The 57671-nt window shown below is 51.5% G+C and carries 55 protein-coding genes (2 of these 55 running past the window's edge); 32 read left to right on the top strand and 23 right to left on the bottom strand.

The genetic code is table 11. The features are described from left to right. Positions 1-1018 carry the 3' portion of an amidohydrolase gene (locus tag OGX99_RS08085; protein ID WP_210904710.1) on the top strand. Its footprint begins 851 nt before the window's first position, so the window shows 1018 of its 1869 coding nt (coding positions 852-1869); its start codon lies off the left edge, out of view; it ends in the stop codon at positions 1016-1018. Between the two features lie 407 nt (positions 1019-1425). On the opposite strand, the gene OGX99_RS08080 is transcribed toward OGX99_RS08085, so the two are convergent. The 4 genes from OGX99_RS08080 to acpH form a co-directional block, all read right to left on the bottom strand. After that, positions 1426-5328, bottom strand: coding sequence for an autotransporter outer membrane beta-barrel domain-containing protein (locus OGX99_RS08080; RefSeq protein WP_286543145.1), 3903 nt, complete (start codon positions 5326-5328; stop codon positions 1426-1428). 73 nt (positions 5329-5401) lie between these two features. Beyond that, entirely contained in the window at positions 5402-6127 is a 726-nt protein-coding gene (locus OGX99_RS08075) for a helix-turn-helix domain-containing protein (protein WP_210904712.1), read from the bottom strand. Between the two features lie 620 nt (positions 6128-6747). Then, positions 6748-7350 carry a peroxiredoxin C gene (locus OGX99_RS08070; RefSeq protein ID WP_151224855.1) on the bottom strand — a complete coding sequence of 201 codons (603 nt, stop codon included), beginning with the start codon at positions 7348-7350 and terminating at the stop codon, positions 6748-6750. A gap of 168 nt (positions 7351-7518) precedes the next feature. Further along, positions 7519-8100: an ACP phosphodiesterase gene (gene acpH, locus OGX99_RS08065; RefSeq protein ID WP_151224856.1), complete on the bottom strand. Its 582-nt coding sequence runs from the start codon at positions 8098-8100 to the stop codon at positions 7519-7521. A 90-nt stretch (positions 8101-8190) separates the two neighbouring features. Here acpH and queA point away from each other — a divergent pair, with 90 nt between their 5' ends. From queA to OGX99_RS08030, 7 genes are all read left to right on the top strand, one after another. Next, on the top strand, positions 8191-9261 hold the full coding sequence (gene queA, locus OGX99_RS08060) for a tRNA preQ1(34) S-adenosylmethionine ribosyltransferase-isomerase QueA (RefSeq protein ID WP_151218609.1): 1071 nt from the start codon (positions 8191-8193) through the stop codon (positions 9259-9261). 53 nt (positions 9262-9314) lie between these two features. Continuing rightward, entirely contained in the window at positions 9315-10442 is a 1128-nt protein-coding gene (gene tgt, locus OGX99_RS08055; protein ID WP_210904713.1) for a tRNA guanosine(34) transglycosylase Tgt, read from the top strand. A 22-nt stretch (positions 10443-10464) separates the two neighbouring features. Then, positions 10465-10797 (top strand): preprotein translocase subunit YajC, encoded by a 333-nt coding sequence (gene yajC, locus OGX99_RS08050; RefSeq protein WP_003021544.1) that lies wholly within the window; start codon positions 10465-10467, stop codon positions 10795-10797. A gap of 27 nt (positions 10798-10824) precedes the next feature. Then, positions 10825-12672, top strand: a complete 1848-nt coding sequence (gene secD, locus OGX99_RS08045) for a protein translocase subunit SecD (protein ID WP_003021547.1) — start codon at positions 10825-10827, stop codon at positions 12670-12672. Between the two features lie 10 nt (positions 12673-12682). Then, positions 12683-13654, top strand: a complete 972-nt coding sequence (secF, locus tag OGX99_RS08040) for a protein translocase subunit SecF (RefSeq protein ID WP_038638190.1) — start codon at positions 12683-12685, stop codon at positions 13652-13654. 169 nt (positions 13655-13823) lie between these two features. Then, positions 13824-14189 carry a VOC family protein gene (locus OGX99_RS08035; protein WP_151218610.1) on the top strand — a complete coding sequence of 122 codons (366 nt, stop codon included), beginning with the start codon at positions 13824-13826 and terminating at the stop codon, positions 14187-14189. 23 nt (positions 14190-14212) lie between these two features. Then, positions 14213-14905, top strand: coding sequence for a helix-turn-helix transcriptional regulator (locus OGX99_RS08030; protein WP_210904714.1), 693 nt, complete (start codon positions 14213-14215; stop codon positions 14903-14905). 46 nt (positions 14906-14951) lie between these two features. On the opposite strand, the gene OGX99_RS08025 is transcribed toward OGX99_RS08030, so the two are convergent. Together OGX99_RS08025 and OGX99_RS08020 are read right to left on the bottom strand one after the other, a co-directional pair. Continuing rightward, on the bottom strand, positions 14952-15815 hold the full coding sequence (locus OGX99_RS08025; protein ID WP_003021561.1) for a nucleoside-specific channel-forming protein Tsx: 864 nt from the start codon (positions 15813-15815) through the stop codon (positions 14952-14954). A gap of 298 nt (positions 15816-16113) precedes the next feature. Continuing rightward, on the bottom strand, positions 16114-16653 hold the full coding sequence (locus OGX99_RS08020) for a SadB/YajI family lipoprotein (protein ID WP_286543142.1): 540 nt from the start codon (positions 16651-16653) through the stop codon (positions 16114-16116). A gap of 154 nt (positions 16654-16807) precedes the next feature. On the opposite strand from OGX99_RS08020, the gene nrdR reads away from it, so the two are divergent. The 6 genes from nrdR (at position 16808) to pgpA (ending at position 20914) form a co-directional block, all read left to right on the top strand. Further along, complete coding sequence (gene nrdR, locus OGX99_RS08015) at positions 16808-17257, top strand: transcriptional regulator NrdR (RefSeq protein ID WP_016152032.1); 450 nt, start codon at positions 16808-16810, stop codon at positions 17255-17257. A gap of 3 nt (positions 17258-17260) precedes the next feature. Further along, positions 17261-18364 carry a bifunctional diaminohydroxyphosphoribosylaminopyrimidine deaminase/5-amino-6-(5-phosphoribosylamino)uracil reductase RibD gene (ribD, locus tag OGX99_RS08010; protein ID WP_151218614.1) on the top strand — a complete coding sequence of 368 codons (1104 nt, stop codon included), beginning with the start codon at positions 17261-17263 and terminating at the stop codon, positions 18362-18364. A 90-nt stretch (positions 18365-18454) separates the two neighbouring features. Then, the gene (gene ribH / locus OGX99_RS08005; protein WP_003021575.1) at positions 18455-18925 is read left to right on the top strand and encodes a 6,7-dimethyl-8-ribityllumazine synthase; all 471 of its coding nucleotides are present in this window, start codon (positions 18455-18457) and stop codon (positions 18923-18925) included. 19 nt (positions 18926-18944) lie between these two features. Then, positions 18945-19364 carry a transcription antitermination factor NusB gene (gene nusB, locus OGX99_RS08000; RefSeq protein ID WP_000801129.1) on the top strand — a complete coding sequence of 140 codons (420 nt, stop codon included), beginning with the start codon at positions 18945-18947 and terminating at the stop codon, positions 19362-19364. A 76-nt stretch (positions 19365-19440) separates the two neighbouring features. Beyond that, on the top strand, positions 19441-20418 hold the full coding sequence (gene thiL / locus OGX99_RS07995; protein WP_151224859.1) for a thiamine-phosphate kinase: 978 nt from the start codon (positions 19441-19443) through the stop codon (positions 20416-20418). Then, the gene (pgpA, locus tag OGX99_RS07990; protein ID WP_061067419.1) at positions 20396-20914 is read left to right on the top strand and encodes a phosphatidylglycerophosphatase A; all 519 of its coding nucleotides are present in this window, start codon (positions 20396-20398) and stop codon (positions 20912-20914) included. Before thiL ends, pgpA begins: the two co-directional genes overlap by 23 nt. 83 nt (positions 20915-20997) lie before the next feature. Here pgpA and yajO read toward each other — a convergent pair whose 3' ends face one another. The 4 genes from yajO to xseB are packed head-to-tail and all read right to left on the bottom strand — an operon-like array spanning position 20998 to position 25058. Further along, on the bottom strand, positions 20998-21972 hold the full coding sequence (yajO, locus tag OGX99_RS07985; protein ID WP_210904717.1) for an aldo/keto reductase: 975 nt from the start codon (positions 21970-21972) through the stop codon (positions 20998-21000). A 56-nt stretch (positions 21973-22028) separates the two neighbouring features. Beyond that, positions 22029-23891, bottom strand: coding sequence for a 1-deoxy-D-xylulose-5-phosphate synthase (gene dxs / locus OGX99_RS07980; RefSeq protein ID WP_252837941.1), 1863 nt, complete (start codon positions 23889-23891; stop codon positions 22029-22031). 24 nt (positions 23892-23915) lie between these two features. Then, complete coding sequence (ispA, locus tag OGX99_RS07975; protein WP_278238049.1) at positions 23916-24815, bottom strand: (2E,6E)-farnesyl diphosphate synthase; 900 nt, start codon at positions 24813-24815, stop codon at positions 23916-23918. Then, positions 24816-25058 (bottom strand): exodeoxyribonuclease VII small subunit, encoded by a 243-nt coding sequence (xseB, locus tag OGX99_RS07970; RefSeq protein WP_038638224.1) that lies wholly within the window; start codon positions 25056-25058, stop codon positions 24816-24818. It abuts the gene before it with no gap. 208 nt (positions 25059-25266) lie between these two features. Between xseB and thiI the strand changes: the two genes are divergently transcribed. Then, complete coding sequence (thiI, locus tag OGX99_RS07965) at positions 25267-26715, top strand: tRNA uracil 4-sulfurtransferase ThiI (RefSeq protein ID WP_005125147.1); 1449 nt, start codon at positions 25267-25269, stop codon at positions 26713-26715. Between the two features lie 301 nt (positions 26716-27016). Further along, on the top strand, positions 27017-27628 hold the full coding sequence (locus OGX99_RS07960) for a hypothetical protein (RefSeq protein ID WP_149911159.1): 612 nt from the start codon (positions 27017-27019) through the stop codon (positions 27626-27628). Between the two features lie 70 nt (positions 27629-27698). Here the strand turns inward: OGX99_RS07960 and yajL are convergent, their stop codons facing one another. Together yajL and panE are read right to left on the bottom strand one after the other, a co-directional pair. After that, positions 27699-28289, bottom strand: coding sequence for a protein deglycase YajL (gene yajL / locus OGX99_RS07955; RefSeq protein ID WP_286543137.1), 591 nt, complete (start codon positions 28287-28289; stop codon positions 27699-27701). Next, positions 28252-29163, bottom strand: a complete 912-nt coding sequence (panE, locus tag OGX99_RS07950; RefSeq protein WP_151218619.1) for a 2-dehydropantoate 2-reductase — start codon at positions 29161-29163, stop codon at positions 28252-28254. The genes yajL and panE overlap by 38 nt, the downstream gene beginning before the upstream one ends. Before the next feature lie 174 nt (positions 29164-29337). Between panE and OGX99_RS07945 the strand changes: the two genes are divergently transcribed. Further along, positions 29338-29829, top strand: a complete 492-nt coding sequence (locus OGX99_RS07945; protein ID WP_003831002.1) for a YajQ family cyclic di-GMP-binding protein — start codon at positions 29338-29340, stop codon at positions 29827-29829. Between the two features lie 80 nt (positions 29830-29909). Here OGX99_RS07945 and OGX99_RS07940 read toward each other — a convergent pair whose 3' ends face one another. Then, a complete protein-coding gene (locus OGX99_RS07940; protein ID WP_286543135.1) occupies positions 29910-31274 on the bottom strand; it encodes an MFS transporter in 1365 nt (454 codons plus the stop codon). Positions 31275-31509: 235 nt separating this feature from the next. Between OGX99_RS07940 and OGX99_RS07935 the strand changes: the two genes are divergently transcribed. Then, the gene (locus OGX99_RS07935) at positions 31510-31884 is read left to right on the top strand and encodes a DUF1493 family protein (protein ID WP_210904719.1); all 375 of its coding nucleotides are present in this window, start codon (positions 31510-31512) and stop codon (positions 31882-31884) included. Positions 31885-32051: 167 nt separating this feature from the next. Beyond that, entirely contained in the window at positions 32052-32375 is a 324-nt protein-coding gene (locus OGX99_RS07930) for a DUF1493 family protein (protein ID WP_286543132.1), read from the top strand. Positions 32376-32431: 56 nt separating this feature from the next. On the opposite strand, the gene cyoE is transcribed toward OGX99_RS07930, so the two are convergent. The 7 genes from cyoE to OGX99_RS07895 all read right to left on the bottom strand — a co-directional run bounded on the left by cyoE (position 32432) and on the right by OGX99_RS07895 (position 39782). Then, complete coding sequence (gene cyoE, locus OGX99_RS07925; RefSeq protein ID WP_286543130.1) at positions 32432-33322, bottom strand: heme o synthase; 891 nt, start codon at positions 33320-33322, stop codon at positions 32432-32434. Between the two features lie 11 nt (positions 33323-33333). Continuing rightward, positions 33334-33663 (bottom strand): cytochrome o ubiquinol oxidase subunit IV, encoded by a 330-nt coding sequence (locus OGX99_RS07920; RefSeq protein ID WP_003021607.1) that lies wholly within the window; start codon positions 33661-33663, stop codon positions 33334-33336. After that, positions 33663-34277, bottom strand: coding sequence for a cytochrome o ubiquinol oxidase subunit III (locus OGX99_RS07915; RefSeq protein ID WP_003021608.1), 615 nt, complete (start codon positions 34275-34277; stop codon positions 33663-33665). Before OGX99_RS07915 ends, OGX99_RS07920 begins: the two co-directional genes overlap by 1 nt. Next, positions 34267-36258 carry a cytochrome o ubiquinol oxidase subunit I gene (gene cyoB, locus OGX99_RS07910; RefSeq protein ID WP_151218623.1) on the bottom strand — a complete coding sequence of 664 codons (1992 nt, stop codon included), beginning with the start codon at positions 36256-36258 and terminating at the stop codon, positions 34267-34269. Before cyoB ends, OGX99_RS07915 begins: the two co-directional genes overlap by 11 nt. Positions 36259-36277: 19 nt before the next feature. Next, the gene (gene cyoA / locus OGX99_RS07905) at positions 36278-37225 is read right to left on the bottom strand and encodes a cytochrome o ubiquinol oxidase subunit II (protein ID WP_151218624.1); all 948 of its coding nucleotides are present in this window, start codon (positions 37223-37225) and stop codon (positions 36278-36280) included. A 458-nt stretch (positions 37226-37683) separates the two neighbouring features. Then, entirely contained in the window at positions 37684-39159 is a 1476-nt protein-coding gene (ampG, locus tag OGX99_RS07900; RefSeq protein WP_151218625.1) for a muropeptide MFS transporter AmpG, read from the bottom strand. 44 nt (positions 39160-39203) lie between these two features. Beyond that, a complete protein-coding gene (locus OGX99_RS07895; RefSeq protein WP_151218626.1) occupies positions 39204-39782 on the bottom strand; it encodes a lipoprotein in 579 nt (192 codons plus the stop codon). 306 nt (positions 39783-40088) lie between these two features. Here OGX99_RS07895 and bolA point away from each other — a divergent pair, with 306 nt between their 5' ends. The 9 genes from bolA (at position 40089) to fadM (ending at position 50509) form a co-directional block, all read left to right on the top strand. Beyond that, positions 40089-40406: a transcriptional regulator BolA gene (gene bolA / locus OGX99_RS07890; protein ID WP_003021619.1), complete on the top strand. Its 318-nt coding sequence runs from the start codon at positions 40089-40091 to the stop codon at positions 40404-40406. Between the two features lie 344 nt (positions 40407-40750). Next, the gene (tig, locus tag OGX99_RS07885) at positions 40751-42049 is read left to right on the top strand and encodes a trigger factor (RefSeq protein ID WP_003021622.1); all 1299 of its coding nucleotides are present in this window, start codon (positions 40751-40753) and stop codon (positions 42047-42049) included. 247 nt (positions 42050-42296) lie between these two features. Continuing rightward, on the top strand, positions 42297-42920 hold the full coding sequence (gene clpP, locus OGX99_RS07880; RefSeq protein WP_003021624.1) for an ATP-dependent Clp endopeptidase proteolytic subunit ClpP: 624 nt from the start codon (positions 42297-42299) through the stop codon (positions 42918-42920). Positions 42921-43046: 126 nt separating this feature from the next. Further along, a complete protein-coding gene (clpX, locus tag OGX99_RS07875; protein ID WP_003831013.1) occupies positions 43047-44321 on the top strand; it encodes an ATP-dependent protease ATP-binding subunit ClpX in 1275 nt (424 codons plus the stop codon). A gap of 184 nt (positions 44322-44505) precedes the next feature. After that, on the top strand, positions 44506-46860 hold the full coding sequence (gene lon, locus OGX99_RS07870) for an endopeptidase La (RefSeq protein ID WP_016152052.1): 2355 nt from the start codon (positions 44506-44508) through the stop codon (positions 46858-46860). Positions 46861-47050: 190 nt separating this feature from the next. Beyond that, positions 47051-47341 (top strand): nucleoid-associated protein HU-beta, encoded by a 291-nt coding sequence (gene hupB, locus OGX99_RS07865; RefSeq protein ID WP_219352570.1) that lies wholly within the window; start codon positions 47051-47053, stop codon positions 47339-47341. 267 nt (positions 47342-47608) lie between these two features. Beyond that, positions 47609-49483: a peptidylprolyl isomerase gene (gene ppiD / locus OGX99_RS07860; protein ID WP_210904723.1), complete on the top strand. Its 1875-nt coding sequence runs from the start codon at positions 47609-47611 to the stop codon at positions 49481-49483. 146 nt (positions 49484-49629) lie between these two features. Beyond that, positions 49630-50004 carry a helix-hairpin-helix domain-containing protein gene (locus OGX99_RS07855; RefSeq protein ID WP_151218629.1) on the top strand — a complete coding sequence of 125 codons (375 nt, stop codon included), beginning with the start codon at positions 49630-49632 and terminating at the stop codon, positions 50002-50004. A gap of 106 nt (positions 50005-50110) precedes the next feature. Beyond that, positions 50111-50509 (top strand): long-chain acyl-CoA thioesterase FadM, encoded by a 399-nt coding sequence (gene fadM, locus OGX99_RS07850; protein ID WP_003021636.1) that lies wholly within the window; start codon positions 50111-50113, stop codon positions 50507-50509. A 57-nt stretch (positions 50510-50566) separates the two neighbouring features. Here fadM and queC read toward each other — a convergent pair whose 3' ends face one another. Together queC and OGX99_RS07840 are read right to left on the bottom strand one after the other, a co-directional pair. Beyond that, positions 50567-51262 carry a 7-cyano-7-deazaguanine synthase QueC gene (queC, locus tag OGX99_RS07845; RefSeq protein ID WP_151224863.1) on the bottom strand — a complete coding sequence of 232 codons (696 nt, stop codon included), beginning with the start codon at positions 51260-51262 and terminating at the stop codon, positions 50567-50569. A gap of 64 nt (positions 51263-51326) precedes the next feature. Then, positions 51327-53027 (bottom strand): SgrR family transcriptional regulator, encoded by a 1701-nt coding sequence (locus OGX99_RS07840; RefSeq protein WP_252837945.1) that lies wholly within the window; start codon positions 53025-53027, stop codon positions 51327-51329. 145 nt (positions 53028-53172) lie between these two features. On the opposite strand from OGX99_RS07840, the gene cof reads away from it, so the two are divergent. Beyond that, positions 53173-53991, top strand: coding sequence for an HMP-PP phosphatase (gene cof, locus OGX99_RS07835; RefSeq protein ID WP_187252912.1), 819 nt, complete (start codon positions 53173-53175; stop codon positions 53989-53991). A 50-nt stretch (positions 53992-54041) separates the two neighbouring features. On the opposite strand, the gene OGX99_RS07830 is transcribed toward cof, so the two are convergent. Continuing rightward, positions 54042-55097 (bottom strand): PLP-dependent cysteine synthase family protein, encoded by a 1056-nt coding sequence (locus tag OGX99_RS07830; protein WP_252838137.1) that lies wholly within the window; start codon positions 55095-55097, stop codon positions 54042-54044. A 116-nt stretch (positions 55098-55213) separates the two neighbouring features. On the opposite strand from OGX99_RS07830, the gene OGX99_RS07825 reads away from it, so the two are divergent. The 3 genes in view from OGX99_RS07825 to OGX99_RS07815 are tightly spaced (at most 44 nt apart) and all read left to right on the top strand, a layout consistent with a single transcriptional unit that may run on beyond the window. Next, positions 55214-55672: an Lrp/AsnC family transcriptional regulator gene (locus OGX99_RS07825; protein WP_003021649.1), complete on the top strand. Its 459-nt coding sequence runs from the start codon at positions 55214-55216 to the stop codon at positions 55670-55672. A 44-nt stretch (positions 55673-55716) separates the two neighbouring features. Beyond that, positions 55717-57489 (top strand): SmdA family multidrug ABC transporter permease/ATP-binding protein, encoded by a 1773-nt coding sequence (locus tag OGX99_RS07820; protein WP_252837946.1) that lies wholly within the window; start codon positions 55717-55719, stop codon positions 57487-57489. Then, positions 57482-57671, top strand: the beginning of a protein-coding gene (locus tag OGX99_RS07815; protein WP_187252910.1) for a SmdB family multidrug efflux ABC transporter permease/ATP-binding protein. Its footprint extends 1589 nt past the window's final position; 190 of the gene's 1779 nt are visible here — the first part of the coding sequence; its start codon is at positions 57482-57484; its stop codon lies beyond the right edge, outside the window. Before OGX99_RS07820 ends, OGX99_RS07815 begins: the two co-directional genes overlap by 8 nt.

Raw genomic sequence — 57671 nt, 5'->3', positions numbered from 1 at the left:
GCCTGGGCAGGGGACTGACTTTTACCGTGCCAATGGGGCAGGGGAAATGCTGGTCTTCTCGGCTGCGGATTTTGAAGACTTCCTCCAGCCGCGCCCGGATCTGCCGGAGGGTATGGAAGATGAACTGGAGCGCGTGGTTCGTCACCTGGTGGAGCACCGCTGGCCGTTCCGCCTGCATGCCACCTACGATGAATCCATCAGCCGTATGCTGGACGTGTTTGAGAAGGTAAATCGCGATATCCCGTTCAATGGCCTGCACTGGTTTTTCGATCACGCCGAAACGATTACTGAACGGAATATCGAGCGCGTTAAAGCGCTGGGTGGCGGGATTGCGGTTCAGCACCGAATGGCATTCCAGGGGGAATACTTTGTCGATCGTTATGGCAAAGATGCGGTCAAACATACACCGCCAGTGGCAAAAATGCTGGCGGCTGAAGTTCCGGTCGGGCTGGGAACTGACGCCACCCGCGTGGCCAGCTACAACCCGTGGACCGCGCTCTATTGGCTGGTTTCGGGTCGTACTGTTGGCGGAATGGCGATGTACGATGATAACAACCGCCTGCCGCGCGACGTGGCGCTGGAACTGTGGACGGCTGGCAGCGCCTGGTTCTCCAGCGAGCAGGGTAAGAAAGGGCGCATCGAGAAAGATCAATTGGCCGACCTGGTGGTGCTGTCCAAAGACTACTTCAGCGTGCCGGAAGAAGAGATCAAAGGTATTGAGTCAGTGATGACCATTGTCGATGGCAACGTGGTGTATGCGGCCGGGCACTTCACCCCACTTGCACCGCCGGCCATCCCGGTTGTGCCGGACTGGTCGCCGGTAGTGAAGGTGCCGGGGCACTATCGCGCAGCGCCGCCTGGTGCGGCAAAAATTGGCGCCATAGTGCAGATGCACCAGTGCTGCGGTAGCTGCGGCGTACACGGTCATCAGCATGATATTGCGCGTCAATCAGGCATTCCGGTGTCGGATGACCGGGCTTTCTGGGGCGCGCTTGGCTGTTCCTGTTTCGCGTTTTAATCTCTCATTGCAGTCCCTGCCCAGGGGCTGTGCAGTGTGGTGCAAGCGTCTGTGACTCAGGCTAATGCCGTCGTGCCAACGGCTGTAGAAGTGCTAACCGGTTAAACGTGTTATACAGAAGTAAGAAGCGGGGGATAAATTAAATAATCCGTAATAATTAATAATCAGCGGTGAATCATATAAATTATCATCGAGCCTACCGAAACAATACCATAATAAAAAGCCCAGTTCCCATAGCCTAAACAAAGCGAAGTGATGGTGCAACTTATTGTGGCAAGTGTCAGTATGAAGAAAATGGCTTGCATCACTTTGTGATATCTAAACATAAATATTTTCTCCTGTACGTCATTCTTGAAAAGAAATACTCGCCTCCCGATTTGAGGAGGGCGAGTATTTTTTAAATCACATCAGAAGTTATAATTAAATACGGCCATTGCCCCCTGACCTGTCTGGTGTTCAGATGCGTCGAGGTTGTAGTTGATACCGAAACTTACATTTCCTTTCTGCGCCTTCACACCGAGTTGTCCTGAGAACGAAGTATCATCAACAATCGTTGAAGACAGTGTATCGGATGCGTTAATACCGTAGGTACGAATATGCGTTTTCGCGTTGGTGTCGCCAGTAACCGGAATGACCGACAGATCGGCTTGCGGGCTAACTGCCCAGCCAGAATCAAGCGAGTATGTGGTGCTTAAACGCACGCCAACCGGGAATTGCCAGAGGTTCTGCTTCTGCTCAGCGGTATCAAACAGCTTCTCTCCGGACTGGGTAGTAGTATCAAAACGTTCAGTTTTGAGTTGTACATAGCGTACACCGGCGTGTGGAACGATATCGATAGAGGACAGGTTGTACAGGTATTCACCCGTAATTCCCGCAGTCAGCATTTCGGAATCAATATCCGCTTTTAACTTACTGCCCATATCCACCCAAGCCGGAAGATTCTGCTCAACGTCATTACTGTTCCTGGACAATCCTAAATCAACGGTCACGCTGAAATTATTATTTGTCCAGTTTTCATAAAACGTTGCACCCCAAAAATCAACATCATTTTTGGTATATTGCAGATCTCCTTTGGACGATGATTTACCGGTTCCGGAATGGAATGCTAAACCGCTGCGCAAATTACCCAGAGAGGTTTGATGAGTGATATCTGCGCCAATCATTAAACCAAAGTAATTAACATTATTGCCGGTTTCCAGTGCGCCAGTTTTAAAACCACTGTTACTGTCGTGGCCATACAGTGTGCTGGCCCAGAAATTCAGACCTTCAGCTCCTGCGTCAGGTTGGAGTTTGCTGTTAAGCACTGAGTTACGATCGTTGATCGCTTTGGTGGCAGACAACCCTGTGGACAGGGTAGTGTTCTGCACACCTCCGGCCACAGCCAACTGCGCTGCACTGTTAATGGTTTTCACGATATCCTGCGTAGAGACGTAAGGATTATCTATCGCACGTGACAGGAAACGAACGCCGGCAGACTGACTTTGCGTGTCATTGATTCCCTGGCTCATCATAGTATCCAGCGTTTGCGTCAGTGCGACGCCAGGTAACGCGTCAGCAGAGGATTTAGCCTCCGTGGTGACCTGCAATTGTCCGCTGTCTACATCCCAGTGACGTGTTGCAGATAGCAGTCGGTTGGTCAGTAAATTTTCACCATTCCATCCCTTTTCCGATACACCTGTTTGAGTGGAATCATCGATAGGACCTGGTGAACCACCGTTAAAACCGTCGACAATATAATAGGTCTGACTGGCTTTGGCGTCGGCAATGTAAAGGCTGGCGCTGTCGCTAACGTTGAGCGTTCCATTTTCAGCTGTGAGCGCATACTGCCCGCCGGCAATGGTTTTGCCATTCACCATTAACAGTGAATTATCGGCAAAAGTAGCCGTATTGGCATTTGCGCTGGGGGCTGAGGTCTGTGAACCATCCACAACCAGACTACCATGGTCTTTATCCAGCAATTGCGGGGCATTAATGGCTAATGCGGCGGTAATCCCGTCAGCAGACCATTGCAGACCCGTTTTGGCAAACTGTGTTTCAGCCCACTCGGTCGTTGCCTCACCCAGGACCAGTAAGGCGTTTTGCCCGGCAGTGAGCTTGCCGTCAATTTTGTCATCGATAAATTGCAGCGCAGCTTTGGAAGCCTGACTGATGGTGCTATTGGTTTGCCATTGCGGATCAAGGAACAGAGATGCCCCGTTCAGGCTTACGTTCTGTGCGAGCAGATGTCCCGCAGCGCCCTGATCTGCGGTAGTGCCCACATTGATAGTCGTACCTGAGTCGGCGTTGAGTGCAGCGGTTTGCAATACACCATTGACCTGCATATTGGCGTCTTTCATATCAATTTTAGACGCTTGTAACGCCGCGCTGTCTGCAATGGTAATGGCGCTGTTTTTGTTTGCTAAAATTTCTCCGGAAACGCTGTATTTGCCACCAGCGACCTGTAAATTCCCATTGTCCAGGTTTACGGTGGCATTCAACGAACCTGTGGCTCCGGACAGAGAAGCATGACCCAACTGCAATGTACCCTCTTTGACATTAACACTGACACTGGCGTCTTCCCCTGCGGAAACAAGGCTGGTGTTGTCTTTACCAGCTACATCACCGGTTAAGGTCAGCGTTTTGTTGCCTTTCACAGTGACACTGGCGGTGTTGCTTTCACTGGCAGCCAACACAAGGTTTTTTACGCCAACACTGTTTGAGCTGCCGTCTTGATCTTCACTGTTTTTTTCACCACCAATAACGATGTCGCTTTTTGTTGATTCGACAGTAACACCGGCAAGCACGGTGTTTTCACCCACAGCACCAACCGTGTCAAAATCTACACTACCAGCAGGACCAGTACCATCAGCAGACACCACGTTGCCCAGCATAATAAGTTTGGCATTGTCCACCAGACCATTAACAGATTTTACATAATCGAGGTTAAATAGCGCATCAGAGAGCGCTAATGTGCCATCGTTGAAAGATACCTGCTGGCCTGTGGTGTTCAGGCCGGTGGCAGAAGTATTAAGACCGTTACTACCCAGACCATCAGTAAATATTTGCGCTGAGCTGGTTTGCAAAGTTCCATTATCGATGGTTAACGAAGCGTCGCTGCTCAAAGAGATATAATCTGCCTGTAGCGTGGAATTACCTGCTACGGTGAGTGCGCCATTGCCCGTTATATTAACATCAGCAATGATGTGATTCCCCGTCAGATTGAGTGCTGACCCTACGTTTGTGTCATTCAGACCATTGAGGATGGTACTTTTACCCAGCACGTTTAACACCGTAAAATCGACAAATTTACTGCCGTCTAATTCAGTGACTTCTTGGCCTAACTCAAGAGTGGAATTGGTTTTGTTGCCGGTGATTTTATTAACATTGCTGGTTGCAACATTATCGCCCAGAGACACCTGGGCTTGATTGCTCTTGCTGACGTTGATGTCGCCGAGTACTTTCGAGTTGTCATTAATACTGACAATACTTGTGCCCTTACCGGTGACAATATTACCGGTGAGTGTTGTTTGCTTTGTCAGTTCAATATTGACATCTTCAGAATATCCGGCTTGTACAGAACCGAAAATGTTACTTTCAGAAGCAGTAATGTTAACGGAGTCAGATCCGCCGGTAAAAATACCTGCTTTCCAGGTTTCTGAGCCTAACTGACTGTTATCAATATCGACAATTACATCGCCTGTGTCACCGAGATCGACATAAATACCATATCCGCCATCACCATTTTGATTTGCCACCCAGTTTTTGTTCTTTGCCACCCCATTTTTAAGGGCATTATCATAGTTGGTATCCATCTGAGCGCCGTTAAGCTGAGCGTCCTTTAAGTTGATGGCTATATTAGTGTCGGTGCCAGACCCTCCTGATTCGATAAAATCAACGGTGGCCTTGGTCAGATTGAGGGTAGACTGATTACCAGCAAGATCGGTTTTGCTAAAATTAATGTAGTATCCGCTCAGGTCAAGATCAGTAACATTTACTGTTCGACTTAGAAGGTCGTGATGTGGAGGGTTAAAATAGATATTACCTTTATTACTGGCGGAATCGAGAGAGGCTTCCTCCTGGGTGTTACTAAAGTTCCAGGCATAAATTCCTTTAACGGCAGTATCACCGGCGCCAGAGTTAGGCTCCAACAAACTCCAGTTAAGCCCACTCACCATACCAGAGCCTTCATCAGAAGCTGTAGCAGTACCTGATATTGCGAGTAGTATAGAGACGACTAATATCTTTTTTGAGAAAGAAACGCTTTTTTGCGACATAAATAAATCCTTATATTTGCTAACACATGGCACTTCTATAAAATAGGGGTGAAACAATAGAAACCGCATCGTGATTGATAGCGATTTTTTATTTTGGAATTTAAATGAGCTCTATATACGCGACATACTATTATTTATGCGCGGCTTTCTTGTCGGGTTTTTTCCAGTTTGTTGGTCCTGCATTTACCGTCAGTGAGTGAATGAAATCTCTGCTGCAATGGCGTATACCTAAAGCTTGCATCATCATCCAGCGATAGTGGTACATCACTTTTTCACTTCTTTTCAATTGTTTTGCAGTTTCCCGAAGTGAAATGCCTCTGGCTAACCAATCCAGCGTAATTGTTCGTGTGCGTGATGAAGGTATCACTTCTGATAACCTTCTTCTGATCCACCTTTCAAGTGAACCTAATACCACCTGCGGAGGAACGCTTGCACAAAAAACTCTGAGCCGAGGATATGCAGCTGAGAATATTGGTGACGTAAGATGCTCAGCAATGCCTATATTGGGATATCCAGATATTAAAGCATCATATTCCTTTAGCAATATCCCACCAAAATACTCAGCAACCATACGATCTGAGTAGAGAAAATAATGCTGAGTACAAATCATTTGTGCTTGAGGAAAACTTTTACGGAGAGCCAGGATTAATGCCACATATCTTCCTGGTGGGACATCCAGGATGATTATATGTGGTGGCGGTCCGGTATATTCGCACAACTCACTGATGGTGAGTTGTGGCAATGAAATATAGTTATCAGGAGTTTTTTTACCGCTGATTAAATTTTGTAATGCAGCCGCATGCGTCCAGTCTGCGGAATAAATAAAAAACCGCGTGCATTTATCTTTACTGCTCATGCATATCTCTCCCTAATCTGCAAGAAAAACACTGTTAACAATGTGGTTTCCTGGAGAAATCCTAATCTGCTGATAAATTGATGTGTAATGATTAAAATCGATCGATAAGATCTGTTTTTTTAATTGAATTTGTAGAATGATAAGTAAAAAGTGTTAATATTTGTTGGAATAATTAGCACAGTTAATAAATTTATAACTTATTTATAAGCGCTATGATTAACATGGGTTTTTTATAGCGTGCTATTTTGAAAAGAAAGAGGAATGCCTTATATAACAATGGGATAAGAATTAAAATGCAATGTGTGTGGCGGCATTATTCAGATGTGAAGACATTAAATATATTTATTGCATGTTGGTTAAATTTAGCGAGTTCACTCTTCCTTTATTGCTCTTTGTCTTAAAAATTCAGATATCATCTTAAAATTGTTAGGAAAATTCTTAGAGAAAAATATGTTGATGCGTTAAGGATGTTTATCCAGAGATAGGACAAAAAAACGGTTATGACGTCATTTACTTACTTCAAAATGAGCGGAGAGGTATAAGGAGAAAGGGATGACTGGAGACTAATAACCAGATGTAAAAAAGGCCCGCATTTGCGGGCCTCTTACGATTCATGCCATTTACAGGCTGGAAACGTTCTCGGTCAGGTATTTTGCTACGCCGTCCGGAGACGCGTTCATACCTTCTTTACCTTTTTCCCACTGTGCCGGACATACGTCGCCGTGCTCTTCGTGGAACTGCAGCGCGTCAACCATGCGCAGCATTTCGTCGATGTTACGACCCAGCGGCAGATCGTTAACCACCTGGTGGCGAACAACGCCGTTAGCGTCGATCAGGAAAGAACCGCGCAGAGCAACACCTGCTTCAGGATGCTCAATGCCGTAGGCTTTCTGGATTTCGCGTTTGATGTCAGCAACCATTGCGTATTTCACTTCACCAATGCCGCCTTTTTCGACAGGGGTGTTACGCCATGCGTTGTGTACAAATTCAGAGTCGAAGGAAACGCCAACAACTTCAACGCCGCGCTTCTGGAATTCTTCGTAACGTTTGTCGAATGCGATCAGTTCAGACGGGCAAACGAAGGTGAAGTCCATCGGCCAGAAGAACAGAACGGTAGTTTTACCGTTGGTATGCTGCTTGAAGTTGAAGTTTTCAACGATCTCACCGCTACCCAGTACCGCAGCTGCTGTGAAATCCGGAGCCTGACGAGTTACCAGTACCATATAATTCTCCTGCAATGTTAAGGGGTTTTTGGAACGCAACGCGGGCCAGTATAGAGAGTGTTCGGGAATAAGACAAAGAGGCGCTGGCAATCAATGAGACAGGTTTTGTCTATCAATCTTTTGCCGGATAGCGGCTGCTGCTTATCCGGTGCATGATGCGGGCTATAATCAAAGGGATTTACGTCGCGCCTGTCCCATCATTTGGGGATAAAACTGCCAGAAACGTTCTTCTAACGCATCGTAGTGCGTATCGAGGTCATACCATGAGTCGCGCAGGGCATCGAGCCGCGGGCGGCGGCTGGCCATGCCGTTCAGGACGTTCTGGATAAAATCCATATTCCGATAGCGCTCGAGCCATTTCTCCGACCAGATGTAGTTGTTCAGATTGATAAAGCGCGGCGGCGATTCCGGTAAAATAGGGGTCACCTGGGCGCGGGCATAGCGTACAAAGTCCGTCAGCGGGAAGTCGGGGGAGATTTCCGACCAATGGCGCGACAGAAAATGATCCCACATGACGTCCAGCGTAATCGGTGCGACGCGGCGCGTTTCGCTGCGAAACCACTCTTTGGCTTCACGCACCTGTGGCAGGTTATCGGTCATCACGTCGATACGACGGTGCATAAAGATGCCCTCCACCACGTCGGGCGAATAGTGCGTTTGGGGATTACCCCGGACAAAATCCGCCAGTAGATTACCGGAAAGCGAGCTGTCGGCGAGGTGAGCCAGATGCAAATGTGCAAGAAAATTCATAGTTAAATGTTTATCCAGAGGGGTAAAGGTTGCAGGGAGAACGCCCCGGCACTAGACTACCCGCCTCTTATTTTAGTCTGAGTCAGTGTCATGCGCGTTACCGATTTCACCTTTGAACTACCCGAATCCCTGATTGCCCACTATCCGCAGGCTGAACGCAGTAGCTGCCGCTTGCTGTCTTTGGACGGGCCGACGGGCGCGCTGACGCACGGTACTTTCACCGATTTGCTCGATAAGCTCAACCCTGGCGATTTGCTGGTTTTTAATAACACCCGCGTTATTCCGGCGCGTCTGTTTGGGCGTAAAGCCAGCGGCGGCAAGATTGAAGTACTGGTCGAGCGTATGCTGGATGACAAACGGATTCTGGCGCATATTCGCGCCTCTAAAGCGCCGAAGCCGGGTGCCGAGCTGCTGCTGGGCGATGACGAAAGCATTAAAGCAACGATGGTGGCGCGCCATGACGCGTTGTTTGAAGTCGAGTTTGATGACGAGCGTAGCGTGCTGGATATCCTCAACGCGATTGGCCATATGCCGCTGCCGCCATATATCGACCGTCCGGATGAAGACGCTGACCGCGAGCTGTACCAGACCGTGTATAGCGAAAAACCAGGGGCTGTCGCCGCGCCGACCGCCGGTCTGCATTTTGACGAACCACTGTTGGCAAAACTGCGTGATAAAGGTATCGAGATGGCGTTCGTTACGCTGCACGTGGGGGCGGGTACCTTCCAGCCGGTGCGCGTAGATACCATCGAAGATCACATTATGCACTCCGAGTATGCGGAAGTGCCACAGGATGTGGTTGATGCTGTGCTGGCGGCGAAAGCACGCGGCAACCGCGTGATTGCGGTAGGTACCACCTCCGTACGTTCACTGGAAAGCGCGGCGCAGGCGGCCAAAAATGACCTTATCGAGCCGTTCTTCGGTGATACGCAAATATTCATTTATCCAGGCTATAAATATCAGGTGATTGATGCCCTGGTAACCAACTTTCACCTGCCGGAATCGACACTGATTATGCTGGTTTCCGCATTTGCTGGTTATAAAAACACCATGCACGCCTATCATGAAGCGGTAAAAGCGGAATATCGCTTTTTTAGTTACGGTGATGCCATGTTTATCACGTACAATCCGCAGGCTATTTCTGAGCGCGTTGGGGAATAAATCCGCGATGCGAGTGTTTAACGTCGGACTGTTTTTCTGACGCAGGAGTTAAAATGAGATTTGAACTGGACACCACAGACGGTCGCGCCCGCCGCGGCCGCCTGGTTTTTGATCGTGGCGTAGTGGAAACGCCTGCTTTTATGCCGGTCGGTACTTATGGCACCGTGAAAGGCATGACGCCGGAAGAAGTTGAAGCGACCGGCGCACAGATCATCCTCGGTAACACCTTCCACCTCTGGCTGCGCCCGGGTCAGGAAATCATGAAGCTGCACGGCGATCTGCACGATTTCATGCAGTGGAAAGGACCGATCCTCACCGATTCCGGCGGCTTCCAGGTATTCAGCCTGGGCGACATCCGTAAGATAACCGAGCAGGGCGTGCATTTCCGTAATCCGATCAACGGCGATCCGATCTTCCTCGATCCTGAGAAGTCTATGGAGATTCAATACGATCTCGGTTCCGATATCGTGATGATCTTCGACGAATGTACACCGTATCCGGCCGACTGGGACTATGCTAAACGATCGATGGAGATGTCTTTGCGTTGGGCGAAGCGCAGTCGCGACCGTTTTGATAGCCTCGGCAACAAAAATGCGCTTTTTGGCATCATTCAGGGCAGCGTTTACGAAGATTTACGTGATATCTCCGTCAAAGGTCTGGTAGATATCGGCTTTGATGGCTACGCTGTCGGCGGTTTGGCTGTTGGTGAACCGAAGGAAGATATGCACCGCATTCTGGAGCATGTTTGCCCGCAGATTCCGGCTGATAAACCGCGTTACCTGATGGGCGTTGGTAAACCAGAAGATCTGGTTGAAGGCGTGCGTCGTGGTATCGATATGTTTGACTGCGTGATGCCAACGCGAAATGCCCGTAATGGTCATTTGTTTGTGACTGACGGCGTGGTAAAAATTCGTAACGCGAAACATAAAAGCGACACCAGTCCGCTCGATGCTGAGTGTGATTGCTACACCTGTCGCAATTATTCGCGCGCATACTTGCATCATCTTGACCGTTGCAACGAAATATTGGGCGCGCGACTCAACACGATTCATAACCTTCGCTACTACCAGCGTTTGATGGCGGGTTTACGCAAGGCTATTGAAGAGGGTAAATTAGAGAGCTTCGTGACCGATTTTTACCAACGTCAGGGTAGACCAGTTCCACCTGTGAACGTTGATTAATTTTAATAATGAGGGAATTTGAATGAGCTTTTTTATTTCTGATGCGGTAGCGGCAACAGGTGCTCCGGCGCAGGGCAGCCCGATGTCTCTGATTCTGATGCTGGTGGTGTTTGGTCTGATTTTCTATTTCATGATCCTGCGCCCGCAGCAAAAGCGTACCAAAGAACACAAAAATCTGATGAACTCCATTGCGAAAGGCGATGAAGTGCTGACTAACGGTGGTCTGGTGGGTCGCGTGACCAAAGTAGCAGAATCCGGCTACATCGCTATCGCGCTGAACGACACCACTGAAGTGGTTATTAAACGTGATTTCGTAGCTGCCGTTCTGCCGAAAGGCACCATGAAGGCGCTGTAATTTATTGTTTTCCCAAAGGGAACTGCCGTGTTAAACCGTTATCCTTTGTGGAAGTATGTCATGCTGATCGTCGTGATTGTCGTCGGTCTGCTCTATGCGCTTCCCAACCTGTATGGTGAGGATCCGGCTGTTCAAATCACTGGCGTGCGCGGTGCCGCCGCCAGTGAGCAAACGCTGATCCAGGTCCAGAAAACGTTACAAGAAGATAAAATCACACCTAAGTCTGTGGCTCTGGAAGAGGGTGCTATTCTCGCGCGCTTCGACTCCACTGATACCCAACTGCGCGCTCGTGAAGTGTTAATGGGCGTATTGGGTGATCAATACGTCGTGGCGCTTAACCTTGCTCCGGCAACCCCGCGTTGGCTGGCAGCCATTCACGCAGAACCGATGAAACTCGGTCTTGATCTGCGTGGCGGCGTTCACTTCCTGATGGAAGTGGATATGGACACCGCGCTGAGTAAGTTGCAGGAACAAAATATTGATAGCCTGCGCAGCGATCTGCGTGAAAAAGGCATTCCTTATACTACCGTTCGCAAAGAAGATAACTACGGTCTGAGCATCACTTTTCGTGATAGCAGCGCCCGTGATGAAGCTATCTCTTACCTGAGCAAGCGTCACCAGGATTTGGTTATTTCTAGCCAGGGCAGCAATGCACTGCGTGCGGTGATGACCGATGCGCGCCTGAGCGAAGCCCGTGAATACGCGGTACAGCAGAACATCAACATTCTGCGTAATCGTGTTAACCAACTGGGTGTTGCTGAGCCGGTTGTACAACGTCAGGGTGCTGACCGCATTGTGGTCGAACTGCCGGGTATTCAGGATACCGCGCGGGCGAAAGAAATTCTGGGCGCTACCGCGACGCTGGAATTCCGTCTGGTAAACACCAACGTTGACCAGTCTGCTGCGGCATCCGGGCGTGTACCGGGTGATTCGGAAGTGAAACAGTCTCGTGAAGGTCAGCCGGTTGTGCTTTACAAACGCGTGATCCTGACCGGTGACCATATCACCGATTCCACTTCCAGCCAGGACGAATACAATCAGCCGCAGGTTAACATCTCGCTGGATAGCGCGGGTGGTAACATCATGTCCAACTTCACCAAGGACAACATCGGTAAGCCGATGGCGACCCTGTTCGTGGAGTACAAAGACAGCGGTAAGAAAGATGCCAACGGTCGCGCCGTGCTGGTGAAACAGGAAGAGGTGATTAACATCGCCAACATCCAGTCTCGTCTGGGCAACAGCTTCCGTATTACCGGTATCAACAACCCGAATGAGGCGCGTCAGCTTTCTCTGCTGTTACGTGCCGGTGCGTTGATTGCGCCGATTCAGATTGTGGAAGAACGTACCATCGGCCCAACCCTGGGTATGCAGAACATTAAACAGGGTCTGGAAGCGTGTCTGGCTGGTCTGGTGGTGTCTATCCTGTTCATGATCTTCTTCTATAAGAAGTTCGGTCTGATCGCCACGAGTGCGCTTATTGCGAACCTGGTACTGATTGTCGGTATTATGTCGCTGCTGCCGGGCGCTACGCTGAGTATGCCGGGGATTGCGGGGATCGTCTTAACCCTTGCTGTCGCGGTCGATGCGAACGTACTGATCAACGAACGTATCAAAGAAGAGTTGAGTAACGGGCGTTCGGTGCAGCAGGCCATCAATGAAGGTTATGCGGGCGCATTTAGCTCCATCTTTGATGCGAACATTACGACGCTGATCAAGGTCATTATCCTGTACGCAGTTGGCACCGGGGCAATTAAAGGGTTCGCGATTACTACCGGTATTGGGGTAGCGACGTCGATGTTTACCGCAATTGTCGGTACACGTGCCATCGTAAACCTGTTGTATGGCGGCAAGCGCGTCAAAAAGCTGTCAATCTGAGGAGTGCGAAGTGGCACAGGAATATACTGTTGAACAATTGAACCACGGCCGTAAAGTCTGGGACTTTATGCGCTGGGACTACTGGGCTTTCGGCATTTCAGGTTTTCTGCTGATCGCGGCCATTGTGATTATGGGCGTGCGCGGCTTTAACTGGGGTCTCGATTTCACCGGTGGTACGGTCATTGAAATCACGCTGGAAAAACCAGCGGAAATGGACGTGATGCGCGATGCGCTGGAGAAAGCGGGCTTTGTTGACCCGCTGCTGCAGAACTTCGGCAGCAGCCACGACATTATGGTGCGTATGCCGCCAACCGAAGGCGCAGACGGTGGTCAGGTGCTGGGTAGCAAAGTGTTGAGTGTGATTAACGAATCCACCAACCAAAACGCGGCGGTGAAGCGAATTGAATTCGTGGGGCCGAGTGTGGGTGCAGACCTGGCGCAAACGGGTGCGATGGCGTTGATGGCGGCGCTGATCTCCATCCTGGTGTACGTCGGTTTCCGCTTTGAGTGGCGACTGGCGGCAGGGGTAGTTATCGCGCTGGCGCATGACGTAATCATTACACTTGGGATCCTGTCGTTGTTCCATATCGAGATTGACCTGACTATCGTTGCATCGCTGATGTCAGTAATCGGTTACTCGCTGAACGACAGTATCGTTGTATCTGACCGTATTCGTGAAAACTTCCGCAAAATTCGTCGCGGTACGCCTTACGAAATCTTTAACGTGTCATTGACTCAGACGCTGCACCGTACGTTGATTACGTCCGGTACGACGTTGATGGTTATTCTGATGCTGTTCCTGTTCGGTGGTCCGGTACTGGAAGGCTTCTCGTTGACGATGCTGATCGGTGTTTCCATCGGTACTGCATCTTCTATCTACGTGGCATCGGCGCTGGCGCTGAAGCTGGGTATGAAGCGTGAGCACATGCTGCAGCAGAAGGTTGAGAAAGAAGGGGCGGATCAACCGTCGATTCTGCCTTAACCCATCAAGAGTGGAAATACTGGAATCCCGATCGTAAGGTCGGGATTTTTTTTGCCTGTGATTTAGCGGCAGACCATTATTGGTTTCGGTCGCCACACTACTGACAGTATGCTGTCAGTAGCACTGTCTTATAGTCCTTCTGACACTACTCACACAGGCAGGAGGAAGTATGAACAACGTCATTAACTGGTTTGAAATTCCCGTGGCAGAAATGGATCGTGCCATTGCATTTTATGAGCCCGTGATGCAGGTTTCTTTGCGTCGGGAAAATATGGACTGCGCCGAGCTGGCCGTATTCCCGCATCAGGATCCTGCTCCTGGTGGGGCGCTGGCTAAATTTGACGGCATTACGCCTTCAGCGCAGGGCGCTATTATTTACCTGCATACGGACGATTTGGCTGCAACGCTTGAGCGTGTCGCCACCGCTGGCGGCCACTGCGTGTTTGGCCCGCTCGAACTGGGGCAAGACATTGGCACGATTGCGCTGTTTACTGACAGCGAAGGCAATCGCGTTGGTTTACATCAACCCGCGTAATTTTTTCAGCACTGAGGATTAATATGTCCAGACGCGCCGACCGCTTGTTTCAGATTGTACAAATCCTGCGTGGCAGGCGAGTGACAACGGCGGCGCTGCTGGCAGAACGTCTGGAGGTATCTGAACGGACGATTTATCGCGATATCCGCGATCTCTCTTTATCCGGCGTGCCCATTGAAGGTGAAGTGGGCAGTGGATACCGCCTAATGGCAGGGTTTGATTTGCCGCCGTTAATGTTAACGCAACACGAATCAGAAGCGTTGATGGTGGCTATTCGGCTGCTGAAAACATGGGGTGGGGATTCACTCTCACAGGCGCTGGAGTCTGCGCAGGAAAAAGTGCTGGCGATATTGCCGTCAGAGAGTCGGCGCAGGGCCGAGCAAACACGGATTTTCGCACCTGATTTTGGTAATCAGCCGCATTCACGCAGTGCGTTCGATCTCATTCATCGCGCGGTTTCGGCGCAGCAGACACTAGCGCTGCATTATCGCGATGAGGTCGGGAATCTTTCCTGGCGCGATGTTCAGCCGCTGGGACTATTTTTCTGGGGTGAGCACTGGCTGCTCGTTGCCTGGTGTGAAAAACGTGACGATTATCGCTGCTTTCGCGTTGATCGATGTCTGAAGATCACGCCACTCGACAGGTACTTTCGCGAATCAGCGGATCGCTCGCTAAGTGACTTTTTACGTAAAGTACGCTGTGAAGACCAGCCATAAAAAAGCCAGCGGTTAAGCTGGCTTGTCTGCGGACAGATTGGCTGAATTAGAAGTTGTAACCTACAACCAGGTAACCACCCCAACCGGTAGATTTCGCGCTGAAATCGCCTTCGCCCCAGTTCAAAGTGTCGCCACCTTTCCACTGACCGCCGTTATGGAAGTAACGCGCCACTACGGAGTAGTGCCAGTGATCGTAGTTCAGCGCCAGAACGTGGCTGGAAGCGATAGAGTTGCTGGTGCGGTTCGGATCGTCACCCAAATCTGAGCCCCAGTCGAAGTTGGTGAAGCCGATGTAAGTTAACTGACCGCCCCATACCTGAGTGATCGGCACAAAGTATTTCACTTTGAAACGGTAGCCATCCCACTCGTTTTCGTTGGATGCGCCATAGTTCTGCCACTGGTATTTAGCATACACGTTCAGAGACAGGCCCATCGGCAGACCGGTATCGATATCGGTACCCAGACCCATATACCAGGTGCTCTGGCGACTGGCTTTGTTATCACCCATATCGTAGATGTAGTTGTTGGCGAAATACCATTCTTTGAACGGACCAAAGCTCAGGTCAGCGCCGGTCAGTTTGTCGATGGAGAAACGCGGTTCGATTTCCATAAACAGCGGAGAACCGTCAGACCAGATGCCTTTATCGTTGCCGTTACCCCAGTCGAAGGTTTTAGGAATATCGATGTAGCCATAGAAGTCAAACCAGTCTTTTTTGGCAAACGCTTCATATTCCAGATACACGTCGTTGTTCAGTTTCGGGGAGAAACGGGTGTGGTAGCTGCCCACCACGTTGACGCTTTGGTGCCACCAGTCGGACAGATATTGCGGTTTGTCATTTTCTGCTGCGTTGGCAGTAAAAGACGAGGAGAGCGCCAGCACTGCACCGGCTGCAAGTAATGTTTTTTTCATATGTATGCCACTGTTTGAAATCCCTTTCGGGAGTGAAAAATGCGCAATTTGCGTTTCTAAATATTTCGTAATTCTTCGGTGCCTATTATAAAAATCATTGTTCACAAAAATATGTCTTGTTTCACAGTTCTATCATTTACGTAATCGATTGCGTTCACGTTTGCGTACTTTAGGCGGCGAATTGTACTGGCTCTCATCAATGTTGCCAAGTTTTACCAGAAATATCGGTTATGTCAGAGGAGTAACAAAATAGACGGGAGTGATGTTGCGGAACGCACAAAACGTTCCGCAAAAAAGTTTATTGACTAACAGGTTGAACGTCGTGGATGCGAACAAAACCTAACTGTTCGCGAGTGAGACCATTTATCTGCAGCGGAATGTCGACGTCGCTGGGGGCAAGAATACTTGCCGGGGCGTTGACCAATTGGTTGTGAACGTTCACTTCCTGATAGTTGTCCGTGGTACCCTGAATTTGCCCGTATTCGACGGTGGCGCTAAAGGCGGGTAAAGGCGTGTTGGATTCACTCTGAATCCGCAGCGTCAGGCGCGTTCCGTCGGCGTTCGGCGCAATATTTATCAGCGACATGCGTAACGTGCCTATCTGGCTGTCCAGTCGGGCAGGGGTTTTGGAACCTGGCAGCAGATAGACGCCGCTGGTCGATTTTGCGTTCAACATATTTTGCTGGGTAATTTTTACCGTTTCCTGATTGAGCTGCGTCATCTCTTTATTCAACGTGCTAACGCTTTGATGCATCTGGCGTACTTCACTTTGCTGCGCGCAGGCGCTAAGACTAAAGAGACTTCCCACCAGGAGAATTCTTAGGTAACGTCTTGTCATTGTGATCACTTCCTTTATTGTCGCGATAGCATAATGGTAGTGCGCACTGAGCGCGAAGGCATCGATCCTTTGTCTCAAAAGCGCTGCGCCTTTGTTGTCACGCCAGTTCAGGGTAAAATAGATTTCTGTTAACCACTGAGGTACAGGACGCCGTATGCATTGCCCATTCTGTTTCGCCGTAGACACTAAGGTAATTGACTCTCGTCTTGTCGGCGAGGGCTCCTCAGTACGCCGCCGTCGGCAGTGTCTGGTCTGTAACGAACGTTTCACCACTTTTGAAGTGGCTGAACTTGTCATGCCGCGCGTTGTGAAAAGCAACGATGTGCGTGAACCTTTTAATGAAGATAAGCTGCGCAGCGGCATGCTCAGAGCGCTTGAGAAACGCCCGGTCAGTTCTGATGACGTCGAAATGGCGTTGAACCATATCAAATCACAACTGCGTGCCACTGGCGAGCGTGAGGTGCCGAGCAAGATGATTGGCAACCTGGTGATGGAGCAGTTGAAAAAACTCGATAAAGTCGCCTATATCCGCTTTGCCTCGGTGTACCGTAGTTTCGAAGATATCAAAGAATTTGGCGAAGAGATTGCTCGCCTACAGGACTAAGCCATGCAGGATGAATTGTACATGGCGCGCGCGCTGAAGCTTGCTGCGCGCGGACGTTTTACCACTCACCCCAATCCCAACGTGGGCTGCGTGATTGTTAAAGATGGGCAGATCGTCGGTGAAGGGTATCATCACCGCGCGGGCGAACCGCATGCCGAAGTCCATGCCTTGCGGATGGCGGGAGCAAAAGCGCAAGGGGCAACGGCCTATGTCACGCTTGAACCCTGTAGTCATCATGGGCGTACGCCGCCGTGCTGCGAGGCGCTGATTGCCGCAGGCGTGTCACGTGTGGTTGCCGCGATGCAGGATCCCAATCCGCAGGTAGCAGGTCGTGGGCTCTATCGTTTGCAGCAGGCTGGCATTGACGTCAGCCACGGGCTAATGATGAGCGAGGTTGAGCAGCTTAATAAGGGCTTCCTGAAGCGTATGCGTACGGGATTCCCCTATGTGCAGCTTAAGCTTGGTGCCTCGCTTGATGGACGTACGGCGATGGCCAGCGGTGAAAGCCAGTGGATAACCTCGCCGCAGGCGCGTCGCGATGTGCAACGTTTACGAGCGCAAAGCCATGCTATTTTAACCAGCAGCGCTACGGTATTAGCCGACGACCCTCAGCTTACTGTGCGTTGGTCGGAGCTTGGAGAGTCTACCCAGGCCAGTTACCCGCAGGAAAATCTGCGCCAGCCGATCCGCATTGTTCTTGATAGCCAGAATCAGGTCACGCCGGAGCATCGAATTGTGCAACAGCCAGGAGAAACCTGGATTGCCCGGACTAAAGACGACCCTCGCAGTTGGCCGGAGACGGTGCGTAGCCTGAAAGTGCCGGAACATAACGGGCATCTGGATCTGGTGGTGCTGATGATGCAACTGGGTAAGCAGCAAATTAACAGCATTTGGGTTGAAGCTGGCCCAACGCTGGCGGGCGCGTTACTACAGGCCGGTTTGGTTGATGAGCTAATCGTGTATGTTGCGCCTAAACTGTTAGGCAGCGATGCGCGAGGATTATGTGTGCTTCCAGGCCTTGAGAAACTGGCCGACGCCCCCCATTTCAAATTCAATGAGATACGCCAGGTGGGCCCGGACGTTTGCCTGCATTTAACGACTGCGTGAGGCTTTCTGATTTAGAGGAAGCAGCGCACAGAATATTATGATAAAATCCGCCCCCCTTACGGGGCTATAAATCGAACCCGAAGGAAGAATATGAACATTATTGAAGCTAACGTTGCTACCCCGGACGCTCGCGTCGCCATCACCATTGCGCGTTTCAACAACTTTATCAATGACAGCCTGCTGGAAGGTGCGATCGACGCCCTGAAACGTATTGGTCAGGTTAAAGATGAAAACATTACCGTTGTTTGGGTTCCTGGTGCCTATGAGCTGCCGCTGGCGGCTGACGCTCTGGCGAAAACCGGTAAATACGACGCGGTGATTGCGCTCGGTACGGTGATCCGTGGCGGTACCGCGCACTTCGAATATGTGGCTGGCGGTGCAAGCAATGGCCTGGCGCATGTCGCTCAGGACAGCGGCATTCCGGTAGCCTTCGGTGTTCTGACCACCGAAAGTATTGAACAAGCCATCGAACGTGCTGGCACTAAAGCCGGTAACAAAGGCGCAGAAGCTGCACTGACTGCGCTTGAAATGATTAATGTATTGAAAGCCATCAAGGCCTGATTTTTGTAAGGGGAAATCCGTGAAACCTGCTGCTCGTCGCCGCGCCCGTGAGTGTGCCGTCCAGGCGCTCTACTCCTGGCAGTTGTCCCAGAACGACATCGCTGATGTTGAATATCAGTTCCTGGCGGAACAGGACGTAAAAGATGTCGACGTTCTGTATTTCCGTGAACTGCTGTCCGGGGTGGCGACTAACAGCGCGTACCTGGATGGCTTAATGAAGCCTTACCTGTCTCGCCTGTTGGAAGAGCTGGGTCAGGTAGAAAAAGCCGTGCTGCGTATTGCGCTGTTTGAACTGTCTAAGCGTAGCGATGTGCCATACAAAGTGGCCATCAACGAAGCGATTGAACTGGCGAAAACCTTCGGCGCTGAAGACAGCCACAAATTCGTGAATGGTGTACTGGATAAAGCAGCACCTGTGATTCGCCCCAACAAAAAGTAATTCCGAGGCCGGTCGGATGGTGGAACGTGTTTCCACTATCCCCGGCTTTTTCTTTTTTTCTGCTGAGGCATAACGTATGGCATGTGGCGAATTTTCCCTGATTGCCCGTTATTTTGACCGCGTAAGAACCTCTCGTCTTGATGTCGAAACCGGTATTGGCGACGATTGCGCACTCTTGAATATCCCTGAAAAACAGACGCTGGCGATCAGTACCGATACGCTGGTGGCTGGCAACCACTTCCTCCCTGACATTGATCCCACCGATCTCGCCTGGAAAGCGCTGGCGGTGAATTTGAGCGATCTGGCGGCGATGGGGGCGGACCCTGCATGGCTGACGTTAGCGCTCACGTTACCTGAAGTCGATGAAGCCTGGCTTGAAGCCTTCAGCGATGGCCTGTTTGAACTGCTTAATTACTATGATATGCAGCTGATTGGCGGTGACACCACGCGTGGGCCACTGGCGATGACGCTGGGTATCCATGGCTACGTTCCTGTCGGACGGGCCTTAAAACGCTCCGGAGCGAAACCGGGAGACTGGATTTATGTGACTGGCACACCGGGCGACAGCGCGGCGGGGCTGGCGATTTTACAGAATCGGTTGCAGGTTGGAGATGCAAAAGACGCAGACTATCTGCTTAAACGTCATCTGCGGCCAACGCCGCGCATCTTGCAGGGTCAAGCCCTGCGCGATCTTGCCAGTGCGGCTATCGATATTTCTGACGGCCTGATCTCCGATCTCGGGCACATTATTAATGCCAGCGGCTGCGGCGCGCGGGTTAACGTTGATGCGCTGCCTTACTCTCCGGCATTTGCCCAACACGTGGAATCGGAACAAGCGCTGCGCTGGGCGCTCTCGGGTGGTGAAGATTATGAGTTATGCTTTACTGTACCGGAAATTAACCGTGGCGCGCTGGACGTCGCGCTGGGGAATCTCGGCGCATCGTTTACCTGTATCGGGCAGATGAGCGCGGATGTGGAAGGTATTCACTTTACGCGCGACGGAAAACCCGTCACGTTCGACTGGAAAGGATATGACCATTTTGCCGCGCCTTAAAAAAGATGTCGCCAAAAGTCGCCTGAGCATGCGCAACCCGTGGCATCTGTTGGCCACCGGTTTTGGCAGTGGGCTGAGTCCAATTGTTCCTGGCACGATGGGATCGCTGGCGGCGATCCCATTTTGGTATTTAATGACGTTTTTGCCGTGGCAACTGTATTCACTGGTGGTCATGTTGTCTATCTGTATTGGCGTTTATCTGTGCCATCAAACGGCGAAAGATATGGGCGTGCACGATCACGGCAGCATTGTCTGGGACGAGTTTGTCGGGATGTGGATAACCCTGATGGCGCTTCCGACCAATGACTGGCGGTGGGTTGCTGCGGGTTTTGTGATTTTCCGTATTCTGGATATGTGGAAACCGTGGCCGATCCGCTGGTTCGATCGCAACGTGCATGGCGGAACGGGGATCATGATCGATGATATTGTGGCCGGGATACTTTCTGCTGGGATTCTCTATTTTATCGGCCATCACTGGCCGGTAGGTATCATTTAAATGCTTTTGCCGGATGGCCGCGTAAATGCCTCATTCGGCCTACAAACGGCCCGATAAGCGCAGCGCTATCGGGCATTGCCAGATTATTTAAATCCTACCACCGGATGTTGTTTGTACGGCGTCTCCAGCTCGGCGATCTGCTCCGGCTTCAGTGTTAAATCCACCGCATTAAGCAATTCATCCAGCTGTTCCTCACGAGACGTACCGATAATCGGTGCGGCCACACCGGGTTTGCTCAGCAGCCAGGCCAGTGCGACCTGTGCCCGCGTGACGCCTAATTCCTCACTGATACCGGCGAGCCGTGCGGCAATTTGTGCATCGTTTTCATCGCTCTCGTTGTACAAATTTTTACCGACTTCATCAGAAACCAGACGTGCAGTGGTTTCTCCCCAGGGGCGTGTCAGGCGACCACGCGCCAGTGGACTCCATGGGATCACCGCAACGCCTTCCTGATAGCAAAGCGGCAGCATTTCGCGTTCTTCTTCGCGATAAATCAGGTTGTAGTGATCCTGCATGCTTACGAACTGCGCCCAGCCGTGTTGTTTCTGTAAGGCCAGCGCCTGAGCAAACTGCGAAGCGTGCATGGATGAGGCGCCGATATAGCGCGCTTTACCGGCTTTAACAACGTCGTTCAGAGCTTCCAGCGTTTCTTCGATTGGCGTGTTGTAATCCCAACGGTGAATTTGCAGGATGTCGACATAGTCCATACCCAGACGTCTGAGGCTGTCATCGATCGAGCGCAGGATTTGTGCGCGGGATAATCCTTCTGCTAAATCATCAACCTGGTGAAAAACCTTGGTGGCGACCACGACATCTTCGCGGCGGGTGAAATCACGCAGCGCGCGACCGAGAATCTCTTCGCTACTGCCAGCGGAGTAACTGTTGGCGGTATCGAAAAAGTTAATGCCACCCTCAAGGGCGTGTTTGATTATCGGGCGGCTGCTTTCTTCAGGTAGCGTCCAGGCGTGATTGCCGCGATGGGGTTCGCCAAACGTCATGCAGCCCAGGCAAAGGCGGGAGACACGAAGGTCGGTTTTTCCTAAGGTGTTGTATTTCATCAATCCACTCCTGCTTAGCTCGTGATGGGTTAAGCATAGCAGGAGCGGAGAGGGGATTATGCCAGCCAGGCCTTGATTTTGGTCTCAATGCCAGCGGCATCAAGACCCAGATCGGCGCGAGCCTCCTCCTGAGTCCCCTGCGGGATGAAGAAATCAGGCAGGCCAATGTTCAGTACCGGAACGGGCTTGCGATGAGCCATCAGCACTTCGTTTACGCCGCTGCCAGCACCGCCCATAATGGCGTTCTCTTCAATGGTGACCAGCACTTCGTGTTGAACTGCCATTTCCAGGATCAGCGTTTCATCCAGCGGTTTCACAAAGCGCATATCCACCAGCGTGGCGTTCAGCGACTCGGCGACCTGAGCGGCTTCCGGCATCAGGGTACCGAAGTTGAGAATCGCGACTTTCTCTCCGTGACGTTTCACTATACCTTTCCCGATAGGCAGCTGTTCCAGCGGCGCCAGCTCAACGCCCACCGCGTTACCGCGCGGATAGCGCACTACCGTTGGACCATCGTTATAGTGATAGCCAGTGAACAGCATCTGGCGACATTCGTTCTCATCGCTTGGGGTCATAATGACCATTTCCGGGATGCAGCGCAGGAAGGAGAGATCGAACGCCCCCTGGTGGGTTTGTCCATCTGCACCAACGATACCCGCCCGGTCAACGGCGAACAGGACTGGCAGTTTCTGAATGGCGACATCATGCAGCACCTGATCGTAAGCGCGTTGCAGGAAGGTAGAGTAAATAGCCACGACCGGCTTATAGCCGCCAATCGCCAGACCGGCAGCAAACGTCACCGCGTGCTGCTCAGCAATTGCCACATCGAAGTAGCGGTCCGGGAACTTACGTGAGAATTCCACCATGCCGGAACCTTCGCGCATCGCCGGGGTGATCGCCATCAGCTTATTGTCTTTCGCCGCGGTCTCGCACAGCCAGTCACCGAAGATTTTTGAATAGCTTGGCAGGCCGCCGCTACTTTTCGGCAGGCATCCGCTGGACGGATCGAATTTGGGTACCGCGTGGAAGGTAATTGGATCTTTTTCCGCTGGCTCGTAGCCACGACCTTTTTTGGTCATGATGTGCAGGAACTGTGGACCTTTCAGATCGCGCATGTTCTTCAGCGTAGTGATAAGCCCCAGCACGTCGTGACCATCCACCGGGCCGATATAGTTAAAGCCCAGCTCTTCAAACAGCGTACCCGGAACAACCATGCCTTTGATGTGTTCTTCGGTACGTTTGAGCAGCTCTTTAATCGGCGGTACGCCGGAGAACACTTTCTTTCCGCCTTCGCGCAGCGAAGAGTAAAGTTTGCCGGAGAGCAATTGCGCCAGGTGGTTATTCAGCGCGCCGACGTTTTCTGAGATCGACATTTCGTTGTCGTTCAGAATAACCAACATGTCGGGCTTAATATCGCCCGCGTGGTTCATCGCTTCAAACGCCATGCCAGCGGTGATGGCGCCGTCGCCAATCACGCAGACGGTACGACGTTCTTTGCCTTCTTTCTCGGCGGCAACCGCAATACCGATGCCAGCGCTGATAGAGGTCGAGGAGTGTCCGACGCTCAGTACGTCATACTCGCTCTCACCGCGCCACGGGAACGGATGCAAACCGCCTTTTTGGCGAATCGTACCGATTTTATCGCGACGGCCGGTCAGAATTTTGTGTGGGTAAGCCTGATGCCCCACATCCCAGATTAACTGGTCAAACGGGGTGTTGTAGACGTAGTGCAGCGCGACGGTGAGTTCCACCGTGCCCAGACCAGAGGCGAAGTGCCCGCTGGAACGGCTTACGCTGTCGAGCAAATAGCGGCGCAGTTCGTCGCAAAGCTTTGGCAGGCTCTCTTTTGGCAGCAGGCGTAACTCCTGGGTGGAGTCGACCAGCGCCAGGGTCGGGTATTTGGCTATATCAAAACTCATCGCAAGCTCATGGGATATGTTGGTTTATTTATCACGCTGGATTATATAGTCCGCTAGCGCTTCCAGTGCCGAGGTATCGAGTGACTGTGCGGCCAGCAGATTCAGCGACTGGCGGGCATCTTCGATTAAATCCCGGGCTTTATTCCGGGCTTGCTCAAGACCCAGAAGTGCAGGATAGGTACTTTTGCCAAGCTGCTGGTCAGCACCCTGACGTTTACCCAATATTGCAGTATCGCCCACCACATCCAGGATGTCATCCTGAACCTGGAAAGCCAGGCCGATGCTTTCTGCATATTTGTCGAGTGTTGCCAGGCATTCTCGCCCTTTGTCACCTGCGCTTAATGCCCCCAAACGTACGGCGGCGCGAATCAATGCCCCGGTTTTGTGGCGGTGAATACGCTCCAGCGCAGCCAGCTCAACCTGATGGCCTTCGGCTGCCAGATCCAGTGCCTGGCCGCCGCACATTCCGGCGATACCGCTGGCCTGGGCCAGTTCAGAGATCATCGCGATGCGGTCACGGTCAGACACTTCCGGCATCGGGGCGTCGCTGATAATGGAGAACGCCAGCGTTTGCAGCGCATCTCCGGCGAGGATCGCGTTTGCCTCGCCAAATTTTACGTGGCAGGTCGGCAGACCGCGGCGCAGGTCATCGTCGTCCATCGCAGGTAAATCATCGTGCATCAACGAATAAGCATGGATGCACTCGACGGCTGCCGCGGGAGCATCAAGCGTACTCAGGCTGACGCCAAACATCTGACCGGTCGCGTACACCAGAAACGGGCGCAGACGTTTACCGCCTAATAATGCGCCATATTGCATGGTTTCGACCACGGGAGTGTTCTGAAAGGGCAGTGGCGCGATAAAACGGCTCAGTGCCTGATTGGCCTGCTCAACGCAAGCCTGTAGCTGCTGCGTAAAATCCATTTACTCATTATCCGGTGTAAAAGGCGTAAGGGCGGCGTCTTCAGTATCTGACAGCAGGATTTGCACGCGCTGTTCAGCCTGTTGCAATTTAACCTGTCCCTGACGCGCCAACTGTACGCCTCGTTCGAATTCGTTCAGCGCTTCTTCCAGCGGCAGGTCGCCGCTTTCCAGGCGGGTAACAATCTGTTCCAGCTCGCTCAGCGCTGTTTCAAAACTGGCTGGCGCTTCATTTTTCTTCGGCATAATGAATGTCTGACTCTCTGTATTGGCAGCACAAGACTATGGTAACGGACTCGCACTGATAAGCAAATAACGCGCAATGGTAAGGCGATGTGCACAGGATGACCATGATGGTGGTATACTTGCGCGCCTGGATGCAGCCGCAGGGTATGGGCTGCTGTATTTTTTTCCATTACAAGTCATTCAGACTTGCCAAAGAACCATTGCCGCCATGAAGTTTATCATTAAATTGTTCCCAGAAATCACCATCAAAAGCCAATCTGTGCGTTTGCGCTTTATAAAAATTCTGACAGGGAACATTCGTAACGTTTTAAAGCACTATGATGAAGACCTTGCCGTTGTCCGTCACTGGGATCACGTTGAGGTTCGCGCGAAAGATGAAAGCCAACGCCTGGACATTCGCGACGCGCTAACCCGTATTCCGGGGATCCACCATATTCTCGAAGTAGAAGACGTGCCGTTTACCGATATGCACGATATTTTCGAGAAAGCACTGGTACAGTATCGCGATCAACTGGAAGGTAAGACCTTCTGCGTTCGCGTCAAACGTCGCGGTAAGCATGAGTTTAGCTCTATTGAGGTGGAACGTTATGTTGGCGGTGGACTGAACCAGCATATTGAATCCGCGCGCGTGAAGCTGACGAAGCCGGACGTGACGGTGAATCTTGAAATCGAAAACGACCGCCTGTTGCTGGTTAAAGGCCGCTATGAAGGTATCGGCGGTTTCCCGATAGGGACACAGGAAGACGTACTGTCGCTGATCTCGGGTGGTTTCGACTCCGGCGTGTCCAGCTACATGCTGATGCGTCGCGGCTGCCGCGTGCACTACTGCTTCTTCAACCTTGGCGGGGCAGCGCATGAAATCGGCGTTCGCCAGGTGGCGCATTATCTGTGGAACCGCTTTGGTAGCTCGCATCGCGTGCGTTTTGTTGCCATCAACTTTGAGCCGGTAGTGGGCGAGATCCTGGAGAAAGTCGACGACGGTCAGATGGGCGTGGTCCTCAAACGTATGATGGTACGCGCGGCGTCGAAAGTCGCTGAGCGCTACGGCGTACAGGCGCTGGTAACCGGTGAAGCGCTGGGCCAGGTGTCCAGCCAGACGCTGACCAACCTGCGCCTGATCGATAACGTTTCTGACACCCTGATCCTGCGACCGCTTATCTCCCATGATAAAGAGCACATTATCAATCTGGCACGTGAAATTGGTACCGAGGACTTTGCCCGTACTATGCCGGAATACTGCGGCGTGATTTCAAAAAGCCCGACGGTGAAAGCAATTAAGGCGAAGATTGAGGCCGAAGAAGAAAACTTCGATTTCTCGATCCTCGATAAAGTGGTTGAAGAAGCGAACAATATCGATATTCGTGATATCGCCCAGCAGACGCAGCAGACCGTGGTGGAAGTGGAAACCGTGAGCGGCTTCGGCCCGAACGATGTGATTCTGGATATCCGCTCTGTGGATGAACAGGATGACAAACCGCTGAAGGTTGACGGCGTGGACGTCGTTTCTCTGCCGTTCTACAAGCTGAGCACCAAATTCGGCGATCTGGATCAGAGCAAAACCTGGCTGCTATGGTGTGAACGCGGGGTGATGAGCCGTCTGCAGGCGCTTTACCTGCGCGAGCAGGGCTTTGAGAACGTGAAGGTGTATCGCCCGTAAGCGTTACGCTTGTAGCAAAAAAAACCTCGCGATGCGAGGTTTTTTTATGTGCGTTTATGGATAAGGCAATGCCATTTTAGATTCTGTATTCTATAGTTGCGCCAATTACATTATCCCTTATGGTAGAGCATAGTGTATCAACGCGCCTTAGCAAAATGGTGACGCCCAATAAAACTTATTCACAAACAAATTATATGGCATAAAGTGACCACTATCTTCCGGAAACTGCATCAGTTACATGGCTACGTAAGCCAAAAATATAAAGAACATATTTGATTAATACAGGGACGGAGCATTGATTATGATGTCGGATCATCAGAAACAGGCACTATTCAGCGTCAGCGTGCCGGGCGGTTCATTATCGTTCGCGCAATATCTTTGGGGCGGTCGGCTGGCGTTGCGGTGGTTGCCTGCACATCATCGTAGGCTTGAGAAGTTGTTGATATGGCTCTGTATTGCTGTCGTGCTATGTTGTATTAGCTATTTTTTGGGCACGTATAAGGTTGTATTCAGAAGTTGGTCGAGAGAAACGGGTGAATATCTCTTTAAACTCCAGGGAGAAGGGGTAATATCTATTTGTCTGGGATGTTATATCCTCGGCATATTGGTGGCTCGTTTACTCTTTGCAAATTATTCACGGCGTTCACACCATAGTTTTTACGAATCTAATAGCGGAATTCACAGCGGATATAATCTGCAGATTACCGACTCGGGCATTTCCTGGAGTGTTGATGACTACTATTCTTTTGTTGCGTGGGAACGGCTGAAGGGCGTTACTACACATGATGGTATTGATTATTATGATTTAGGTACGCTTGGATTTTTGTGGATACCCGCTGCGTTGGCTGATTATCCGCGTACTTCCATGCGGGAGTTTATCAATAAAAAGCTCCGTGAGAATGCGAAAAAGTGAAAACCAGAATATATATTTGGAGGCGGCAATATACCCGACAAGTGCAACGCCATCGGGCATATCATATTTGTTACTCGTAGTAGTTATAAATTCCCGCTGCCATCACCAGTTGTGATGCAACTTCGTAAGCCTTTTCACGACTAACCAACAGATCAATGATTTTTAAACCGAAATCGATGGAGGTTCCCGGTCCCTGGCTGGTTAACAGGTTAACGCGCGGATCCCACACGACGCGCTTGTCCTGCCATTGCTCCGCGGGGATCTTGTCTTTCAGCGCCGGGTAGCCGGTCATGTTGCCGATGGGAAAAATGTCGTGTGGGACGAGGACGGTCGCGGCAGCGGCGCAGATTGCCGCGACTATGCGTCCGGAGCGATGAAACTGTTTCACGGTTTCGACCAGCAGGGGACTGTCGCGAAAGCACTCGGCACCTTTGACACCACCGGGCAGCACGATGATGTCGAAATCGCCGTCGGCAACTTCGACTAATGGCGCATCCGCCAGCAGTTTCACACCGCGCGAGCACACGATCGTCAGGTTGCCATCGCTGGCGACGCTGGCGGTTGTGACCTTAAGTCCGCCGCGAACCAGCAGATCGATAGTAGTAACTGCTTCGGTTTCTTCACTACCAGGGGCGAGACATACCAGTGCCTGAGCGCTCATACTCACTTTCCTTTCTTTTAACCATTTCAAACAGGCGGGCATTTTCCGGAACGGCGATGCCGTGCGCGCGTGCGCGTTTTAACAAATAACCGGTAATGTAGTCGATCTCGGTATGACGCATGGCGCGAATGTCCTGCAGCATAGATGAGATATTTTCCGCCGTACTGTCAATCACTTGCTCGACATAATAGCGTAAATCATCCGCTGATGTGTGGTGGCCTTCGCGTTCGATCACCGCTGCCACTTCCTCGCAGATGAGCGCTATTTTTTCCGGATGGTGGCGTAACTCACCGTTTGGGCAATCCCATAATGCGGTCAGCGGGTTAATGACGCAGTTGACGGCCAGCTTGCGCCACAGCTCGGCGCGAATAGTGTTGTGCCAGGCGACGTCCGGCAGCACCTCTTGCAGGGTTTCAGCCAGATAGCTGAAATCTCCGTCTTGCTCACGCGCCGGTCCAATACGCGTTGTTCCCTGAGCGACATGAATGATGACGTTCCCGTCACGGCGCGCTGCGTGGGTGGTGGTACCCATCAGCAAGGGTTGCTTAATGTTATGTAACTCTTCAATCGTGCCCATGCCGTTGTGAATAAGCAGAATGGGCGTGGTTTCAGGCAGAATTGCGGCCAGGCCTTTTACCGCATCAGAAACCTGCCAGGCTTTCAGGGTGACCAGCAGCAGGTCGCTTTTTGCCAAAAAGTCGGGGTCGTTTGCCGTCAGGGATTCATTAAAAACTGAGCCATCCGTGTCGATCAGGTTTACGCTGCAGTAGGGTTGCGGTACGCGCAGCCACCCTTGCACCTCATGTCCATGTTTGCACAGTGCTGTAAGCCATAGCTGTCCTAACGCTCCACATCCCAGTACGGTAATTTTCATTCTTCCTCCTCACCTGCAACAACACCAGGTGTTAATCCATTTCGACCGCACCCCATTATTGTTCGCAGATGTCACTACCACGTACAATGAAGGGATACAGCCTAGTATAGCGCTGTCTGTTGAGTAACTTTGCAGGTATTATGCTTCGCATCAAAAATGAAGGGAGAGGAAAAGATGCCATCTTTCGATATTGTCTCTGAAGTTGATCTTCAGGAAGCCCGTAACGCGGTGGATAACGCCAGCCGTGAAGTCGAGTCACGCTTTGATTTTCGTGGCGTTGAAGCCACTTTTGAGCTGAATGAGTCAAATAAGACGATTAAGGTGCTGAGCGAGTCTGATTTCCAGGTCAATCAGCTGCTGGATATTTTACGTGCAAAGCTGCTGAAACGCGGTATTGAAGGCACGTCGCTGGACGTACCAGAGACCTTCGTGCACAGCGGTAAAACCTGGTTTGTTGAAGCTAAGCTGAAGCAGGGCATTGAAAGTGCGGTGCAAAAGAAAATCGTTAAGCTGATCAAAGACAGCAAGCTGAAGGTGCAGGCGCAGATTCAGGGTGAAGAAATTCGTGTGACCGGTAAGGCGCGTGACGATCTGCAATCCGTCATGGCGCTGGTTCGCGGTGGCGATCTCGGCCAGCCGTTCCAGTTTAAAAATTTCCGCGATTAAGTCGTAATGCCTGATCCGGCCTACAGGTCGCACACGCTATTTGTAGGCCGGATAAGACGATAGTCGCCATCCGGCAATTATCACGCCTGGCTGATGGCCTGCTCAACCTCAAATCGATTGGTGACTTTGCTGTCGATTTTCACGTAGGCCGAGTGCTCTTTTGCGACAATTAACACTTCGCTTATCCCTTCTTTCGCCAGCAGACGCTGCTTCAACGTGTCATCCGCGGCAATCTCTGGTGGGATTTCCACGCGCAGGCTGCTGACGTACGGCGGTTCTTTCATTGTGCTTGCCACCAGTAACCAAATGGCTGCCAGCAGCGCGCCAGCCAGGAATACGGCCTGACCATCAAACATTTCGACCACCCAACCGCCGAGTGAACCGCCAATCGCCACGCCAAGAAACTGGCTGGTGGAGTAAACGCCCATCGCCGTGCCTTTATAACCTGCAGGTGATTCTTTGCTGATAAGCGAGGGGAGAAGGGCTTCCATCAGGTTAAAGGCGAGGAAGAAAATCTGCACGCCCGCAATCAGACCCCAGAAACGAATGTTAGCGCTCCACAATACAATCTCTGCAATAAGGATCAGTAACACGCAGGCGAGGAATACGCGTTTCATCTTGCGCTTTACTTCGGCGTAAATGATGAACGGCACCACGGAAACAAAGGACAGCAGCATCGTCACCAGATAAATTTTCCAGTGTTCTGCGGCGGGGAAACCGGCTTTCGCCAGTTGTCCTGGTAACGCGACGAAAGTGGACATCAGCAAAATGTGCAGACACAAGATGCCGAAATTGAGTTTCAGCAGTTTGGGCTCCGCCAGCACTTTGCTGAAGCTGCCTTTTACCATGCCCGACTCGCGGTTCAGCACGTGGTTGGTACTATTGGGAACGACCCAAATAGTCAGCACGATACCCGTGGTGGCAAGAGCGGCAATCATCCAGAACAGCGCGTGTAGCCCCAGCGCGTGGGTAACGATGGGCCCCAGCACCATCGCAATGGCGAAAGTGATACCAAAGCTGACGCCGATAAACGCCATCGCTTTGGTGCGGTTTTGCTCGCGGGTTAAGTCGGACAACAGCGCCATTACGGCGGCGGCAATGGCGCCAGAGCCTTGTAGGGCGCGGCCAAGAATAATTCCCCAGATTGAATCGGAGAGCGCGGCAATCACGCTGCCGAGAACGAATACCGCCAGTCCGCCGACGATAAGCGGCTTACGGCCGATGCGGTCAGAGAGTAAACCAAAGGGGATCTGGAAGACGGCCTGTGCCAGACCGTAAATACCGATGGCAAGGCCAATCAACGCTTCGCTGGCACCCTGTAGCGCCATGCCGTACGTGGTCAGAACCGGCAGAACCATAAACATGCCAAGCATGCGCAACGAGAATACGGTCCCTAAACCCCAGGTGGCGCGCAACTCACCGGGCGTCATTTTGTAATCGTTCATTCCCACCTCTGTATTAATTTCGCGCCTAGTGTAAAGCGGGGAAGGAATGGGGTAAACCTCTACGATATGTGGAATTGTGTAGCACGGAAACTTAAATAGTTACGATTGCAACTAATTTACTTGCGATAATTACAGGTGTAGTCTTTTTGTGGTTATTACTAATGGAAACAGGGAAAAGGAAAATGGTATTTCGTAATAAATATCACCAATTGATTCAGGCTGATGACGGTATTCAATGGACATCATTCTAATGAGTATTCAAGACGATGTGTTAAAGCTTTTCAGGGAAGAAATACCCGGGTATTTGGATGAAAACTGGAAAGAGGTTCCTTTAGAACTCGACTCAGAACTATTTGATGTCCCCGGTGATGACCTCCACAGTGCTCTGACTCGATATGAGAAAGAGTTTAAAGTCGATTTATCATGTGTGAACTGGAAACCGTATTATCCGTGGCACAATTTGCCACTATTCACTAGATGGTTCAAAGCTAAATGGGAAGAAGTAGAAGGCACACGTTTACCTTTAACCGTAAGGATGTTTGCGGAGTCAGCAAAGGCGGGGAAATGGTTGTTTGAGATCTGGCCTGATGAACAAAAAGACGAGACCTGACGCTGTCAAAATCGGGTAGTAAATAAAAAGGATGCCGAAGTACCCTTTTAGCATTCGCTGAATTTACCCAACCAAGGTCAACAGGGTGTATGAATAATACATCATAAAGTCTAATGATATCATGATATTAGTACGACTAAATATCGCATACAGTGGACATCTTTCTGATGAGAAATTATGAAGCTGAAGTTATTGAGTACATCATGAAGAATTACCCAATCAGGGAACGCTGGTTTAGACCTGGTCTTAAGCAGGTCACTAAACAATGGACCCTTGAGGATGATTTTCAGTTTGTTCCGGAAGATGCATATGATTTTTTAGCTGATTTATTTGAACATTTTGATATTGAATATTCGAATTTTGATGGGAGGAATTATATTGAACAAGAATACCCTTTCTGGAAAAAAGATCCTCCCGATATTGAGTTAAAACCTCTGACAGTTGGGATGATTATTGAGTCAGCAAAGGCCGGGAAATGGCTATATGATTGAATAGCTTTCTTGCCAATAAAAAGGGTGCCGAAGCACCCTTTTCGTATCAGCAGATTTTACCAGACGTAAGTCAGCAGGTTCTGCGAGTTTGGCACCATAAAGTCGACGGACATCATCACGGAAAGCGCGGTAATGGCGATGATGGAGAAGCCGAACAGCTTGCGCGCCCAGACTTTGTCATCTTCCACTTTATAACCGCGCAGCGCCATGCCCAACCACCAGACGCTCACCGCCGCAGCAACAATCAGGTATTTATAACCTGCATAGCCGCCCAGGGTTAGCATCAGCGTGGCGATAGCAAATGCGATGATATACAGCGTGATATGGTTTTTCGCGACTGAAATGCCTTTCACCACCGGCAGTACTGGGATGTTGGCAGCCTGATAATCCTTAAAGCGGAAAATCGCAATCGCGTAAGAGTGCGGCATCTGCCACAGGCTGAAAATAGCCAGCAGAATCAGCGCACCGCTATCGAACGCACCGGTTACGGCGCAGTAGCCAATCACCGGCGGCGCAGCGCCGGAGAGTGAGCCAATCAGCGTGCCATAAACGGAATGGCGCTTCATGTACAGGCTATAGACGCCCACATAGACCACGAAGCCCATTACCCCCAGCCAGCAGGCCAGAGGGTTCGCGCCAAACCACAGCAGCATAAAGCCAGCAATACCCAGCAGGGTGGCGTATACCAGTGAGACCGCAGGGGAAATCAGACCTTTAACCAGCACGCGGTTTTTGGTCCTCTCCATCTTCCTGTCGATATCCCTGTCGATGTAGTTGTTAAATACACAACCCGACGCCACAACCAGTGACACCCCAACCAGCGTGTAGATAAACAGGGGATAATCAATGCTGCCTTTCGAGGCCAGCAGGAACCCCCCAATCACCGAGATCAGGTTGCCAAAGATGATGCCTGGTTTCGTTACTTGCAGGTATTGCTTAAACATCATAATCGCCGCTCTTAGTGCATCATCATGTTGTAGTTAAGGTTCCACATAATCCAGATGGAGCCCACAACCAGGATGGCGATGATTAGCACAGTAAAGACAAAGGCCGTCATGTTCCAACCTTCATCAGATTTGCTATTCATGTGCAGGAAGCACACCAGGTGCACCAGAATCTGTACCACTGCCATTGCCAGAATAGTTCCCAGAATGACGGCCGGAGAGGCAGAACCTGTCATCACCATCCAGAACGGAATAACCGTCAGGATGATCGACAGGATAAAACCTGTCATGTAGGTTTTTACGCTGCCATGGGATGCGCCGCCGCTCTCGTTAGCATGACTCATTACATCGCCCCCATCAGATAAACAACAGTGAACACACAGATCCATACCACATCCAGGAAGTGCCAGAACAGGCTCAGGCACATGATGCGGGTACGGTTAGTACTGGTCAGGCCGCGACGAGCGACTTGCACCATCAGAACTGCCATCCAGATAAGACCGGAGGTGACGTGCAGACCGTGCGTGCCGACCAGCGCGAAGAACGCAGACAGGAAACCGCTACGATCCGGGCCCATGCCGTTAACAATCAGGTGATGGAATTCATAGAGTTCCATCCCGATGAATCCGGCACCGAACAAGAAGGTCAACGCCAGCCAGGAGATAACCTGGCTCTTGTTGTTCTTGTACATGGCAATCGCTGCCATGCCGTAAGTAATGGAGCTGAATAACAGCAGGAATGTTTCAACCAGAACGAACGGCAGTTCAAAAATGTCCTTACCTGTCGGGCCACCTGCGGTGCCGTTCACCAGAACGGCATAGGTTGCAAACAGAATAGAGAACAGAATGCAGTCGCTCATCAGGTAGATCCAGAATCCGAAGATTTTGGTCTGGCCTGCATCGTGGTGCCCGTGTTCGTGCGCGTGGGCAGTCGCGTGCGTTAAAGTATCAGTTGCCATTTTTCAGCCCTGCCTTAGTAATCTCATCGAAATGCTGGTTTTCCAGTTTTTCGATTTCCGGGACCGGCACGTAGTAATCCACGTCTTCATCAAAGCTTTTCACAATCCAGCTGATGATCATGCCTGCGAAGCTTGCAATCGCCAGCCACCAGATATGCCAGATCATGGCGAAACCAAACAGTGTTGCGAAGGCGGTAATGACGATACCGGCACCGCTGTTCTTCGGCATATGAATCTCTTCATAGTGCGCAGGCTGCTTGTACGCTTCACCTTTTTCTTTCATTTCCCAGAAGGCATCACGCTCGTGAACGTGCGGCACAACGGCAAAGTTATAGAACGGAGGCGGGGAAGAGGTTGCCCACTCCAGCGTACGACCACCCCATGGGTCACCGGTCAGATCACGATTCTGCTCGCGGTCGCGAATGGACACGTACATCTGAATGAACTGGCACAGGATACCCAGTGCAATCAGCGCGGCACCACAAGCGGCAACAACCAGCATCGGATGGAACTGCGGGTCAATCTGCTGGCTGAGGCGACGGGTCATACCCATAAAGCCCAGCACGTACAGCGGCATAAATGCCACGAAGAAGCCGATGATCCAGAACCAGAATGCGCGTTTACCCCAGGTCTCGTTCAGCGTGAAGCCAAACGCTTTCGGCCACCAGTAGGTCATCCCCGCGAAGCAACCAAATACCACGCCGCCGATGATAACGTTATGGAAGTGCGCAATCAGGAACAGACTGTTGTGCAGTACGAAGTCGGCACCCGGAACCGCCAGCAGTACGCCGGTCATGCCGCCGACTGAGAAGGTCACGATAAAGCCAATCGTCCACAGCATTGCTGAGTGGAATACGATACGGCCCTGATACATGGTGAACAGCCAGTTGAAGATCTTCACCCCGGTCGGGATGGCGATAATCATGGTGGTAATACCGAAGAAGGCGTTTACGTTTGCGCCGGCACCCATGGTGAAGAAGTGGTGCAGCCAAACAATGAACGACAGAACGGTGATACACACGGTTGCCCACACCAGCGAGGTGTAACCAAACAGACGCTTACGCGAGAAGGTTGCAGCGACTTCGGAGAATACCCCGAATACTGGCAGGATCAGAATGTACACTTCCGGATGGCCCCAGGCCCAAATCAGGTTGATGTACATCATCATGTTGCCGCCCATATCATTGGTAAAGAAATGGGTGCCCAGATAGCGATCCAGGGTCAGCAACGCGACGGTAACCGTCAGGATTGGGAAAGAAGCGATAATCAGGATGTTCGCGCACAGAGACGCCCAGCTAAATACCGGCATCTTGAACATGGTCATTCCTGGCGCACGCATCTTAATGATGGTCACAAAGAAGTTGATACCAGTCAGCGTTGTACCAATACCGGACAACTGGACTGCCCATATCCAATAATCGACCCCGACGCTTGGACTGTACTCTATTCCCGAGAGCGGCGGATATGCCAGCCAACCGGTCTGAGCGAATTCACCTACGCCCAGAGACAGGTTAACCAGGATTACGCCGACAACGGTGAACCAGAAGCTCAGGTTGTTCAGGAATGGGAACGCAACGTCACGTGCGCCGATCTGCAGCGGAACCACCAGGTTCATCAGACCGATAACAAATGGCATTGCCACGAAGAAGATCATAATCACGCCGTGAGCCGTGAAGATCTGGTCGTAGTGGTGAGGTGGCAGGAAACCCGCTTCACCTGCTGAAGCCAGCGCTTGCTGACTACGCATCATGACGGCATCTGCAAAGCCACGAATCAACATGACGATTGCGACGATGACATACATGATGCCAAGGCGTTTGTGGTCAACCGAAGTCAGCCACTCTTTCCACAGGTAGGTCCACTTACCGAAGTAAGTGATTAGGCCCAGTAAGGCCGCACCACCGATGATAATGGCAGCGATCGTAACCATGACAATGGGTTCATGGAACGGCACTGCATCCAGCGTCAATTTTCCGAACATCGTATTCTTCCTCGGCCCCTTAGTGAGCGGATTCCGCGTGGCTCATGTCCATGCCTTCCATGCCTTCGTGTGCGTTGTGCTCACCTTCGGGTTGGGTCATGTCCATGCTCTTACCGTGAGCCATAAATTTGTTAATAACGTCTTTAAACAAATCAGGTTTCACGTTGGAGAAGTATTCCACCTGGTTGTATTCGCTTGGCACAGCCACTTTTTCGAACGCAGCCATGTCGCTCATGGTGTTCGGAGACTGTTTAGCTTTAGCAACCCATTGGTCGAATTCGGCGCGGTCCTTTGTTGCGATAGCCTTGAACTTCATACCGGAGAAGCCTGGTCCGCTATAGCTTGCGGAGATACCATCATAAGTACCGACTTCGTTGGCGATCAGATGCAGTCGAGTCTGCATACCGGCCATGGCATAAATCTGGCTACCCAGACGCGGGATAAAGAAGGAGTTCATCACGGAGTTAGATGTCACTTTGAACTCAACCGGAGTATTCGCCGGGAAGGCGATTTCATTCACGGTAGCGATACCCTGTTCCGGATAGATAAAGAACCATTTCCAGTCCATGGAAACCACTTCGATGGTAATGGGCTTCTCGTCATGCGCCAGCGGTTTGCTTGGCTCAAGAGCGTGAGTGGTTTTCCAGGTCAGTACGGCAAGGAAAATGATGATTAAGATCGGCACCGTCCAGACCACAGCTTCCACTTTATTGGAGTGTGACCAGTTCGGGCTGTACTTCGCATCTTTATTGCTTGCACGATACTTCCAGGCAAAACCAACAGCCATCAAGATGGCTGGAATAACGACAATCAACATCAGGCCAAATGCCGTCAGTATCAGTGAACGTTGTTCCAGTCCAATCTGTCCTTTAGGGTCAAGCAGCGCAGAATTACAGCCACTGAGTAACGCAGTGCCTGCAATTAATGACAACCATCCCAAACTTTTATTGTATTTCCTGAGTCTCATTTAACGACCTCAATTCCACGGGACCGGGTGGCGTTTAAAGTGTGAGGGCATTTTACGGGAAGGTTACATTACTGTAAACATCCTTGGATCTGTGTTACTGGGTTCTGCCATGCGTGTCACATATGTTACAATATATGTCGCTTTGACTTTAAGAACCTGTTGCAACATCACGTTATAACGAAAGCGGACAGGCGGAGGAGATGCTGAGGGTAATTGGTATAACCAATACGAAAATAAAACAATTAATTAACAATTAATTATCAATAAAAAGACAACTCAGGAACAAAAAATAAATCTGTAGTGGCTGAATCGAGTAAGGAAAATAGAATATATAAAAGGCGTCAATAATTTCCAAATTCTTTGGCGCACAAAATAACAAATATTATTTTTATCAATTGTTGTTTATTTAGCCGTTATAATTACGCAGGGTGATTACAACGGCTTATTAATACGGATTTTTACGCCAGACGGGTTTTGCGCAGAGCCAGATAATCCAGCAATCCGCCAAAAATGACCCCGCAGACGGCGACCGTCACTGAGACTTCAAGCAGTTCCGGCAGGAAGGAGAAGTGAGTGTAATCGAGGGCGTTCATCGTCAGCAGTAGCAGCCAGACTGCCAGCAAACAGCAACCCACTACCAGCGTCATTAATGCCAGACCGTACGCTCCACGAAATTCCGTGCGTGGAAGAAAGCTTTCATTTTGCCAACTATGCTCCAGGGTCTGACGACAAACCAGCAACAGTATGAGACCAGGGATCGCGGCAAACACCGAGAACAGATAAAACGTCGGCCATCCGTGCGCTTCGACAAACCAACCCGCTACCGGGCCAACATAAACGCGACCAACGGCTGAAAGCGCGGAGAGCAGGGCGAACTGGGTCGCTGAGAAGGACTTATTGCACAGCGTCATTAATAAAGCGACAAACGCTGCCGTGCCCATTCCGCCACACAGGTTTTCAAAGAAGACGGCGGCCGCCATACTGAACATGTGTTTGTCAGTGATGGACAATAGCCAGTAGCCTGCATTTGACGCCCCTTGCAGAATGCCAAATATCAGCAATGCGCGGAACAGCGAAAGACGCTGCATCAGGATCCCACCGTACAATGCACCAACGATGGTTGCCAGAAGCCCGAGCGTTTTATTCACCACGCCGACTTCACCCGCATCAAATCCGACGCCGCGGATTAAAAAGGTGGTGGTCAGACTCATGGCGAAGGCATCCCCAAGCTTATACAACACAATAAGCAGCAGGATAAGCCAGGCGTTGTTACGACCAAAGAAGTCGCGCAACGGAGCCGCCACTGCCTGCTCCAGCGTTTTGGGCACCGGAATGGCATCAGTCGGTTCGGGTGCCAACAATGTGGCAATGATGCAAGGTATCAGCAGCGCCGCCATCAGCCAGTACATGCCTTGCCAGCCCAGCCAGCGATCGGCCATCCACAGAGCCAGCCCACCGGAAACCAGCATCCCTAAACGATAGCCCAACACGCTGATTGCTGCGCCAGTGCCACGTTCTTCGGCAGGTAACACGTCGGTTTTCCAGGCGTCGAAGACGATATCCTGCGATGCTGAACAAAACGCGATCACCACGGCCAGTGCGGCCATCCAGCGCAGTTGTGTGCCGGGCTCAAGAAAGCCCATCGCGGCGATAGAAATGAGTAACAGCACCTGGGTTGCCAGCAGCCAACCGCGGCGTCGACCTAAAAATGGCGGCGTGTAGCGGTCCATAAGCGGGGACCAGAGGAACTTAAACACGTAGGCCTGGCCGACCAGAGAAAAGAAACCAATGGTTTTAAGATCGATATTCTCAACCGTCATCCATGCCTGAAGCGTACCTGAGGTCAGTGCGAGCGGTAAACCGGAAGCAAACCCCAGAATGAGCAGGATAGCTGAACGTGGTTGCTGAAAAATACGTAAGTAATGACTGGACATGGGCTTCTATAGGCCCGACGAACGCCGGGCCATATGGGCAGAAATTAACGCGCGTTCTGCTTGATGAAATCGTGAACGCTGGTGTCCTGAGACATATCAGCGATGGTGTCGGTCAGCACGCTGTTAACGGCGTCAGCGATATTTTTGTTAGAGGCCTGCAGTGCGCCTTCAACAGAATAGCTTGCGCGGTAGTTTTTGGTCATCTTGTTGCCGTTAGCAGCGGTCGCAATGATGGCGATATCTGCTTTGGTGGCAATGTTATAGCGCACGCTACCCTGAGACACGTCAGCGTACAGCTGGCTAACAATGATTTGCAGGTTTACTGCACCGTTCGGCCCAATCATATAGCCGCGTGCGGTCATCTGTTTTTCCAGCACTTCTTGCAGCAGGAAACGCAGATCGCGGGACGCGGTCAGGGTAACCAGCTGGTTGTCGCGGGTGACTTTTGCCAGCGCTTGATCCTGACGCTGGTCGGCACCGTTGATGCTAACGGTCACGCCCATCAGGCTTGGGTCCTGCTGCGGCAGCGTAATCTTCGGGGAGACTTCAATAGTGGTTGGCGGCGTTGCGCATCCAGCTAACATGAACAGCGCGACTAACGGGAAGAGGATTTTTTTAAACATGCCAGGGCTCTCAGCGAATCTAAATTGTATGGTTGGAGAAAATTCCCGCCATCATAACATCGCCAACGATGAGGGGAAGTGGGTAACGCATGTAAATTCATTGTGTTGTCCGTTTTATGACTTTCTAAAGACCATAAACGGGATTTTTGCAATAAATCGAAGTGAGGATTCAGTGAACTTCATCCGTTTGGCTGAGAAAATCAGACAAGCGCTAATTTTTTGTTGCTAAGGTGTAATGAAAACGGTAAAAGCGGCTAGTATTTAAAGGGATGGGTGACATCTCAGCGTTGTCGGAGGAAAAATTTCATGATGATTCGTGAGCAAATAGAAGAAAAATTAAGGGCAGCGTTCGAACCCGTATTCCTCGAAGTTGTGGATGAAAGCTATCGTCACAATGTCCCGGCCGGTTCTGAAAGCCACTTTAAGGTTGTGCTGGTTAGCGATCGCTTTACAGGTGAACGTTTTCTTAATCGCCATCGGATGATTTACAGCACGTTAACGGCGGAGCTTTCCACAACCGTTCATGCCCTTGCCCTGCATACCTACACCATTAAGGAGTGGGAAGCGTTGCAGGATACGATCTTTGCATCGCCTCCGTGTCGTGGGGCGGGAAGCATCGCGTAAAAACGGATTTGCAACAACCGACGCTTTTCCAGTATGTTGCTACAGATTATGTGAAAACGGCCTGCGGGCCGTTTTGTTTTGTCTGAATTCTGGGGGGGGCGTACAGTATTCAGACAAAAATTAGCCGGGAATTGTGAAAAAAGCCGCAGCAACGCGCGATAACCGTTCTCGACTCATAAAAGTGATGCCGCTATAATGCGCGTCTTATTTTTCGGAATGTCTTCGGGATGATTCTGACGACAGGGAATGTGATTGATTATGAGAACATCCCAGTTCCGCGAAGCCAACAACCTGTGCTTGCGGAGAAGAGTTGACCGAGCACTGTGATTTTTTGAGGTAACAAGATGCAAGTTTCAGTTGAAACCACTCAAGGCCTTGGCCGCCGTGTAACGATTACTATCGCTGCTGACAGCATCGAGACCGCTGTGAAAAGCGAGCTGGTCAACGTAGCGAAGAAAGTGCGTATTGACGGTTTCCGCAAAGGAAAAGTACCGATGAATGTTGTTGCTCAGCGTTATGGCGCGTCTGTTCGCCAGGACGTTCTGGGCGACCTGATGAGCCGCAACTTCGTTGACGCGATCATCAAAGAAAAAATCAATCCGGCTGGCGCACCGAACTACGTTCCGGGTGAATACAAGCTGGGTGAAGATTTTACTTACGCGGTAGAGTTCGAAGTTTACCCGGAAGTTGAGCTGACTGGCCTGGAAGCAATCGAAGTTGAAAAACCGGTTGTTGAAGTTACTGACGCTGACGTTGACGTGATGCTGGACACCCTGCGTAAGCAGCAGGCAACCTGGAAAGACAAAGACGGCGCTGCTGATGCAGAAGATCGTGTAACCATCGACTTCACCGGCTCTGTAGACGGCGAAGAGTTCGAAGGCGGCAAAGCGTCTGACTTCGTTCTGGCGATGGGCCAGGGTCGTATGATCCCAGGTTTCGAAGAAGGCGTTAAAGGCCACAAAGCTGGCGAAGAGTTCACTATCGACGTGACCTTCCCGGAAGAGTACCACGCTGAAAACCTGAAAGGTAAAGCCGCTAAGTTCGTTATCAACCTGAAGAAAGTTGAAGAACGTGAACTGCCGGAACTGACTGAAGAATTCATCAAACGTTTCGGCGTTGAAGATGGTTCCGTCGCGGGTCTGCGCGCTGAAGTACGTAAAAACATGGAGCGCGAGCTGAAAGGCGCAGTGCGTAACCGCGTTAAGTCTCAGGCGATTGAAGGTCTGGTAAAAGCTAACGACATCGACGTTCCGGCTGCGCTGATCGACAGCGAAATCGACGTTCTGCGTCGTCAGGCTGCACAGCGTTTTGGCGGTAACGAGAAACAAGCGCTGGAACTGCCGCGTGAACTGTTCGAAGAACAGGCTAAGCGTCGTGTAGTTGTTGGTCTGCTGCTGGGCGAAGTGATTCGCACCAACGAGCTGAAAGCTGACGAAGATCGCGTTAAAGGCTTGATCGAAGAGATGGCTTCTGCTTACGAAGATCCGAAAGAAGTTGTTGAGTTCTACAGCAAAAATAAAGAGCTGATGGACAACATGCGTAACGTCGCTCTGGAAGAGCAGGCTGTTGAAGCCGTTCTGGCGAAAGCGAAAGTGACTGAAAAAGCCACTTCCTTCAACGAACTGATGAACCAGCAGGCGTAATTCGTTGCTTTTTTAGCACGAATTTCCTACGCAAGCCCGTCACCTTTTGGTGGCGGGTTTTTTTTTGTCACGCATTTTGCATGGGAAGAGTGCGAAAACAGCGTTTCAGTGTTAGCGTTACAACAAAAGATTGTTATGCTTGAATTATGGCGATGTCGTACCCATTACTGAGGGACTAGCTGATAATCCGTCCATAAGGTTACAATCAGCACAGCAGGTTTTTTCAAATTTTATCCAGGAGACGGAAATGTCATACAGCGGCGAACGAGATAACTTTGCACCCCATATGGCGCTGGTGCCGATGGTCATTGAACAGACCTCACGTGGTGAGCGCTCTTTTGATATCTATTCTCGTCTACTTAAGGAACGCGTCATTTTTCTGACCGGCCAGGTCGAAGACCATATGGCTAACCTGATCGTGGCGCAGATGCTGTTCCTGGAAGCAGAAAACCCAGAAAAAGATATCTACCTGTACATCAACTCCCCTGGTGGGGTGATCACTGCCGGGATGTCTATCTATGACACCATGCAGTTTATTAAGCCGGACGTCAGCACCATTTGTATGGGCCAGGCGGCCTCAATGGGCGCGTTCCTGCTGACCGCCGGGGCGAAGGGTAAACGTTTTTGCCTGCCTAACTCTCGCGTCATGATCCACCAACCTCTGGGCGGTTACCAGGGCCAGGCAACGGATATTGAAATTCATGCCCGTGAAATCCTGAAGGTAAAAGGGCGCATGAACGAACTTATGGCGCATCATACGGGTCAATCTCTTGAGCAGATTGAACGTGATACCGAGCGCGATCGCTTCCTCTCTGCTTCTGAAGCGGTAGAGTACGGTCTGGTCGACTCGATTTTGACCCATCGTAATTAATGCCCAGCGCGCATGTGTGCCGCTATAATTACCTGGAGCGGCACAACGCTGACTAGCGTCTTGCGCCTGAGAATGGCATTTGCGTCGTCGTGTGCGGCACAAAGAACAAAGAAGAGGTTTTGACCCATGACAGATAAACGCAAAGATGGCTCGGGCAAATTGTTGTACTGCTCTTTTTGCGGCAAAAGCCAGCATGAAGTGCGTAAGCTGATTGCCGGACCATCCGTGTATATCTGCGACGAATGTGTTGATTTATGTAACGACATCATTCGCGAAGAGATTAAGGAAGTAGCACCGCACCGTGAACGCAGTGCGCTGCCGACGCCACATGAAATTCGCAACCATCTGGACGATTATGTTATCGGCCAGGAGCAGGCGAAGAAAGTGCTGGCGGTCGCGGTATACAACCATTACAAACGTCTGCGCAACGGCGACACCAGCAATGGCGTCGAGTTGGGCAAAAGTAACATCCTGCTGATTGGCCCAACGGGTTCCGGTAAAACGCTACTGGCTGAAACGCTGGCGCGCCTGCTGGACGTTCCGTTCACCATGGCTGATGCCACCACGCTGACCGAAGCCGGTTATGTGGGTGAAGATGTTGAAAACATTATTCAGAAGCTGCTGCAGAAGTGCGATTACGACGTGCAGAAAGCACAGCGCGGGATTGTCTATATCGATGAAATCGACAAGATCTCTCGTAAGTCTGACAACCCATCTATTACCCGTGACGTTTCTGGCGAAGGCGTTCAGCAGGCGCTGTTGAAACTGATTGAAGGTACGGTTGCCGCCGTTCCGCCGCAGGGGGGGCGTAAACATCCTCAGCAGGAATTCCTGCAGGTTGATACCTCCAAGATCCTGTTTATTTGCGGTGGGGCATTTGCCGGTCTGGATAAAGTCATTGCTAATCGTGTTGAAACCGGCTCCGGCATTGGTTTTGGCGCAACGGTAAAAGCGCAGTCTGACAAAGCCAGCGAAGGTGAACTGCTGTCGCAGGTGGAACCGGAAGATCTGATCAAATTTGGTCTGATCCCTGAGTTCATCGGTCGTCTGCCGGTTGTGGCAACGCTGAGCGAACTGAGCGAAGAAGCGCTGATCCAGATCCTCAAAGAGCCGAAAAATGCCCTGACCAAGCAGTATCAGGCGCTGTTCAATCTTGAAGGTGTTGATCTGGAATTCCGTGAGGAAGCGCTGGATGCGATCGCCAAGAAAGCGATGGCGCGTAAAACCGGTGCGCGTGGTTTGCGTTCTATCGTCGAAGCTGCGTTGCTCGACACCATGTACGATCTGCCTTCTATGGAAGACGTCGAAAAAGTGGTGATCGATGAGTCGGTGATTGGCGGCCAGAGCAAGCCATTGCTGATTTACGGTAAGCCGGAAGCACAGCAGGCATCTGGCGAATAATTCATCAATTCATACAGACATTTAATTTAAAAGGGGGGATTTTATCTCCCCTTTTATTTTTCCGTAAACATGGCGTTGAATGTGTGGGAAACATCCCCATATACTGACATACATGTTAAAGGTGGTGTGGAGCACAGTCGTACCACCTGATTACCTGGCGGAAACTAAACTAAGAGAGAGCTCTATGAATCCTGAGCGTTCTGAACGCATTGAAATCCCCGTATTGCCGTTGCGCGATGTGGTGGTTTATCCGCACATGGTCATACCCTTATTTGTAGGGCGGGAAAAATCTATCCGTTGTCTGGAAGCGGCTATGGACCATGATAAAAAAATCATGCTGGTCGCGCAGAAAGAAGCGTCAACAGATGAGCCGGGTGTAAACGATCTTTTCACCGTCGGGACCGTGGCCTCTATTTTGCAGATGCTGAAACTGCCTGATGGCACCGTAAAAGTGCTGGTCGAGGGGTTACAGCGCGCGCGTATTTCAGCGCTGTCTGACAATGGCGAGCACTTCTCTGCGAAAGCGGAGTACCTTGACTCGCCTGCTATTGATGAGCGCGAACAGGAAGTGCTGGTACGTACTGCTATCAGCCAGTTCGAAGGCTATATCAAGCTGAACAAGAAAATCCCACCAGAAGTGCTGACGTCGCTGAACAGCATTGACGATCCTGCGCGTCTGGCGGACACCATCGCAGCGCACATGCCGCTGAAGTTGGCTGACAAACAGTCCGTGCTGGAGATGTCCGACGTTAACGAACGTCTGGAATATCTGATGGCGATGATGGAGTCTGAAATCGATCTGCTGCAAGTTGAGAAGCGCATTCGCAACCGCGTGAAAAAGCAGATGGAAAAATCCCAGCGTGAGTACTATCTGAATGAGCAAATGAAAGCGATTCAGAAAGAGCTCGGCGAGATGGACGACGCGCCGGACGAAAACGAAGCGCTGAAGCGTAAGATCGACGCGGCGAAAATGCCGAAAGAGGCAAAAGAGAAAGCGGAAGCAGAACTGCAGAAGCTGAAAATGATGTCTCCGATGTCGGCGGAAGCGACCGTGGTGCGTGGTTACATCGACTGGATGGTACAGGTGCCGTGGAATGCGCGTAGTAAGGTCAAAAAAGACCTGCGTCAGGCGCAGGAAATCCTCGATACCGACCATTACGGTCTGGAACGCGTCAAAGACCGTATCCTTGAGTATCTCGCGGTACAAAGCCGTGTAAACAAAATCAAAGGCCCAATTCTGTGTCTGGTAGGACCGCCGGGGGTGGGTAAAACCTCTCTGGGACAGTCCATTGCTAAAGCTACTGGGCGTAAATACATCCGTATGGCCCTGGGCGGCGTGCGTGACGAGGCTGAAATCCGCGGTCACCGTCGTACCTACATCGGTTCAATGCCGGGTAAACTGATCCAGAAAATGGCCAAAGTAGGCGTGAAAAACCCGCTGTTCCTGCTTGATGAGATCGACAAAATGTCTTCTGACATGCGTGGCGATCCGGCTTCCGCACTGCTTGAGGTGCTGGATCCAGAGCAGAACGTGGCGTTCAGCGATCACTATCTGGAAGTGGACTACGATCTCAGCGACGTGATGTTTGTTGCGACCTCTAACTCCATGAATATTCCGGCCCCGTTGCTGGATCGTATGGAAGTGATCCGTCTGTCTGGATATACCGAAGACGAGAAGCTGAACATTGCTAAACGTCACCTGTTGCCGAAACAGATTGAGCGTAACGCGCTGAAAAAAGGTGAACTGACGGTCGACGATAGCGCCATTGTAGGCATTATTCGTTACTACACCCGTGAAGCGGGCGTGCGTAGTCTGGAGCGCGAAATCTCCAAACTGTGCCGCAAAGCGGTGAAACAGCTGCTGCTTGATAAGTCACTGAAACATATTGAGATCAACGGCGACAACCTGCACGACTATCTGGGCGTACAGCGCTTTGACTATGGCCGTGCGGACAACGAAAACCGCGTGGGCCAGGTGACCGGTCTGGCGTGGACGGAAGTGGGCGGCGATCTGCTGACCATCGAAACCGCCTGCGTACCGGGTAAAGGTAAGCTGACCTACACCGGTTCGCTGGGTGAAGTCATGCAGGAATCCATTCAGGCTGCGCTGACTGTGGTGCGTGCGCGTGCGGAAAAACTGGGTATTAATCCGGATTTTTACGAAAAACGCGACATCCACGTTCACGTTCCAGAAGGGGCGACGCCGAAAGATGGTCCAAGTGCGGGTATCGCCATGTGTACCGCGTTGGTTTCTTGCCTGACCGGTAACCCGGTCCGCGCCGACGTGGCGATGACCGGCGAGATCACCCTGCGTGGCCAGGTTCTGCCGATCGGTGGTTTGAAAGAAAAACTGCTGGCGGCACACCGTGGTGGTATTAAAACGGTCTTAATTCCAGACGAAAACAAACGTGACCTGGAAGAGATTCCGGACAACGTGATTGCCGATCTGGACATCCATCCGGTGAAACGCATTGAGGAAGTACTGACTCTCGCGTTGCAAAATGAACCCTCCGGAATGCAGGTTGTGACCGCAAAATAGTGACCTCGCGCAAAGAGCACTAATAAAAACTGGGCTGGCAGGCCATTTCGGACTTGCCAGCCTTTTTTTGTATAGCTAATTTAGATGACGGATTGGGCTTGCCATCATTAACGGGTGTTGTAAGGGCATGGCAGGCCTGATATAACTGCTGCGCGTTCGCACTTTGAAGGATTCATGTGCGATATAAATTATAAAGAGGAAGAGAAGAGTGAATAAATCTCAACTGATCGACAAAATTGCTGCAGGGGCTGATATCTCTAAAGCTGCGGCTGGACGTGCGTTAGATGCAATTATTGCTTCTGTTACCGAATCTCTGAAAGAAGGTGATGACGTAGCGCTGGTAGGTTTTGGTACTTTTGCCGTTAAAGAGCGTGCTGCCCGTACTGGTCGCAACCCGCAAACAGGTAAAGAGATCACCATTGCCGCGGCTAAAGTACCGGGCTTCCGTGCAGGTAAAGCACTGAAAGACGCGGTAAACTAAGTGATTTCCCCTTTGGGGATGTGACGAAGTACAAGGGCGCATCGACTGATGTGCCTTTTTTATTTGTAATTCCGGTACTTTCTACGTGTTGTGGGCTGACAATTACCCCTGTTTCTTGTCACAATAGGCCTTTGTGCGCAGCGTTCAGGAAACGCTATGCTGCGTGAAGCATATATACTCAAAATCCTTGCCGCCGTTGTTGTGTCAACGCGCAGGCGGCTTGAGAGATAACGCGTATAGTCATCTACAGCGGAGTGTGGTTACACCATGATGGACAGCTTACGCACGGCTGCTAACAGTCTCGTGCTCAAGATTATTTTCGGTATCATTATCGTGTCGTTCATTTTGACCGGCGTGAGTGGTTACCTGATTGGCGGGGGCAATAACTTCGCCGCCAAAGTGAATGGCCAGGAGATCAGCCGCGGGCAGTTCGAGAATGCGTTCAACAGTGAACGTAACCGCATGCAGCAACAGCTGGGCGATCAATACTCCGAGCTGGCCGCGAACGAAGGCTACATGAAAACGCTGCGTCAGCAGGTGCTGAATCGTCTTGTTGACGAAGCGCTGCTGGATCAGTATTCCCGCGAGCTTAAGCTCAATATCAGCGACGATCAGATTAAGCAGGCTATTTTTGCCACGCCTGCTTTTCAGGTCGATGGCAAATTTGATAACAACCGCTACAACGCGATTGTTAATCAGATGGGCATGACCGCGGATCAGTACGCACAGGCATTACGTAATCAGCTTACTACCCAGCAGCTGATTAACGGCGTTGCCGGTACGGACTTTATGCTCAAAGGTGAAACGGATGAGCTGGCAGCGCTGGTTGCACAGCAGCGTATCGTGCGCGAGGCGACAATTGACGTTAACGCTCTGGCCGCGAAGCAGTCTGTTACTGAGCAGGAAATTTCCAGCTACTACGAGCAGAATAAAAACAACTTTATGACGCCGGAACAGTTCCGTGTGAGCTACATCAAGCTGGATGCTGCAGCAATGCAGGAGACGGCCAGCGATGCTGATATTCAGTCTTACTATGACCAGCATCAGGACCAGTTCACGCAGCCGCAGCGTAACCGCTACAGCATCATTCAGACCAAAACGGAAGATGAAGCCAAAGCAGTACTGGACGCGCTGAACAAAGGTGGTGATTTCGCTGCGCTGGCAAAAGAAAAATCTGCTGACATCATCTCTGCGCGCAAAGGCGGGGACATGGGATGGCTGGAAGATTCCACCACCCCGGACGAGCTGAAGAATGCCGGTCTGAAAGAAAAAGGTCAGCTGTCTGGCGTGATTAAGTCTTCCGTTGGTTTCCTCGTTGCGCGTCTTGATGACGTACAGCCTGCGAAGGTTAAACCGCTGAGCGAAGCCCGTGACGACATTGCGGCGAAAGTGAAGCAGGAAAAAGCGCTGGATGCATACTATGCGCTGCAACAGAAAGTCAGCGATGCGGCCAGCAACGATAACGAATCTCTGGCGGGTGCAGAGCAGGCAGCAGGTATGAAAGCGGTTGAAACGGGCTGGTTTAGCCGTGACAGCCTGCCGGAAGAGCTGAATTTCAAACCTGTTTCAGACATCATTTTCAATGGCGGTCTGGTTGGCGAGAACGGAACGCCTGGCAGCAACTCTGACATCATCACCGTGGATGGCGATCGCGCATTTGTCCTGCGTATTGCAGAGCACAAAGCCGAAGCCGTTAAGCCGCTGGCGGAAGTGAAAGAGCAGGTAACTGCGCTTGTTAAGCACAATAAAGCAGTGCAACAGGCGAAGCTGGATGCTGATAAACTGCTGGTGGATCTGAAGGCCGGTAAAGGCGATGAAGCCATGAAAGCGGCGGGTCTGAGCTTTGGTGAAGCGAAAACCCTGAGCCGTACTGGTCAGGATCCGCTGAGCCAGGCTGCGTTTAGTCTGCCTCTGCCGACGAAGGATAAACCGAGCTACGGCGTGGCAAACGACATGCAGGGCAACGTTGTTCTGCTGGCGCTGGACGAGGTGAAAGCCGGTTCTATGCCTGAAGCGCAGAAGAAAGCGATGGTACAGGGGATTACCCAGAACAACGCGCAGATTGTCTTCGAAGCGCTAATGAGCAACCTGCGCAAAGCGGCAAAAATTAAAATCGGTGATGCGCTGGATCAGCAGCAATAACCGAGGCTGCTCGCAAAAAATTGCAAAAAGTTGTATCCCCCAAAGGCCGCTTTCGCGGCCTTTTCCAATTCTGATATTTGCTATTTGTCTGCCGTACTGCACCTCGCTATCGTGATTCCACTGTTAACAAACAAGGAGAAAACAGTATGAAACATGGAATCAAAGCTCTGCTTATCACCCTTTCATTGACCTGTGCTGGCATGGCTCAAAGCGCACTGGCTGCAGAGCCTGTCGCCAAAAGTCAGGCGGTACAAACTAAAGCGGAGACCTCAGGGGCGGCACAAAGCAAAGCCACACTGCCGACTAAGGCAAGCGACGATGAAGGCACCAGGGTAAGCATCAACAGCGCTTCCGCGGAGGATTTAGCGCGAGTCATGAACGGTGTCGGCCTGAAGAAAGCACAGGCGATTGTGAGCTATCGTGAGGAGTACGGGCCGTTTAAAACGGTGGAGGACTTAAAGCAGGTACCGGGTATGGGCAGTTCGCTGGTGGAGCGTAACCTGGCAGTTTTAACACTTTAATAACTTGCACAGCGCTGAAAATTTGCCAGACTAGAGAGGTCATACCAGTTATGACCTCTCTACCCTAAAGTATGTTCTTATAAAAACAACCTAAGGTTTCTGCGCTATGCAAACACAAATCAAAGTCCGTGGTTTTCATCTTGATGTCTATCAGCACGTCAACAACGCCCGCTATCTCGAGTTTTTGGAAGAAGCCCGCTGGGATGGTCTGGAAAACAGCGACAGCTTTCAATGGATGACTGCGCACAATATCGCTTTTGTGGTCGTGAATATAAATATTAACTACCGCCGTCCAGCGGTACTCAGCGACCTGCTGACCATTACCAGCCAGGTTCAGCAATTAAATGGCAAAAGCGGGGTGTTAAACCAGACAATTACCCTGGAGCCGGAAGGGCAGGTGGTGGCAGACGCATTGATAACCTTCGTCTGTATTGATTTGAAAACGCAAAAAGCGCTGCCGCTGGAAGGGGAGTTACGCGAAAAGCTGGAGCAGATGGTGCAGTAGTGGCTGCAAGTGTCTGCAGGCCGGATAAGCAAAGGCTATCCGGCATCACTCAACACATTACTTTAACCCGGTTTTCTGCTTCATTGCCGCCATCACCGCCGGTTTATCTGCAAGATAATGGTTCAGGCCGTTGGCGCGCAGATTACACGCCGCACAGTGTCCGCAACCGTCACCTTTGATGCCGTTATAGCAGGTCAGCGTTTCTTCACGTACCAGATCCAGCTTACCCCAGTAGTCAGCCAGCGCCCAGGTTTCGGCTTTATCGATCCACATCAGCGGGGTTTCAAAGCGGATATTTTTCGCCATCCCCAGGCTCACGGCATGGTTCAGCGCTTTGACGAACTCATCGCGACAGTCCGGGTATCCAGAGAAATCCGTTTCACACACGCCGGTAATGACCGCCTCTGCCTGTACCTGATATGCGTAAATTGCTGCCAGCGTTAAAAACAGAATATTGCGTCCTGGCACAAAGGTGTTGGGAATGCCGTTCGCATCCGGTTCGTAATCAGGTACCGGAATATTATCGCGGGTCAGGCTGCTGACGGCCAGTTCGCTGAGCAGCGTGACATCAAGTACCTTGTGCGCGCGTGCGCCGAGTTTTAAGGCCAGGTCACGTGCGACATCGATCTCAGCGCGATGGCGCTGACCATAATCGAAGGTTACGCAATGTACTTCATCATATTGATGTAGCGCTTGCGCCAGACAGGTCGTGGAGTCCTGGCCCCCACTGAATACAACAACGGCACGTTTCATGGCTTTTCCTGACAAATAACAAAACCCTTATGGTAGCGCCTGGGCGTGTCGCCGACCAGCTTCTTCATGCCAACGGGGGCGGTAGCCAGGCTTCGGTGAACTCAAACCAGCCGCGAGGATTCAGGCGTACGCCGTTCACGCCCGGCGGCGCGCTGATACGATAGTGATAATTGAACAGCGGCGTCAGGGTTGCGTCATGCATCAGCGTGGCGAAAACTTGTTGTAAGGCCGCATGACGATCGTCTTCATCGGCCTGGATTTGCAGGGCATCCAGGGTAGTTTGCAGATGAGTAAATGCTGGTGCGCTCAATACGTGTGACCAGAGTTGATCGCAGCGCAGCCACTGCTCGAGCGTATATTCAGGTGCTTCGCCAATTAATCTGTCGCCCATCATCAGGTCGGCCAGAGCTAAAGGATGCTCGCCATCCCAGTTTTTAGCATTATGAAAAATAAGGGTTAATTCACAGCCGAGCTGTGCCAGCGCCAGTCGAAGCTGTTCAGCCATGGCGTGCAGTTCTACCGGCAGGTGATAAGCCAGCGTCAGTTTTTCCGGTAGCGCTACCTCGTCCAGCTCATCCCATTGTGGGATAGTCCATCCTGGCAACAGCGCATTGCTTGGCGTGATCAGATTTTCATCCACCTCAAGCGTTTGTAGCAGGGAAGAACGATGGATAATATTGACCAGCCGACGGGCCTGCTGCGTATTCAGGCGTGCGCTTTTTCTGAGCGTGAGATAACAAAAACCGAGGCTGATCCCGCTGCTCACCTGGCTTAGCATTGGCAGCTCTTCGGGTTTACCAATTGCAATTTGCACAGGATGGCGACAGCTGGTGCCCAAATCCTGAGAGAACAACTGCGGGGTTATCCAGTATTCAATGGCTTTTAGTAGCGGATGTCTCAAATGGTAGTGATCGTGACTCTCGATACGCACCAGCTCAGGAGTAAATAGTGTCAACCTAAACGGGCCAGTACCCACAACCGGGTATGCAGGATGCGCCAGGTGACTGCTGTAGCTTGCCAGACGATGCGCCAGCCAGTAATCGGGGCGATGCAAAATAAAGGTCAGGCACTGGGGATGCGTCACCTCAATACGCTTTACGCTGATAAACAGCTTATTCAATGCCGGTAGCGCTAACAGCTTCAGCAATTGTTGATGTAGCTGCGTGCTGCTGACCGCATCGCCGTTATGCCAGTACAAGGTGGAACGAATATAGAAATCCCAGCGCAGACCGTCGGCGGAGATATTCCAGTGGTGGGCCAAATCACCGCAGGGGTGTTGCGTATTACTGTCAAACCGGGTCAGGCCAGAGAAAATTTGTCCGGCGAGGTGTTGCTCCGCGCGACCGGGGAGAAATCCAGGGTGCAAAGGGTCAAGCTGGCGGTAATAGGGAATACGCAGGGTTGGCGTGTCGTTTTGCCACTGACCGCCCATAAACGGCTGTAGCAACGTTCTTAATTCTCCCGGTGCCAGTTGAGCCAGCTCCAGCACGCTAAGCTGTTCTCCCTTTTGTAGCGCCTGTTCCATCATGGTGTTGCGCAGGGAATCTGGCGTCACCAAAAAGCGTAACTGCCCGCGTTTCCCGCGTCCCGACTGGGCGTGCCACTCCAGCCAGCCAGCATCCTGAGCTTGCTTTAGCAGGGTGCGTACGTGGCGCTCGCTGCAAAAACAACGTTCGGCCAGTTCCCCTACGGTCACCGACTGCGGTTCGCCGTGCGACGGTTGCCACAGGCGTTGGTACTGGTTCAGGCGATTAAGCAGACGCATTGATACTTGATCCTTCAGGATGGCCCGTTAACGGTTTTTGCGCAGATAAACCCGGAACAATTCATTTTATCTATTCACTATTACTTCCGTATATCTCAGGTGATACTGAATCACAAGTTAACCGCGTCACAGTGTGGAGAAAGAAATGGCTCGTCTGGCTGCATTTGATATGGATGGCACCCTTTTGATGCCGAATCACCATTTAGGTGACGAAACGCTTTCAACGCTGGCGCGCCTGCGTGAACGCGATATCACCCTGACATTTGCCACCGGCCGCCATGTGCTGGAAATGCGCCATATTTTGGGTTCGATCTCACTGGACGCCTTTTTGATCACCGGTAACGGCACGCGCATTCACTCCCAGGAGGGCGATGTGTTGCACCGACAGGATCTGGATCCGAATGTTGCGGATATCGTGTTACATCAGAAATGGGATACCACCGCCAGCATGCATGTCTTTAATGACAACGGTTGGTTCACCGGACAAGAGATCCCCTCGCTGTTACAGGCGCATGTATATAGCGGATTTCGCTACCAGATCGTCGATGTGAAACGTATTCCGGCTCATCAGGTAACGAAGGTCTGTTTCTGTGGCGATCATGAGTCTCTGATCCAATTGCGCATTCAACTGAATGAAGCGCTGGGAGAACAGGCGCATCTCTGTTTCTCCGCGTTTGATTGCCTCGAGGTGCTGCCGCTGGGCTGTAACAAAGGATCCGCGCTGGCGGTGTTGAGTGACCACTTAGGGTATTCAATGGCCGAGTGTATGGCATTTGGCGATGCTATGAACGATCGCGAAATGTTAGGCAGCGTTGGGCGTGGTCTTATTATGGGTAACGCAATGCCGCAACTGATGGCTGAACTGCCTCATTTATCGGTGATTGGGCATTGCCGTAATCAGGCGGTGTCACACTTTTTGACGCATTGGCTGGACAATCCGCATCTACCTTATTCCCCCGAATGAGAGATCCCTTCCAGCAAGCCAGACTTCGCGTCTGGCTTTTTTTTGTCTGCTCAGTGTGTATTCAGCAACTGGGCAAGTTCTGCTTTCCACGGCGTTAAATCACCAATGTGCGCGTCGACCCACTGCGGGTTGTAGTAGGTTTCCAGATAACGTTCGCCGCTGTCACACAGCAGCGTCACCAGTGAACCCGTTTCTCCGGCGTTGCGCATGCGCGCGGCAAGTTGCAGCGTTCCCCACATGTTGGTGCCGGTTGAGGCGCCGACTTTACGACCCAACTGCGTTTCCAGCCAGTGCGCGGTCGCCACGCTTGCGGCATCCGGTACGCGCAGCATTTCATCAACTACGTCAGGAATAAAGGACGGTTCGACACGCGGGCGACCGATGCCTTCGATTTTGCTTCCGACCGGGCTGCGCAATGTCGCATCGCGCTCCTGCCAGAAGGGCAGAAAAACCGAGTTCTCCGGGTCTACTACCATCAGACGAGTGTCGTAGCCCTGACAGCGAATATAACGGCCAATGGTTGCTGAAGTGCCGCCGGTTCCGGCGCTCATTACGATATGACGGGGGACGGAGTTGGGCTCGCACTGCATCTGACGGAAAATGCTGTCGGCAATATTGTTATTGCCGCGCCAGTCGGTGGCGCGCTCAGCATAAGTGAACTGGTCCATGTAATGACCGTTCAGCTCACGCGCCAGCTGTTCAGAGGCTGCATAGATTTCGCAGGCGCTTTCCACGAAATGACAGCGACCGCCGTAAAATTCAATCTGTTCAATTTTACGTTTCGCGGTGCAGGAAGGCATGACGGCAATAAACGGCAGTCCTAACAGTCGGGCGAAATAAGCCTCAGAGACCGCCGTTGAACCGGACGATGATTCAATAATGGTGGTGCCTTCTTTGATCCAGCCATTGCACAGTCCGTACAAAAACAGTGAACGCGCCAGACGATGCTTCAGGCTCCCGGTAGGATGCGTGCTCTCATCTTTCAAATAGAGCTGAATACCCGGAAACGCCGGTAGCGACAGACGAATGAGATGCGTATCCGCAGAACGCTGATAATCCGCGTTGATTTCATTGATGGCGTTTTTAACCCAGGAGCTATTCATAATTAATGGATATCCATTTGTCATTTTGTGCCCAGAATAGCGAAAAGCACGGAAAAAATTGTTGCCATTTAGCCTTTAAAATAGAATGTAAGGAGAAAATTCTTCTCTGTGGAGTGGATATGTTAGACAAAATTGACCGTAAGCTGCTTGGCTTACTGCAACAGGACTGCACCCTTTCTTTGCAGGCGTTAGCAGATGCCGTTAATCTGACTACCACCCCCTGCTGGAAACGCCTCAAACGGCTCGAGGATGACGGTGTTCTGCTGGGTAGAGTCGCTTTGCTGGACCCCGAAAAACTGGGGCTGGGCTTAACCGCGTTTGTGCTGATCAAAACTCAGCACCACAGCAGCGAATGGTATTGCCGCTTTGTTACCGAAGTCACCGGTATGCCGGAAGTACTGGGGTTCTGGCGTATGGCAGGGGAGTATGACTACCTGATGCGAGTGCAGGTTGCTGATATGAAAAGCTACGATGAGTTTTATAAACGCCTGGTGAACAGCGTACCGGGCCTGTCTGACGTCACCTCCAGCTTTGCGATGGAACAGATTAAATACACAACAGCTCTCCCTATTGAATAATTCTCCCGGCGCTTATTGCCGAAAATTTTGTCAGGACATTACGCGTGCGATTATTTGCTCAATTAAGCTGGTACTTCCGCCGGGAGTGGCGTCGCTACCTCGGGGCGGTGGCCCTGCTTATCATCATCGCTATTCTTCAGCTTATTCCGCCGAAAGTGGTTGGGATCATTGTCGATGGGGTAACCACTCAACGCTTCACCACCGAGCGGCTGCTGATGTGGGTGGGAACCATTGCATTGATCGCCGTGGTGGTTTATTTGCTGCGCTATATCTGGCGCGTGCTATTGTTTGGCGCATCCTACCAACTGGCGGTTGAGCTGCGGGAAGATTATTACCGTCAGTTGAGTCGCCAGCATCCAGAGTTTTATCTGCGTCACCGCACGGGCGATCTGATGGCGCGTGCCACCAACGATGTCGATCGCGTGGTATTCGCCGCTGGTGAAGGCGTGCTGACGCTCGTAGATTCTCTGGTCATGGGATGCGCGGTGCTGATCGTGATGTCCACGCAGATAAGCTGGCAGCTCACGCTCATTGCGCTGCTGCCGATGCCGGTGATGGCCTTAATGATCAAGCGTTACGGCGATCGACTCCACAACCGCTTTAAGCTGGCTCAGGCGGCGTTTTCCAGTCTCAACGATCGTACTCAGGAAAGTCTGACCAGTATTCGCATGATCAAGGCCTTTGGTCTCGAGGATCGGCAGTCGGCATTATTTGCCGCAGATGCCGAAGATACCGGTAAGAAAAACCTGCGCGTGGCACGCATTGACGCTCGCTTTGATCCCACAATTTATATCGCCATTGGGATGGCTAATCTACTGGCGATTGCCGGAGGAAGCTGGATGGTGGTACACGGTTCGCTGACGCTCGGCCAGCTCACCAGCTTTATGATGTATCTCGGCCTGATGATTTGGCCGATGCTGGCGCTGGCATGGATGTTTAACATCGTCGAGCGTGGCAGCGCCGCGTACAGCCGTATTCGCGCCATGCTGGCTGAGGCACCGGTGGTGGATGACGGCACAGAACCCGTGCCGGAAGGACGCGGTGAACTGGCGGTGGCGATTCGCGAATTTTGCTACCCGCAAACCACCCACCCGGCCCTGGAAAATGTGAACTTCCAGCTCAATCCAGGGCAAATGCTGGGCATTTGTGGTCCGACCGGCGCGGGAAAAAGTACGGTGTTGTCGCTGATCCAGCGTCATTTTGATATCACCGAGGGCGATGTGCGCTTTCATGATATCCCGCTGACGCGCTTACAGTTGGATAGCTGGCGCAGCCGACTGGCGGTTGTCAGCCAGACGCCATTCCTGTTTTCGGATACCGTCGGCAACAACATCGCGTTGGGACGCCCACAGGCCACGCAAGAAGAGATCGAACATGTGGCGCGCCTCGCCAGCGTGCATGAGGATATTCTACGGCTTCCACAAGGCTATAACACCGAAGTAGGCGAACGCGGGGTGATGCTGTCGGGTGGACAAAAACAGCGTATTTCTATCGCCCGAGCGCTACTGCTGAACGCTGAAATCCTGATTCTGGATGATGCGCTGTCGGCAGTAGATGGTCGTACCGAGCATCAGATCCTGCATAACCTGCGCCAGTGGGGCGAAGGCCGAACCGTGATTATCAGCGCCCACCGTTTATCCGCCCTGACGGAGGCCAGCGAGATTATTGTGATGCAACATGGGCATGTTGCCCAGCGCGGCGAACATGAGGCCTTAGTGCAGCAGCCTGGCTGGTATCGCGATATGTACCGCTATCAGCAACTGGAAGCGGCGCTGTCTGATACACCAGAAATAAACGAGGAGGCGGCTAATGCGTAGTTTTGGGCAGCTATGGCCGACCCTGAAAAGACTGCTGGCGTACGGCTCTCCGTGGCGAAAACAGTTGGCAATTGCGGTGGTCATGCTGTGGGTGGCGGCGGCGGCGGAAGTCAGCGGCCCGCTGCTGATTAGCTATTTTATCGATAACATGGTGGCGAAGAATAATCTGCCGCTGGCAATGG

The sequence above is a fragment of the Citrobacter sp. Cu096 genome, from assembly GCF_030332285.1.
GTDB classification, from domain to species: Bacteria; Pseudomonadota; Gammaproteobacteria; order Enterobacterales; family Enterobacteriaceae; genus Citrobacter; species Citrobacter meridianamericanus.
The sequence above is the reverse complement of the archived record's forward strand: the minus strand, read 5'-3'. Positions and strand labels throughout refer to the sequence as shown.

Excerpts from the sequence above, each read along its gene's own strand:
- yajL (WP_286543137.1), bottom strand. The coding sequence starts at position 28,289 with ATGAGCGCTCAGGCACTGGTATGTCTCGCCCCTGGTAGTGAAGAAACC.
- ribD (WP_151218614.1), top strand. The coding sequence starts at position 17,261 with ATGCAGGATGAATTGTACATGGCGCGCGCGCTGAAGCTTGCTGCGCGC.
- OGX99_RS08020 (WP_286543142.1), bottom strand. The coding sequence starts at position 16,653 with ATGACAAGACGTTACCTAAGAATTCTCCTGGTGGGAAGTCTCTTTAGT.
- OGX99_RS07930 (WP_286543132.1), top strand. The coding sequence starts at position 32,052 with ATGAGAAATTATGAAGCTGAAGTTATTGAGTACATCATGAAGAATTAC.
- ribH (WP_003021575.1), top strand. The coding sequence starts at position 18,455 with ATGAACATTATTGAAGCTAACGTTGCTACCCCGGACGCTCGCGTCGCC.
- thiI (WP_005125147.1), top strand. The coding sequence starts at position 25,267 with ATGAAGTTTATCATTAAATTGTTCCCAGAAATCACCATCAAAAGCCAA.
- tgt (WP_210904713.1), top strand. The coding sequence starts at position 9,315 with ATGAGATTTGAACTGGACACCACAGACGGTCGCGCCCGCCGCGGCCGC.
- thiL (WP_151224859.1), top strand. The coding sequence starts at position 19,441 with ATGGCATGTGGCGAATTTTCCCTGATTGCCCGTTATTTTGACCGCGTA.
- yajC (WP_003021544.1), top strand. The coding sequence starts at position 10,465 with ATGAGCTTTTTTATTTCTGATGCGGTAGCGGCAACAGGTGCTCCGGCG.
- tig (WP_003021622.1), top strand. The coding sequence starts at position 40,751 with ATGCAAGTTTCAGTTGAAACCACTCAAGGCCTTGGCCGCCGTGTAACG.
- lon (WP_016152052.1), top strand. The coding sequence starts at position 44,506 with ATGAATCCTGAGCGTTCTGAACGCATTGAAATCCCCGTATTGCCGTTG.
- nrdR (WP_016152032.1), top strand. The coding sequence starts at position 16,808 with ATGCATTGCCCATTCTGTTTCGCCGTAGACACTAAGGTAATTGACTCT.
- fadM (WP_003021636.1), top strand. The coding sequence starts at position 50,111 with ATGCAAACACAAATCAAAGTCCGTGGTTTTCATCTTGATGTCTATCAG.
- acpH (WP_151224856.1), bottom strand. The coding sequence starts at position 8,100 with ATGAATTTTCTTGCACATTTGCATCTGGCTCACCTCGCCGACAGCTCG.
- pgpA (WP_061067419.1), top strand. The coding sequence starts at position 20,396 with ATGACCATTTTGCCGCGCCTTAAAAAAGATGTCGCCAAAAGTCGCCTG.
- ppiD (WP_210904723.1), top strand. The coding sequence starts at position 47,609 with ATGATGGACAGCTTACGCACGGCTGCTAACAGTCTCGTGCTCAAGATT.
- dxs (WP_252837941.1), bottom strand. The coding sequence starts at position 23,891 with ATGAGTTTTGATATAGCCAAATACCCGACCCTGGCGCTGGTCGACTCC.
- panE (WP_151218619.1), bottom strand. The coding sequence starts at position 29,163 with ATGAAAATTACCGTACTGGGATGTGGAGCGTTAGGACAGCTATGGCTT.
- clpX (WP_003831013.1), top strand. The coding sequence starts at position 43,047 with ATGACAGATAAACGCAAAGATGGCTCGGGCAAATTGTTGTACTGCTCT.
- clpP (WP_003021624.1), top strand. The coding sequence starts at position 42,297 with ATGTCATACAGCGGCGAACGAGATAACTTTGCACCCCATATGGCGCTG.
- OGX99_RS07945 (WP_003831002.1), top strand. The coding sequence starts at position 29,338 with ATGCCATCTTTCGATATTGTCTCTGAAGTTGATCTTCAGGAAGCCCGT.
- cof (WP_187252912.1), top strand. The coding sequence starts at position 53,173 with ATGGCTCGTCTGGCTGCATTTGATATGGATGGCACCCTTTTGATGCCG.
- ampG (WP_151218625.1), bottom strand. The coding sequence starts at position 39,159 with ATGTCCAGTCATTACTTACGTATTTTTCAGCAACCACGTTCAGCTATC.
- bolA (WP_003021619.1), top strand. The coding sequence starts at position 40,089 with ATGATGATTCGTGAGCAAATAGAAGAAAAATTAAGGGCAGCGTTCGAA.
- OGX99_RS07935 (WP_210904719.1), top strand. The coding sequence starts at position 31,510 with ATGGACATCATTCTAATGAGTATTCAAGACGATGTGTTAAAGCTTTTC.
- OGX99_RS07960 (WP_149911159.1), top strand. The coding sequence starts at position 27,017 with ATGATGTCGGATCATCAGAAACAGGCACTATTCAGCGTCAGCGTGCCG.
- cyoA (WP_151218624.1), bottom strand. The coding sequence starts at position 37,225 with ATGAGACTCAGGAAATACAATAAAAGTTTGGGATGGTTGTCATTAATT.
- yajO (WP_210904717.1), bottom strand. The coding sequence starts at position 21,972 with ATGAAATACAACACCTTAGGAAAAACCGACCTTCGTGTCTCCCGCCTT.
- OGX99_RS07940 (WP_286543135.1), bottom strand. The coding sequence starts at position 31,274 with ATGAACGATTACAAAATGACGCCCGGTGAGTTGCGCGCCACCTGGGGT.
- OGX99_RS07825 (WP_003021649.1), top strand. The coding sequence starts at position 55,214 with ATGTTAGACAAAATTGACCGTAAGCTGCTTGGCTTACTGCAACAGGAC.
- cyoE (WP_286543130.1), bottom strand. The coding sequence starts at position 33,322 with ATGATGTTTAAGCAATACCTGCAAGTAACGAAACCAGGCATCATCTTT.
- queC (WP_151224863.1), bottom strand. The coding sequence starts at position 51,262 with ATGAAACGTGCCGTTGTTGTATTCAGTGGGGGCCAGGACTCCACGACC.
- ispA (WP_278238049.1), bottom strand. The coding sequence starts at position 24,815 with ATGGATTTTACGCAGCAGCTACAGGCTTGCGTTGAGCAGGCCAATCAG.
- OGX99_RS07895 (WP_151218626.1), bottom strand. The coding sequence starts at position 39,782 with ATGTTTAAAAAAATCCTCTTCCCGTTAGTCGCGCTGTTCATGTTAGCT.
- OGX99_RS07915 (WP_003021608.1), bottom strand. The coding sequence starts at position 34,277 with ATGGCAACTGATACTTTAACGCACGCGACTGCCCACGCGCACGAACAC.
- OGX99_RS08035 (WP_151218610.1), top strand. The coding sequence starts at position 13,824 with ATGAACAACGTCATTAACTGGTTTGAAATTCCCGTGGCAGAAATGGAT.
- xseB (WP_038638224.1), bottom strand. The coding sequence starts at position 25,058 with ATGCCGAAGAAAAATGAAGCGCCAGCCAGTTTTGAAACAGCGCTGAGC.
- OGX99_RS08075 (WP_210904712.1), bottom strand. The coding sequence starts at position 6,127 with ATGAGCAGTAAAGATAAATGCACGCGGTTTTTTATTTATTCCGCAGAC.
- OGX99_RS07840 (WP_252837945.1), bottom strand. The coding sequence starts at position 53,027 with ATGCGTCTGCTTAATCGCCTGAACCAGTACCAACGCCTGTGGCAACCG.
- OGX99_RS08025 (WP_003021561.1), bottom strand. The coding sequence starts at position 15,815 with ATGAAAAAAACATTACTTGCAGCCGGTGCAGTGCTGGCGCTCTCCTCG.
- queA (WP_151218609.1), top strand. The coding sequence starts at position 8,191 with ATGCGCGTTACCGATTTCACCTTTGAACTACCCGAATCCCTGATTGCC.
- OGX99_RS07855 (WP_151218629.1), top strand. The coding sequence starts at position 49,630 with ATGAAACATGGAATCAAAGCTCTGCTTATCACCCTTTCATTGACCTGT.
- cyoB (WP_151218623.1), bottom strand. The coding sequence starts at position 36,258 with ATGTTCGGAAAATTGACGCTGGATGCAGTGCCGTTCCATGAACCCATT.
- OGX99_RS07920 (WP_003021607.1), bottom strand. The coding sequence starts at position 33,663 with ATGAGTCATGCTAACGAGAGCGGCGGCGCATCCCATGGCAGCGTAAAA.
- OGX99_RS08070 (WP_151224855.1), bottom strand. The coding sequence starts at position 7,350 with ATGGTACTGGTAACTCGTCAGGCTCCGGATTTCACAGCAGCTGCGGTA.
- OGX99_RS08030 (WP_210904714.1), top strand. The coding sequence starts at position 14,213 with ATGTCCAGACGCGCCGACCGCTTGTTTCAGATTGTACAAATCCTGCGT.